This is a genomic window from Microcystis viridis FACHB-1342, from assembly GCF_014698335.1.
Taxonomy (GTDB): domain Bacteria; phylum Cyanobacteriota; class Cyanobacteriia; order Cyanobacteriales; family Microcystaceae; genus Microcystis; species Microcystis ichthyoblabe_A.
This window is the reverse complement of the sequence record NZ_JACJSV010000031.1, coordinates 1-54,149: the sequence shown is the minus strand read 5'-3', so window position 1 is coordinate 54,149 and position 54,149 is coordinate 1. Positions and strand designations below refer to the sequence as shown.

41 protein-coding genes and 5 pseudogenes are annotated in these 54,149 nt (G+C 43.2%); 20 read left to right on the top strand and 26 right to left on the bottom strand.

Annotation, left to right across the window (positions count from 1 at the left end):
* Positions 1-247 (top strand): IS30 family transposase (locus tag H6G40_RS11970; RefSeq protein WP_190537171.1); only part of this gene is annotated, 247 nt, incomplete at its 5' end.
* A 466-nt stretch (positions 248-713) separates the two neighbouring features.
* On the opposite strand, the gene H6G40_RS11965 is transcribed toward H6G40_RS11970, so the two are convergent.
* The 7 genes and pseudogenes from H6G40_RS11965 to H6G40_RS11935 form a co-directional block, all read right to left on the bottom strand.
* Entirely contained in the window at positions 714-1,028 is a 315-nt protein-coding gene (locus tag H6G40_RS11965) for a peptidylprolyl isomerase (protein WP_422613700.1), read from the bottom strand.
* A gap of 127 nt (positions 1,029-1,155) precedes the next feature.
* Positions 1,156-1,563 (bottom strand): annotated as a pseudogene (locus H6G40_RS11960) (peptidylprolyl isomerase); the annotation flags it as partial.
* Between the two features lie 51 nt (positions 1,564-1,614).
* Positions 1,615-3,309: a beta-barrel domain-containing protein gene (locus H6G40_RS11955; protein WP_069474254.1), complete on the bottom strand. Its 1,695-nt coding sequence runs from the start codon at positions 3,307-3,309 to the stop codon at positions 1,615-1,617.
* Positions 3,310-3,342: 33 nt separating this feature from the next.
* The gene (locus H6G40_RS11950) at positions 3,343-6,057 is read right to left on the bottom strand and encodes a peptidase domain-containing ABC transporter (protein WP_190537726.1); all 2,715 of its coding nucleotides are present in this window, start codon (positions 6,055-6,057) and stop codon (positions 3,343-3,345) included.
* 57 nt (positions 6,058-6,114) lie between these two features.
* The gene (locus tag H6G40_RS11945; protein ID WP_002737810.1) at positions 6,115-6,693 is read right to left on the bottom strand and encodes a helix-turn-helix domain-containing protein; all 579 of its coding nucleotides are present in this window, start codon (positions 6,691-6,693) and stop codon (positions 6,115-6,117) included.
* A gap of 490 nt (positions 6,694-7,183) precedes the next feature.
* Complete coding sequence (locus tag H6G40_RS11940; protein ID WP_016516288.1) at positions 7,184-7,408, bottom strand: peptidylprolyl isomerase; 225 nt, start codon at positions 7,406-7,408, stop codon at positions 7,184-7,186.
* A gap of 15 nt (positions 7,409-7,423) precedes the next feature.
* Complete coding sequence (locus H6G40_RS11935; RefSeq protein ID WP_002735994.1) at positions 7,424-8,281, bottom strand: alpha/beta fold hydrolase; 858 nt, start codon at positions 8,279-8,281, stop codon at positions 7,424-7,426.
* Between the two features lie 410 nt (positions 8,282-8,691).
* On the opposite strand from H6G40_RS11935, the gene H6G40_RS11930 reads away from it, so the two are divergent.
* From H6G40_RS11930 to H6G40_RS11915, 4 genes are all read left to right on the top strand, one after another.
* Complete coding sequence (locus H6G40_RS11930; protein ID WP_002735080.1) at positions 8,692-9,807, top strand: hypothetical protein; 1,116 nt, start codon at positions 8,692-8,694, stop codon at positions 9,805-9,807.
* Between the two features lie 62 nt (positions 9,808-9,869).
* Entirely contained in the window at positions 9,870-11,087 is a 1,218-nt protein-coding gene (locus H6G40_RS11925) for a hypothetical protein (RefSeq protein ID WP_123230247.1), read from the top strand.
* A gap of 10 nt (positions 11,088-11,097) precedes the next feature.
* Entirely contained in the window at positions 11,098-12,540 is a 1,443-nt protein-coding gene (locus H6G40_RS11920) for a hypothetical protein (protein ID WP_148045314.1), read from the top strand.
* Positions 12,541-12,559: 19 nt separating this feature from the next.
* Positions 12,560-14,311: a tetratricopeptide repeat protein gene (locus H6G40_RS11915; RefSeq protein WP_002735868.1), complete on the top strand. Its 1,752-nt coding sequence runs from the start codon at positions 12,560-12,562 to the stop codon at positions 14,309-14,311.
* Between the two features lie 215 nt (positions 14,312-14,526).
* On the opposite strand, the gene H6G40_RS11910 is transcribed toward H6G40_RS11915, so the two are convergent.
* The 5 genes from H6G40_RS11910 to tig all read right to left on the bottom strand — a co-directional run bounded on the left by H6G40_RS11910 (position 14,527) and on the right by tig (position 18,926).
* Positions 14,527-14,835 carry a type II toxin-antitoxin system PemK/MazF family toxin gene (locus H6G40_RS11910; RefSeq protein WP_002736988.1) on the bottom strand — a complete coding sequence of 103 codons (309 nt, stop codon included), beginning with the start codon at positions 14,833-14,835 and terminating at the stop codon, positions 14,527-14,529.
* Entirely contained in the window at positions 14,813-15,019 is a 207-nt protein-coding gene (locus H6G40_RS11905) for a hypothetical protein (RefSeq protein WP_002737934.1), read from the bottom strand. The genes H6G40_RS11910 and H6G40_RS11905 overlap by 23 nt, the downstream gene beginning before the upstream one ends.
* A gap of 21 nt (positions 15,020-15,040) precedes the next feature.
* Positions 15,041-16,375, bottom strand: a complete 1,335-nt coding sequence (clpX, locus tag H6G40_RS11900; RefSeq protein WP_002752154.1) for an ATP-dependent protease ATP-binding subunit ClpX — start codon at positions 16,373-16,375, stop codon at positions 15,041-15,043.
* Between the two features lie 7 nt (positions 16,376-16,382).
* Positions 16,383-17,084, bottom strand: a complete 702-nt coding sequence (gene clpP / locus H6G40_RS11895) for an ATP-dependent Clp endopeptidase proteolytic subunit ClpP (protein WP_002736918.1) — start codon at positions 17,082-17,084, stop codon at positions 16,383-16,385.
* A gap of 447 nt (positions 17,085-17,531) precedes the next feature.
* Positions 17,532-18,926 (bottom strand): trigger factor, encoded by a 1,395-nt coding sequence (gene tig / locus H6G40_RS11890; protein ID WP_002736515.1) that lies wholly within the window; start codon positions 18,924-18,926, stop codon positions 17,532-17,534.
* 324 nt (positions 18,927-19,250) lie between these two features.
* On the opposite strand from tig, the gene H6G40_RS11885 reads away from it, so the two are divergent.
* From H6G40_RS11885 to dxs, 5 genes are all read left to right on the top strand, one after another.
* On the top strand, positions 19,251-20,288 hold the full coding sequence (locus H6G40_RS11885) for an aspartate-semialdehyde dehydrogenase (RefSeq protein WP_069475723.1): 1,038 nt from the start codon (positions 19,251-19,253) through the stop codon (positions 20,286-20,288).
* A 224-nt stretch (positions 20,289-20,512) separates the two neighbouring features.
* Positions 20,513-21,403: a 4-hydroxy-tetrahydrodipicolinate synthase gene (dapA, locus tag H6G40_RS11880; protein WP_069475724.1), complete on the top strand. Its 891-nt coding sequence runs from the start codon at positions 20,513-20,515 to the stop codon at positions 21,401-21,403.
* Positions 21,404-21,645: 242 nt separating this feature from the next.
* Positions 21,646-23,394: a ribonuclease J gene (locus H6G40_RS11875; protein WP_069475725.1), complete on the top strand. Its 1,749-nt coding sequence runs from the start codon at positions 21,646-21,648 to the stop codon at positions 23,392-23,394.
* Positions 23,395-23,546: 152 nt separating this feature from the next.
* Positions 23,547-24,317, top strand: a complete 771-nt coding sequence (gene larB / locus H6G40_RS11870; RefSeq protein WP_024969506.1) for a nickel pincer cofactor biosynthesis protein LarB — start codon at positions 23,547-23,549, stop codon at positions 24,315-24,317.
* 73 nt (positions 24,318-24,390) lie between these two features.
* Positions 24,391-26,301, top strand: coding sequence for a 1-deoxy-D-xylulose-5-phosphate synthase (dxs, locus tag H6G40_RS11865; protein WP_069475726.1), 1,911 nt, complete (start codon positions 24,391-24,393; stop codon positions 26,299-26,301).
* A 70-nt stretch (positions 26,302-26,371) separates the two neighbouring features.
* On the opposite strand, the gene H6G40_RS11860 is transcribed toward dxs, so the two are convergent.
* A complete protein-coding gene (locus tag H6G40_RS11860) occupies positions 26,372-26,545 on the bottom strand; it encodes a type II toxin-antitoxin system VapB family antitoxin (RefSeq protein ID WP_081330944.1) in 174 nt (57 codons plus the stop codon).
* A 195-nt stretch (positions 26,546-26,740) separates the two neighbouring features.
* Between H6G40_RS11860 and H6G40_RS11855 the strand changes: the two genes are divergently transcribed.
* On the top strand, positions 26,741-26,977 hold the full coding sequence (locus tag H6G40_RS11855; protein ID WP_002758607.1) for a DUF433 domain-containing protein: 237 nt from the start codon (positions 26,741-26,743) through the stop codon (positions 26,975-26,977).
* On the top strand, positions 26,974-27,327 hold the full coding sequence (locus H6G40_RS11850; RefSeq protein ID WP_069475727.1) for a DUF5615 family PIN-like protein: 354 nt from the start codon (positions 26,974-26,976) through the stop codon (positions 27,325-27,327). The genes H6G40_RS11855 and H6G40_RS11850 overlap by 4 nt, the downstream gene beginning before the upstream one ends.
* On the opposite strand, the gene vapC is transcribed toward H6G40_RS11850, so the two are convergent.
* From vapC to H6G40_RS11830, 4 genes are all read right to left on the bottom strand, one after another.
* Positions 27,311-27,724, bottom strand: a complete 414-nt coding sequence (vapC, locus tag H6G40_RS11845) for a type II toxin-antitoxin system VapC family toxin (protein ID WP_069475728.1) — start codon at positions 27,722-27,724, stop codon at positions 27,311-27,313. The two genes, H6G40_RS11850 and vapC, sit on opposite strands and share 17 nt — an antisense overlap.
* Entirely contained in the window at positions 27,721-27,915 is a 195-nt protein-coding gene (locus H6G40_RS11840; RefSeq protein ID WP_061432967.1) for a type II toxin-antitoxin system VapB family antitoxin, read from the bottom strand. The genes vapC and H6G40_RS11840 overlap by 4 nt, the downstream gene beginning before the upstream one ends.
* A 394-nt stretch (positions 27,916-28,309) precedes the next feature.
* Positions 28,310-30,409 (bottom strand): serine/threonine-protein kinase, encoded by a 2,100-nt coding sequence (locus tag H6G40_RS11835; RefSeq protein WP_190537724.1) that lies wholly within the window; start codon positions 30,407-30,409, stop codon positions 28,310-28,312.
* 426 nt (positions 30,410-30,835) lie between these two features.
* On the bottom strand, positions 30,836-32,173 hold the full coding sequence (locus tag H6G40_RS11830; RefSeq protein WP_103111855.1) for a proton extrusion protein PcxA: 1,338 nt from the start codon (positions 32,171-32,173) through the stop codon (positions 30,836-30,838).
* A 78-nt stretch (positions 32,174-32,251) separates the two neighbouring features.
* On the opposite strand from H6G40_RS11830, the gene H6G40_RS11825 reads away from it, so the two are divergent.
* Positions 32,252-34,342: a PD-(D/E)XK nuclease family protein gene (locus H6G40_RS11825; protein ID WP_190537722.1), complete on the top strand. Its 2,091-nt coding sequence runs from the start codon at positions 32,252-32,254 to the stop codon at positions 34,340-34,342.
* Positions 34,343-34,856: 514 nt separating this feature from the next.
* Positions 34,857-37,502 (top strand): cation-translocating P-type ATPase, encoded by a 2,646-nt coding sequence (locus H6G40_RS11820; protein WP_190537720.1) that lies wholly within the window; start codon positions 34,857-34,859, stop codon positions 37,500-37,502.
* A gap of 117 nt (positions 37,503-37,619) precedes the next feature.
* Here H6G40_RS11820 and hemB read toward each other — a convergent pair whose 3' ends face one another.
* Positions 37,620-38,606, bottom strand: a complete 987-nt coding sequence (gene hemB, locus H6G40_RS11815) for a porphobilinogen synthase (RefSeq protein WP_002735900.1) — start codon at positions 38,604-38,606, stop codon at positions 37,620-37,622.
* Positions 38,607-39,117: 511 nt separating this feature from the next.
* Here hemB and H6G40_RS11810 point away from each other — a divergent pair.
* Together H6G40_RS11810 and H6G40_RS11805 are read left to right on the top strand one after the other, a co-directional pair.
* Positions 39,118-39,483, top strand: coding sequence for a phasin family protein (locus H6G40_RS11810; RefSeq protein WP_002777874.1), 366 nt, complete (start codon positions 39,118-39,120; stop codon positions 39,481-39,483).
* A 59-nt stretch (positions 39,484-39,542) separates the two neighbouring features.
* Positions 39,543-39,923: a hypothetical protein gene (locus tag H6G40_RS11805; protein ID WP_002752180.1), complete on the top strand. Its 381-nt coding sequence runs from the start codon at positions 39,543-39,545 to the stop codon at positions 39,921-39,923.
* A gap of 118 nt (positions 39,924-40,041) precedes the next feature.
* Here H6G40_RS11805 and H6G40_RS24155 read toward each other — a convergent pair.
* Positions 40,042-40,191, bottom strand: a pseudogene (locus H6G40_RS24155) (IS982 family transposase); the annotation flags it as partial.
* Between H6G40_RS24155 and H6G40_RS24150 the strand changes: the two are divergent.
* On the top strand, positions 40,145-40,333 hold the full coding sequence (locus H6G40_RS24150; RefSeq protein ID WP_071590287.1) for a hypothetical protein: 189 nt from the start codon (positions 40,145-40,147) through the stop codon (positions 40,331-40,333). The pseudogene H6G40_RS24155 and the gene H6G40_RS24150 overlap by 47 nt on opposite strands.
* On the opposite strand, the gene H6G40_RS11795 is transcribed toward H6G40_RS24150, so the two are convergent.
* From H6G40_RS11795 to H6G40_RS11790, 3 genes and pseudogenes are all read right to left on the bottom strand, one after another.
* On the bottom strand, positions 40,326-43,103 hold the full coding sequence (locus H6G40_RS11795; protein ID WP_069475746.1) for a beta strand repeat-containing protein: 2,778 nt from the start codon (positions 43,101-43,103) through the stop codon (positions 40,326-40,328). The two genes, H6G40_RS24150 and H6G40_RS11795, sit on opposite strands and share 8 nt — an antisense overlap.
* 148 nt (positions 43,104-43,251) lie before the next feature.
* Positions 43,252-43,432 (bottom strand): annotated as a pseudogene (locus H6G40_RS23280) (hypothetical protein).
* A 41-nt stretch (positions 43,433-43,473) separates the two neighbouring features.
* Positions 43,474-43,623 (bottom strand): hypothetical protein, encoded by a 150-nt coding sequence (locus H6G40_RS11790; RefSeq protein ID WP_002735434.1) that lies wholly within the window; start codon positions 43,621-43,623, stop codon positions 43,474-43,476.
* 319 nt (positions 43,624-43,942) lie between these two features.
* Between H6G40_RS11790 and H6G40_RS23705 the strand changes: the two genes are divergently transcribed.
* On the top strand, positions 43,943-44,065 hold the full coding sequence (locus H6G40_RS23705; RefSeq protein WP_002738230.1) for a hypothetical protein: 123 nt from the start codon (positions 43,943-43,945) through the stop codon (positions 44,063-44,065).
* Positions 44,066-44,235: 170 nt separating this feature from the next.
* Here H6G40_RS23705 and H6G40_RS11785 read toward each other — a convergent pair whose 3' ends face one another.
* The 3 genes and pseudogenes from H6G40_RS11785 to H6G40_RS11775 form a co-directional block, all read right to left on the bottom strand.
* Positions 44,236-46,956 (bottom strand): valine--tRNA ligase, encoded by a 2,721-nt coding sequence (locus H6G40_RS11785; protein ID WP_069475732.1) that lies wholly within the window; start codon positions 46,954-46,956, stop codon positions 44,236-44,238.
* Between the two features lie 537 nt (positions 46,957-47,493).
* Positions 47,494-47,929, bottom strand: a pseudogene (locus H6G40_RS11780) (hypothetical protein); the annotation flags it as partial.
* A 28-nt stretch (positions 47,930-47,957) separates the two neighbouring features.
* A pseudogene (locus H6G40_RS11775) lies at positions 47,958-48,098 on the bottom strand (transposase); the annotation flags it as partial.
* A 765-nt stretch (positions 48,099-48,863) separates the two neighbouring features.
* Here H6G40_RS11775 and H6G40_RS11770 point away from each other — a divergent pair.
* Both H6G40_RS11770 and H6G40_RS11765 read left to right on the top strand, forming a co-directional pair.
* Complete coding sequence (locus tag H6G40_RS11770) at positions 48,864-50,543, top strand: diaminopimelate decarboxylase family protein (RefSeq protein WP_042790862.1); 1,680 nt, start codon at positions 48,864-48,866, stop codon at positions 50,541-50,543.
* Positions 50,544-51,229: 686 nt separating this feature from the next.
* Complete coding sequence (locus H6G40_RS11765; protein ID WP_002736417.1) at positions 51,230-53,041, top strand: proline--tRNA ligase; 1,812 nt, start codon at positions 51,230-51,232, stop codon at positions 53,039-53,041.
* A gap of 509 nt (positions 53,042-53,550) precedes the next feature.
* On the opposite strand, the gene H6G40_RS11760 is transcribed toward H6G40_RS11765, so the two are convergent.
* Entirely contained in the window at positions 53,551-54,138 is a 588-nt protein-coding gene (locus H6G40_RS11760; RefSeq protein ID WP_069475733.1) for a DUF3782 domain-containing protein, read from the bottom strand.
* Positions 54,139-54,149: the final 11 nt, after the last annotated feature.

The following is a 54,149-nucleotide window of genomic DNA, read 5'->3' as shown; positions in this document are numbered from 1 at the left end:
GAAACTAGGAGCAGATTTTTATTTTGCTACTCCTTATCATTCGTGGGAGAGGGGATTAAACGAGCATACCAATGGACTGTTAAGACAATTTTTCCCCAAGGGAACGAATTTTAAAATCGTTAAGCCAGAGGAGGTGGAAAGAGCCGTAAACTTGATTAACAATCGTCCTCGAAAATGTCTTGACTATCGTACCCCGAATGAGGTATTCTATAAAGGTAGATCAGACAGTGATGCAATTCAGACTTGAATTGGCCATCTACATGAAATTACGGTGTTTTGGTCGGTGAATTTGAGACATAATTGTGCTAGTTAGATGAACCTTAAAGTTGCTCAAGCTATTGTCATTATTGGAGAGTTAGGCAATAATAAGAGTCATAGGGAAAGGAAGAGCATAATTAATCTGATTACCTCAAAGTAAAACTTATTCCAAGAGGAAACGAAAATGGCTAATATTACTATTTCTGACTTACGTCCTGCTGGTGCAGATTTGTTCTCGGATTCTGAAAGTTATATGCATGAATTGACCGATTCGGAAATGCTTGATACATTAGGAGGTTGTCGTGTCATAATTACGTGGACTTTGTTTTGCATCGAGGTGTGAATAGAATAGGAGACTTTGATTAATTGCTTTTGTTATGATTTTTCGAGGTTCCCAAAAAATGAAACCGAGATAGTTTTATTATCTCGGTTTATTTGATGTTTTTTAAAAAAACTTAATTGCAAATCTCAATATTTTTATTAGCTTGGAAATCAATCAGAGAGTTACTAACCCAATCGTTAAATAAATCTCCAGCAATTTTATTGCGAAGCCAGTTGTCTAGCTTCCTTTCAATAATCTCTTCGACTAAAATTAGATGCACTCCCTTAGAAGTCACAATCGGTTTAAGAACCTCTGGTGGTGTCGCCGCAAAAACAGCAGCCGAAATCTCTGGCTTCAAATCTTTACGATATAATATTCCTCGATATCCTCCTTTTCGGCGTAACTCTTTATCCTCAATATACTTGTGAGCCACATCATAGAAACTCATTTCCCCTTCCTGAATAGAATAAGTACCTAAGCAAAATTAATTACACATTTCGATAAAGCTTTTGCCTCTTGCCTATTGCCTCTTGCCTGTCTTCACTAGGAAATTTATTTTGCATGACTACTTAAAATAATTCCATCGCTAAATCTTCATCCTCTAACACCACTTCATACATCACTACCCCAGCATAATCTAATTGATGCTCATAAAAATATGGCTCAATTTTATCCGCAAAAAGATGAACAGCTAGTTTGCTGGCAAGACCTTGATAGTACACAAATTCTTCAAAATCATCTAAAGACAGATGATTTTTTTTCATCCAAGCCCAGGTATCCTCTTCACTAAGAAGTTTATACATTTTTCGGTATTTGTCTGCCATCTCTTGAAGATCCTCAGCTTCTAGCTTGATTCCTACCTCTTCTGCCGTATTGGCGATCATTTTACGGGTAATAATTGCTTCTATGAGTTCAGAAGTTTTTAAAGACAGCTTAACTTGTTTCAGAATATCTTCAGCAGTAATGGTAATAGATTGTGACATGATTAATTTTTCCTGAAAAAACTACAACATCGAGAGATTGCCAAAAAGTTTTTACAATTCTAAACCTCCTTTTTGTAACTTCTTGAATGGGTCAAGAATAAAATCAATAACGCGACGCTGACGCACCACCACCTCAGCGGTAGCTGTATCTCCCGGACGTAATGGAATACAGTCATTAGCACTAGGAATACAAGTTTGATTTAAATGAATTTCTAGTTCATAAATTGCTACTCGTCCCTGAGATGTTTCTTGCATTTTGGTGGTTGGGGAAATTTTAATTAAACTTCCATCAACTACGCCATAGTCCTGAAAAGGATAAGCATCAAACTTCATCTTAACCGCCATTCCTTTCTGTAATGAACCACTTTGTGTAGTGGCCATTTCTGCTTTCAATAAAATATCCGCTTTTTGGGGCGCTATTTCTACAATCATTCCTCCTTGTTGTACCACATCTCCCACCCCAGTAATCGGCAAACTAAAAATAGTGCCTCCTTCTTGGGCTCTAACAATCCGTTTCTCTAACTCAAACTTCAAAGAATCAATTTCTTTCTTTGTTTGCGTCACCTCAGATTTAAGACTACTGATTTGGCTATCCAAACTTTTTAGCTGTTCTTGAATTTTAGACAGAGCAATTTCCCCCGCATGAGTAAGGGTTTGAACACTATTCTCTTGCTCGGCTAAACGCAACTTCGCTTGCTCAATGTCCGCTTCCCCTTGATTAACAATTCTCTGATAAATCCTCTTTTGTTCGATTAATCGTAACTCTGCTTGCTCAATATCCGCCTTCCCTTGATTAACAATTCTCTCATAACTGCTTTTCTGCTCTTCTAATCGCAGTCTGGCTTGCTCAATATCTGCTTGACTTTGCTTCCAAATACTTTGTCTTTCATCGGCGATATTTTCCTGTTCAACGACCCGAACTTCCGCTATCACCCCATTATGGAAAAGATTCTGGTAACGTTCGACTTCCCTCAAGGCTTTTTGTAAGCGCAATTCTGCTAAATTATAAGCGGTGTTGCTATCCTCTAACTGTTGTTTGGCTTGGGCAACTTGAGTCAGTTTCTCTTCTCTTTGTAAATTTAAGGTTCTTCTGAGTGCTGCCAGATTTTGCTCCGCTTGAGCAATTTGAGTCAGTTTTTCCTGTTCTTGCAAATTGTATGTTGTCTTAAGAGACTGAAAGGTTTGTCGAGCTTGTTCTACCTGAGATAGTTTCTCTAATTGTTGGGACTGATTTTGCCGTTCTTGGGTACGCAGTTCGGTTTCTAGTTGATTTTTTTGTTGCTTTAGTGCATTCAGCCGATTATTTTGACTTTGTAGTTGAATTTGCAGTTGGGTAATTCGCTCACGAATAGGGAGACTGTCCAGTTCCATTAAAATATCCCCAGCTTTTACCATGTCTCCTTCTTCAATATTTAGCATTTCAACTTTAGCCGTTTGGGAATTAAGAGCCGCAGATGTATAGGTTAAATTTAGCTTTTGCTTAATTGTACCACCTTGCGGTTCTAACCGTCCCCTAGCACTACCCGTTTCATCTACCCGAGACAACATTCCCCAGGGCAAAGCGATCGCCACAAAAACGATTAAAAAATAGAGCAGTCCTCGCGTCCACCGCTGAGGTAACGCATCCAACAGTTCCTTTGTGGCAAAAGACCAATCCGCCGAAGAATTTAGGTTACTTCCTGGTAGATTTTGGTCGCTTTTACGACCATTTAAGTCTGCTTGGTTAATCTCATTAAACTGGGTCATAATTTATGAAAATCTTGCTCAGATTTATGAACATTAGTTAAGTTGCTGGTGATTTAAATAGTAGTAATGCCCTTTTTTTGCCATTAACTGCTCGTGATTTCCTTGCTCTATTAATACTCCTCTATCTAAAACTAAAATTATATGAGCATTTCTAACGGTAGATAAGCGATGGGCAATAATTAATGTAGTACGTCCCTTAAGAATTCTATTCAAATTAGTCTGAATAATTCGCTCCGACTCCACATCTAAGTGGGAAGTTGCCTCATCAAAAATCAATAGACGAGGATTGCCTAATAACGCCCTAGCGATGGCTAATCTTTGCCGTTGACCACCAGACAATAACCCTCCACCTTCACCAATCTGGGTTTCATAACTCATCGGTAACTTTTGAATAAACTCGTCAGCACCTGCTAATTGAGCGGCTTCGATAATTTCCGCCTGAGTTGCAGAAGGTCGCGCTAGGGTCAAGTTGTCCCGAATTGTGCCACCAAATAAAAAAGTATCCTGGTCAACAACACCAACCCTTTGACGCAAAGAAGATAAAGAAATGCTAGTTATGTCATGACCATCAATGAAAATCTTCCCATCTGTAGGGGTATATAGCCCCAAAACTAGCTTAGAAATAGTAGTTTTTCCTGAACCAGAACGCCCCACTAAAGCTACAGTCTGTCCGGCTTTGATTTCAAAGCTGAGATTCTCTAAAACATTAGTTTCGCTTTCTGGGTGGTAACGAAATGTCACCTTGTCAAAAATAATATCTCCTCGTAAATCTGTTAAATAATAACGAGCCTGAGATTGCAAATCTTCCTCTGGTTCGGTATCAATCACATCATTAATTCGCTCCACTGCAATAATTACCTCCTGTAACTCATTCCATAGAACCGTTAACCGCTGAAAAGGGTTTATTACATTGGCAATTAACATATTAAAAGCCACCAACTGCCCGATGGTTAATTCTCCTTGAATCACTAACCAAGCCCCAAACCAAAGCAGCCCAGTGGTCACTAAAGATTCAATGGTTAAGCTAAATACTTGGAGTCGGTTGCTAATAATCTGCCCAGAAAAGTTTTTGCGAATTGACTTGTTGAGAAACTCCTCCCAACGCCAGCGCACTACTTGCTCAATTGCCAGAGATTTGACCGTGCGTACACCAGTCAAAGATTGGATTAAATAACCACTTTCTTCCGCTAAGGCCGCAAATATTTCTCTGGATATCTTTTGTAGGAAAGGAGTAGCAATGATAGCAAGCAGGAAAAAAGGTGGCACAATGACTAATGCCAGTAAAGCCATTTTCCAGCTATACCAGAACATAAGTCCCACATAGATAAAGACCGTGAGTAAATCTAATACAATAGATAGGGCTTCACCCGTTAGAAATCTCTCAATCTTGCGGTTTTCCTGCACCCTGGCCATGATATCCCCCACATAGCGAAACTCAAAAAAACGCAGGGGTAATCGGAAAGTGTGGGTAATAAATCCCACAATCATGGCTAAATTTACTTTGTTGGCAGTGTGGTCGAGGAGATATTGTCGTAATCCGGTCAAAGCAACCCGAAATAAACCAAAAATGACTAACCCTAATCCCACAGCCGTTAAGGTTAATGTACTGCCTTGAACAACTACCCGGTCGAGGAGTAACTGAGTAAATAGTGGGGTAACTAATCCGAAAATTTGAATGACTAAGGAAGCAATAAATACTTCTAGTAATACTTGACCGTGAGGACTGGCTAAATTAAAAAATTGCCAAAATGGGGTAGTATGATTTTTGAGTTCCTTGATTAAAGCTGTCGGTTGTAGGAGTAGTGTATAACCCTGCCAACCTGTTTTAAATTCTGGATATGTTAAACTCCGTTGACCAATAGCAGGGTCAGCAACAATGACTTGATTGCGAGTGATTTCATAAACGACAATATAATGATTACCTTCCCAGTGAGCGATTGCGGGTAATTTTTGTTTAGCCAGTTGGTCAATACTGGCTTTAACTGGTCTAGTGGAAAATCCGATACTTTCCGCCGCAGCGGATAGTCCTCGCAAAGAAGCCCCATTGGCATCTACATTAGCAATATCTCGAATGCGGTTGACACTAAACTTTTTGCCCCAATAACGGGCAACCATTACTAAACAAGCAGCACCACAGTCAGAACCACTTTGTTGCTCAAAAAAAGGATAGCGTCTAGTAATATGCTGCCATAGATGAGTAACGCGCTGAGTGGGGCTAGGGAAATAAGCCTTGTTAACTTTTTGCTTGTGGGTTTTTAGATATATTTCATCTTTGATTGTGCTAATTCCCGCAATTAGTTCCTGGTCGTCGTTTACGGATAAATCTAGTTGAGTATTGATGGAAAATTTACTTTTTTGTTCATTATCTTTAGCGGTAGCTAAATTGTACAAATACTCCTTAAATCGGGAATTTTTATGAATGATAGAGCGCAAAACTTTACCAGGAATATAACATAGCTCTGCTTGAGGCGAAACCCTGACAGCATAATCTAAAAAACCGGCTTCAGGAAACAAAGTACATTCCCTAAATAGTTGAGCCGGATGCAGGGTGCTAATTAAGTCCAGGCTACTGTTAACCAGTCTTACTTTGCCAGCGACCAAAATATATAAGCCATCGGATGCTGAGATACTTTCCAACAACAAACCGGGGTTAGGTTTTGAAAATTCAGCCGACTCAACTAAACTGGCTAAATCCTCTTCTGATAAAAATTGACCGATTAGACCAGATAGATATTCTTTGGTAGTCATTTCTCCCTCGATAGTGTTGCAAACACTTAATAGCACTTAATAGATTTTTCATGATGATTAAGAAAATGCCACCTCCTCTGGAATGTCCCTAATCACAATGCCGCTTTTACTGGATTTTTTCGGCTCATTTTTTTCAAGGTTATTCGATTTTGGTCTGGTAGATAAACCCATTTGTTTGAGTAGTCTGTTGATATGGCGATCGCTGATTTTAATTCCTAATTCTGCGCTCAGGTGCTCGCTGAGTTTCTTAGCAGTCCATCGGGAAGCCGAATAACTAAAATCACGGTGAGGGACTTTAACTTCTCTAGGGCTTTGACTGACTAACTTCCTCAAACGCTGCAAGCATTCCTCGTCTACAGTTTGAGGTCTGCCAATTGGGCCACTATTCCACTGGTGAGCCTGACCAGACTTGGCGAGGGTTATCCAATGGCGTGCTGTACTATGGGAACAGCCCAACTCTTGGCAAATTTGGGTTTGGGTTTTACCCTCATCTGCCAGCAGCATAATTTGAATTCGTTGAAAATGGCGCTTAGACAACCCTTTTTCTAGGCTTTTTTCTAAGTGTTTTCTCTGAAAAGCACTGAGAAATCGACCAGAGTTATTGGGAAAATTAATACCAGTTTGAGATGATTTCATAAACTGATACTCATTGGCATTAGAGGATTTTGGACAATCTGCGACATCTTTGCAAAACAAAATTTGGCGTTGCGTATTTGCGGTATAAATCAATTAGACACGGGTATTACCTCGTACTCGTAGAACAGATGGTGGGCAGTTAGCACGGTGTATGTCGCCCATGCTTTTTGAGCATTGTACCAGATACTTCTGGTTTAAGTAGTCGGACATAAGTTTTCGCTGCTGTATAAAGTTTTGTAAATAGGGTAGAAAGCTGTATGCAGCAGCGAAAACCGCCTCTTTTACATTCCTTAACATAGTGTTGTTGTTCATTTATGGCTCTTCTGGTTTCTGTGTGGAAACGAGGTCTATACTGATAGTTTCTTCTTTCAAAATAGTCCTAAAAGTCCTGACCAGTAAGCATTTAACCTTACATAAGCAAAAATTATCACACAAATTTGAGAAGAGCCCAGAAGGTAAGAGGTAGTTAGATATGTGTAATTAATTTTGCTTAGGTACTTATCATCCAATTCCGCTGTATAATTTCCTCCACTAAAATCAAGCTTATCCCTTTAGCTTTCACAATAGGTTTAAGCAACTGAGGAGGTTTCGTAGCAAACACAGCAGCAGATATTTCTGGTTTTAAATCCTGGCGACGCTGTACCCCCAAATATCCGCCCTGACGGCGTAACTCTTTATCCTCAATATACTTGTCAGTCACATCATTGAAACTCATTTCCCCTAGCAAACCCTAATTAATTTCCAAAAAATCTTGCAATTTTTTTAGATAAGTAGGGGCATCTTCTAACATGGGAAAGTGAGCAGTATTAGCCATCTCCACATACTGGATATTATTATTCAAATCCGCCGCCATTTTGCCCATTTTGGCAGGGATAATAATGTCTTTTTCCCCCGATACTAAAAGAGTTGGTATTTTAATCTCGGCAAATTTACCCGGCATAATTTCCACTGCCTTTTTACTCACAGATGTATAAATTGTGCCTAGAGCGGCATCGTAATCCGCCGCCAAAAAATCTTCTAAAAAAGCAATTCTTTCTGATTTTGGGATCGATCGATGCAAAAATCTCGCCATAAATAATCGATCGGCAAAAGGTACTTTTAAAAACCAATCATAACGAAACTGTACCACATACTTACCGAATTTATGAAAGGCAGCAAAAGCCGCTTTATTATACTCAAAAATGCCATTACAGGTTAAAACTGCTTTGACCACTCTTTCGGGGTACATAGTAATAAAAAAAGTCGCCACCGATGCCCCCATAGAGTGACTATTAAGATAGACTTTTTCAATTTCCAAACTATCTAAAAACAAGGCCAAATCAAGGGCATATTCTTCTAAATCGTAGGAAAGATCGGAGGATTTTTCCGGCAATTTAGACCGACCAAAACCCCGCATATCGTACAATAAACAATCAAAGCGATCGCAAATTGCCGCAGCTGTTGATCGCCAATAGCGTCCCGATCCTCCCCAACCATGAATAAACACCATCACCGGCTTTTTTTGGGCAGATTCCGACTGTCGAATCCACTCGTAATAGTGGGGAACACCGCGAACAGTGATTGTTTGATCGATTATTTGAGTTTTCATGATAGTTAACGATTAGCGATTAGGGGTCGGATGGGTAGTCTGGTAGGGGGATAAAGCTGTTTTATGAGATGATTATACGTTTCTTGTAGGTTAACCGTGAAATGCCCAGAAGTTTTTCCAGATGTTTTTGCAAAACAACAGATGCACCCCTGAAACCCTTATGCTAATCTAGCCTGAAAACCCGTTTCTTTCGTGGTGGAAGTCATGGCAAGGTCGCCTTAACCCGAACTGACGCTTTGTTAAGGAAATTGCCGAAACCGTTGCTATACTTACTTTTCATGATTGTTAAGAAAATGCGCTCAAGGCATAAGAAGGTTGTGTTGCTAATCTTTACAAAACAAAAGAGAATATTGTGCTTTAATTTAATTGTGCTGTAATTTATTAATTGTGCTGTAATTTATCAAATTTGTATGGTAGCCTTTTATGAAGACGAACTTAATCAATACCTAGAACGTGCGGAATCTGTTGTCCAAGCGGGACAGCAACTACAGGCGCTTTTCAATGAACCAGAAGAGATGCGTCAGTTTGCCATTGATAACCTAGAACGAGCGGCTCAGGACTACGGCAATGAAGGGACAACCTACCGTAATTTCATGTTCTCTGAACTAGAATCTGAAAAAGCCGATAAGGAACCAGCAGTTCAAGGAACCCTAGTCAGTGTCCTAAATGACATTCAGGTTGCCAACGTATTAATTGCATCGGGACAGGCACTTGGGGAAACAGGGGAAGTACAAGATCCAGAGATTTTGCGACAAACCCTTCGACAACTAGAGGAGACAACCCAACACATCAAACAAACTTTAGCAAATTTTGCTGAGGATTCAAGTACAAGTGACAACAGAAATACCCGTGAAATTTTCCGAAAGGATTCAGAGGAAGCCCTAAACACTTTTGTTGATGAAGCAGCAAACGTCGCCACTTCAATTTTTGATGAGTTATCAAGAAACACAGACAGGCTCAACATAGGCGATCTGCTAACTCGACTTGCTTCTGACATACTTAACCAATTATCCGAAGTGGGACGACTTATTAAACAGGGGGTACAGTTTATAAAAGAAGCCTTCAATTCTCTGCTCCGACTGTTAGGTGAGGCGAATCTCGGAAGCTTTATCGATAATCTCAAGAACACCGCCAAAGAAATCTGGGATAAATTTAAAGAATCTGGGTCTCCTCTGGAACAAAGCATAGCTTGGGCGTTTGGTGTTGAAGATGTTCGCAGCCGCAGAGACGAAAAATTGTTACAAAACTTAAACGAACAAAGCCTAATTGACGGTAGTAATGAGTTAAAGGAACTAAAAAATAACTTTACCAAAGAGATGAAAATTGTTGGGGGCTTAGTCATAGTAACATTCTCTGTCTCTTTATTGCTACACTTTTGGCCAGATCCAACTTTACTACAAGTAATTATTGGTTTATATTGGTTGCTGCTGTTGTTCGTGATTTTTCGTGGAATAGATTACACCGACTCAAGAGGAGGAATTAGTTTAGTGAGAGGAGTTGGCATAATTGTCGATACTTTAACCTAAGTTGCAAAGAATATTTTGGCAACAAGATAAAAGCAAAACTATCCACCTTAAACAGAGAAATCATGGATGAGCGTTCAAATTTAATCGATCAAATCAAGGGACTTCAAGACGATCTAAGACGAACCCGAAGAATTCTACTTTCTAACAGTTTGATTCACAGTGAGCTTCGTCAAGCCATTGACAGCCGTTTCCACAATCTACTTAACAAATGGGAAAGAAGACTAGAAATTGCGTTAAAATTGGCTAATTCTGTTCCAGATGATGCACTAAACACTGTCTGGAAAGATTTACAGGCAGACCGAAAGGAATGTGACGCGATTTTCGAGGAATTTCTAGCTTGTTTGGGAGGAGCTTTAATACGCCAAGCTCAGTTGGATAATGGTGTCTGCACAATAGCAGATAAAATATTAGCTGATCTGAGTTCCAGAAGCGACATCCCGTGGACGCGAATGACTATTTTAGGCGAAGGTGATTTTTTCGCCGACATGACTGAAATTATCCGTTTACGTTTTCCCGAATTTACAATTTGGAACTTACCAATAGTTGGTCATGAGTTTGGACATTTCGTTGGTAGGGAGTTAAGAAAAAGAATCAAAGATAGAAAAGGGCAGAGAGATTTTATTAAAGAGATCATAGAACAGGAGGGGAAACAAAATTCAACTGAAGATGAAAAGAAAAAGGAAGAAGATTATCTCTATGAACACCTAGCTGACATATTTGCCACCTATAGTTTAGGTCCGGCTTTTGCATTCACCAGTATCCTCCTAAAATTCAACCCTAATCAAAGCCAAGACGGAGAGATCCATCCTAGTAATGTCAAGCGCGTTTATATCATTCTTAAAACCCTAGAAAAAATGAACACATTGCCCGGAGAAAACCAAGGCATTAATTACCAACATCTTATAAGGCAACTCAGAGAAAGCTGGCACGTCAGTTTGAATAAATTGGAAGAATCAACCATTACTATTTCTGGACTAAAGGCAAAAAGAGAGGAAAAAACAACTAAGTTGCTCAGTGATCGCTTAGATAAAATGTATAGTACTCTTATGCAGGAAGTCTCTAATGTTCGCTATACTAAAGAGGACTGGCTTCGCGCTTTAAGTTTGTCTAATTACCTTTGCCTCAGTGAACAAAATGAGATTAATTATTATGATTATCAATTGATTGATGTCTTAAATGCTGCTTGTATATGTCGCTGGCTCGATTCTAAACCCCAAGACGATATCAGTGAAAAGGCAATTAATTTATGTCATAAAATTATTAATGAGGGACAACTCTAAGAAGGCTATTATGAGAAATCTAATTTTGCAAATACATTTGGACACCTTAAAAAGAAATCTTGAAGGAATTCAAGGTGGATTAAAAACCTTTAAATTTTTTCAAGAACAACAACAGAATATAGAGACATTGCAAAGTTCTATAGAAGTAATCTATTTGTTGCCGAGCGAAATACTTAGGAATTGTGGTGTTATCAAAAATTTTCTTCAAGATTTTTGTCAAACAATAACCTTCCCTGATAAACTAATAGAGCCATATAATACTTCTAGAACACAGGCGAATACAGTTGAATCTAAAGTGCAAGAACTCAATACAAGTTTAATAGAAATAAAAGACCAAATAAAGAGTCTTGAAGAGCAAAGTAAAAAAACAGAAATTTGGTTAAAAAAGCTACTAGAAACAGAAGTGAGTGGGAAAATAGAGACATTACTTGAAAGGATATACACGGCTCAGGGCGAATTAGAAAGACAACAGGAGAATAACGGAGAGTCTATCAACTCGCTTTGGGATGAGGTCAGACAAATAGATGAAGACAGTCAAAAAATCTTTACCGAGTATATTGAATTTCTAAGTGGTTTAGCAATGCGAGGGGCTGGACTAGACTCAGAAATTTGTAATTTTGCTGATAATCTGATATCTCAAATAACAGAATATCCGATATTGAAAGGTCCTATTAAATATTCTTTAACAATTCCTGCCCGTCATGAAGCCCGAGAAAATTCTCCGGCTGGTCTGATTCGTGTGGGATTCCCTGAATGGACAATTTGGACATTGCCTTTGGTTATCAGCGAATATGGATATATTTTAGTGCGCAAGATTCCAGCTTTAAGACAATATATTGACGGCGCTGAACCCAAAAATCGACATCTTGTCGTTGATGCTTTTGCTACCTTTATTCTTGGACCGGCTTATGCTTGTGCTGTTATCTTACTTCGCTTAGATATTCAAGGACCTAAACAGATGCCCTCTGCACTGGAAAGATACTCAGTTATCCTGACCATGTTAAACAGGATGAATGAACACGCTCTTGGAAAAGGTCTAGACCCTTATAGCGAAATTATTAAGCAGCTAGAAAATGCTTGGCAGGAATATATTCAGCAGACTGGTTCATCTATTTCCTGTTTGTCGGATGACCAAACCATCAAAGAAAAGGTTGAACAGGTATGGAATACTTTTAAAGATGTTACCTTTGTCCTCTATCCTCATGGAGAATGGATAAACATTCGTGATGATTGGCAGAATAAAATTAAAGATCCTAATTTAAACATAGGGCAAGACCTACGCCATATTCTCAATGGAGCTTGGAATGAACGACTGAAAAATCATCAAGATATAGACATAATTGCGGAGACAGCTATTTCTTTATGGAAAGGACTGACTTCTAAAACACAAAGAGAGTCGCAAAAATCCGCAAAGCAGCATTCGTCCATGTCTTCTATAAAAAAAAATAAGTAATCACTAGGAGAACCAAAAAATGGAAACAACAGATAGCCAAAAAAAACTGGAAGAACTATCCAAGGATATTCTTTCCTATAGCTCTTTTAATAAACCTGCCCCCGCGTTCCTGACTGAAGCAGCGCAATCTTTAGGACGGGTTCTTAAGGGGAAAATACAAAATATCCTTCCCTTATACCAAAATTTAGCATTAGATCTGTTAAAAGCTCAACAATACGAAGATGCTTTGGGGATTGTCGAGACTGCCTTGAACGCTCTGAAGCATGATGTCACACCCCTAACTCATAATGCTGATTTTCTACTTCTTAAAGGAGAAATACTCCGACAATTAGGACGGAATAATGAAGCACTGTCATGCTTTGAACAAGTTATAGAGCTAAAGCCTAATAATATTGGAGCGTTGCTCAATCAAGGGATAATATTCTTGGAATCGAAAGATTATGATAAAGCTTACGACTTTTTCAAACAAGCCGAACAAAATAAACCGCAAGATACTCCAACTTTAGCCATATTAGCAGAAGGATTAAGCAGGATCGGCTCTCAATACTGCCGGTCAAGAAATTATACTGAAGCCCTAGAAGTGCTAAATAAAGCTTTGGAATTAAACCCAAACGCTGCCTTGGCTTTAGGCTGGAAAGGTATGGCATTACGAAATCTAGGATGTAACGAAGAGGCAATTAAAAGCCTACAACAAGCTATTACCCTTGATCCTAGTCTAGCTTGGGCTTATGCTGAATTAGGCAAAACTTGGTCTGAAATGGGGGAATACGAAAAAGCAGTACAAAATCTACAAGAGGCTGTGAAAAGAGAGCCAACACTATATGGGGTATATAAAGATTTAGGGGATAATTTATGTCAGCTAGAACGATACCAAGAAGCGCTCGATGTTCTTGATGAAGCCCTCAAGTTTGAGCCTCAGAACGCAACAATCATGGAAAACAGAGCGATCGCTTTAGCTGAACTAGATCGCTATCCCGAAGCTTTACAGGTCCTAGATCATGCCTTAAAACTTCCCAAGCCTGACTATACTTTTCTCTTGGGACTACAAGCAGAAATTTTAGTCGATATTGCTGAGTATGAACAGACGGTTAAAGTTCTTGATAAAGCTATTCAACGCGATTCCCAATACGAGCAAATTTTTTATCTTCAAGGATTAGCTTTATCTAAACTCGGAAGAATCAAAGAAGCGCAACAAGCTTATACCTCGGCTCTCCAGATTAATTCAAGCAATCTCTGGGTACATAAGGGAATTGCTGAAACCTATTATCTCCTTGGAAATCGAAAAAAAGCAGAGGATGAATACCAGAAAATTATAGAAGAAGCAAAACAAAGGACAGATGAATTTTACTTTGATTTAGTGGGTTGGTGCGAATACAGGCAAGCTAACTATAGTGAAGCGGCTAGGTTTTTTGTTCAAGCTTTATCTTTACTGGAAACGGAAGACCCGATACAACTTTCCCTTCAGTTTGATCTATCGTTAGCATTAATGTGCAGTAAACGTTATGAGCTGGCACTGCAAGAGTATAAAAAAGGGATAGATAGAATACAAGAAAAATACGTTGAAAAAGAATACGCTCCCAAAATATGTGGACTTCTCTCTGTAGCCGTCATTGATCTTAAAGATGCTATGAAACATAGTCCTGAATTAGAAGAAGTTAAAGAAGCAAAAGAAGTTTTAGATTTACTGGGGAAAGCCTTAGCTGAAGCCGACAAGTCAAAAAAAGAAATCCTAGCGAAATTGAAACTAGACTGCCTTGCTGACTGTGAATGAGAGAAAGAGTTCAAGGTTTGCATCCCAAACCATTGCCAAGCTTGCCTGCAATAGGCAATACTTAATCTGACAAGGATTTGGTAGTCGGGATTTACTTAACACCTGTTCGGGTCAGGGCGATTTTGTTATGACTTCCGCAAAAGAATCAAGTTGACTGGCTAGGATAGCATAAGGGTTTCAGCTTATCCCAAACTCAGGTTATTTAGCCATCCTCGTCAAGAGTTTTGCCAACGTCGCGCATCTGTGTCCGATAGTCGTCCGATTCTCTTAAGGAGTAAATCTTGTTGGATTGTGTATATCCCCCGCTTAACGGCCGTCGGTACATTCAATCCCTCGTTCTCCCAATCTTCCAGCAAAAACTCGCCCTCCAGTAAATTATTGATGCGACTGGTAAGGGGAACCAGAAAAACATCCCGTGAACGGTGAGGAGAACTAACAATGATAACCGGTCTGATTTTAGCGTCCGCTAAATCTGAAAAAGGATAACGAACGAGAACGATTTCAAGCTTCGAGTAATCGTTCATAGATGTCGTCTTCCAGATTATCCCAAATCTTAGCCAGTGCAGTTTCGCTGACTTTTTGCCAGAAATCCGAGTTTGTCTCCTCCGGGATGAGGGTGACTAAAACCCTAGTACCCTCTGGAATCGGCACGGATTCGAGGAGTTCGATCCGGCCTTCTTTGACAATTGCGGGAACGGTATTGAGCATGGTTAACCTCGATTTTTCCCCTTAAGCGGATTCTTGACTGGGTAGAGAGGAAGGATGAACCAATAGATCTGCCGTGGAACGTTTTTCCACCATTTCGCGGGTGATTAAACAGCGTTTCACGTCCTTGCGCGAGGGCAATTCGTACATGACATCGAGCATTAATTCCTCGACAATACCCCGTAGGGCCCGGGCCCCAGTTTTGCGACGATAGGCCTCTTGGGCGATCGCTAGGACGGCATCAGATTTAAACTCTAACTGTACATTGTCCATCTTCAACAGTTTTTGATACTGTTTCACCAAAGCGTTGCGGGGTTGCGTCAGGATAGCGATTAAAGCTTCCTCATCCAGGGGTGAAAGCGCAGCTAGGACGGGAATCCGACCGACAAACTCCGGAATCATGCCAAATTTGACTAAATCATCGGGAGTCATTTGTTTTAATAACCCTGCCGCTACCTTATCCTTACTAGCTTGGCCATCTCCCGGTTGAATAAAGCCCATGGATTTTTTACCGAGACGCTGATCGATCACCTTATCTAAACCGACAAACGCCCCACCGCAGATAAACAGGATATTGCTGGTGTCAATCTGAATACAATCCTGATAGGGGTGTTTGCGGCCGCCTTGGGGGGGAACATTGGCGATCGTTCCCTCTAACATTTTCAGTAAAGCTTGCTGTACCCCTTCTCCGGACACATCCCGGGTAATCGAGGTATTTTCGCTCTTACGGGCAATTTTATCGATTTCATCGATGTAGATAATGCCCCGCTGCGCTTCTTCCACGTCTAAATCTGCCACTTGTAACAGACGCAAGAGAATATTTTCCACATCTTCCCCCACATAACCAGCCTCGGTTAAAGTGGTGGCATCAGCGACAGCAAAAGGTACATCGAGGATTTTAGCCAGAGTTTGAGCTAGAAGGGTTTTTCCCGATCCTGTGGGACCAATTAACAGAATATTGGATTTTTGCAGTTCGATGCTATCTTCTGGACTACCACCACCGGCTTTTTGGGTTTGGATATCTTTGAGGCGTTTGTAATGGTTATAAACGGCCACCGAAAGCACTTTTTTCGCCTCATTTTGACCAATAACGTAGTCATCGAGGTGTTTTTTAATCTCTCTTGGTTTGGGAATTTGTTCCCAAGTGGTTTTGTTTTGGCCCGATCGCCGTTTGTTGGGACGTTCCTCCACTGGGGCGACCGGACTGGGCGGTTCCATTAATTCCTCATCGAGAATTTCGTTACACAGTTCCACACACTCGTCACAGATATAGACCCCCGGCCCGGCGATTAATTTTCGCACTTGTTCCTGGGATTTGCCGCAAAATGAACACTTGAGGTGGGAGTCGTACTTAGACATAGTTTATTTACAGGGAAGTAACGGGAACGGTAGGATCGGGCAGTTCGGGACGGGAAATCACCAGATCGATTAACCCATATTCTTTGGCTTCGACGGCCGACATGAAAAAGTCCCGTTCGGTGTCGTTGGCGATGCGATCGTAGGGTTGACCGGTGTGGTGAGCCAGCATGGTATTGAGTCTCTGTTTAATATAGAGGATCTCTTTGGCCTGGATGGCGATATCACTAGCTTGACCTTGGGCGCCGCCGAGGGGTTGGTGAATCATGATCCGGCTACTGGGTAGGGACATCCGTTTACCTGCCGCGCCACCACAAAGCAGGAATGCTCCCATACTAGCGGCTAAACCGAAACAAATTGTCGCCACGTCGGGGCGAATTTGTTGCATGGTGTCGTAGATAGCTAGTCCGGCATAAACGGAACCGCCGGGGGAGTTGATATAGAGTTGGATATCTTTTTCGGGATCTTCTGCCTCCAAGTAGAGGAGTTGGGCGACGATCGAATCAGCGACCTGATCATCGACGGGAGTTCCCAAAAAGACAATTCTCTCGCGCAGGAGTCGAGAATAGATATCAAAAGCCCGTTCACCCATGCCAGACTGTTCGATTACCACGGGTAAAACGTTAGCTAGGGAGTTTCTCCCCGTGTTGGCGTAGATAGCAGGGCGACAATTACTGGTAATTGGGTAGTCAGGTGATCTCGATTCGAGCATAATTTTTTCGGTTCCGCTATCACAATCTTAGGGTTTTTGCTTGGCTGTGGAGCTTTGACTGGCAAATGTTAAGCATCTTTAGCACTTCTGTCCATCTATTATGCCCTAAGTTTTCCCCGGTTGGCAGGAATCAGTGATCAGTTATCAGTGATCAGTTATCAGTTATCAGTTATCAGTTTTAGACACAGCAAGCCTTTTAGGGATTTAAAGAACATTTAAAAGGGGGTTTTTGGGGCAATTCTGAGTGTACTATCATGCCTAAAAGCCTGAAGACTCGTAAAATGAACTTGTTAATCCCGTTGAATTTTACCCCGTATTACGTGAACTAAAATCTGAAACCCTTGCTACAGCGCAAATTTAGAATTGCTGAGTTATCAGGAAATGGGGGGATGGGGGAATTCAACCAATACCCTAAAACCCCAACACCCCAACACGACTGCTAACTCCTTACGGTTCTTCCTCGGCTGCCAACACTTCCACTTCGGTGAATGCGAAGGTTTCTTCTGTTTCCTCCTCCTCGCTTGTTTCTTCCTCTAGGGAACCTTTGGGGACGAGGGTGATAGTAGCCTTTTCTTTCAGCCATTCTAGGGTGTTTTCCGCCAGCATTTCTTCGGTGATCACCTGTTCCAGACGCTGCCTATCTATGTCGCGATCGGACAATTGGGCCATGATATTAGCGATTTTTTCCGTTACCGCTTCGGGACTGACTTCAATGCCTGCGACTTTAGCCAATTCTTGCACCACGAGAGTCTCTTTTAGACTTTCGATCGCATCAGGACGGGTGCTTTCCCGCATTTTGGGAATATTATCTTTTGTAAACAACTGGTTGACATCTAGCCCCATTTGTTGAAATTCCATGAAGCTTTGGGTCAAAATATGCGTCACTTCCTTTTCGATCAGCGTCTCCGGTAAATCTAAAGTCGCACCTTTGACCAATTCCTTGGTTAAAGCGTCATAAATGCTTTCTTTGGTTTCCTTCTCCGCTTGTTCTTGGAAGCGTTTCTCTAAACTTGCTCTTAATTCGGCGATTGTTTCCTGATCGCTGACTTCTTGGGCAAAATCGTCGTCAAGCTCTGGTAATTCCTTCGCTTTTAACTCTTTCATCGTAATGGTAAAGATTACCGCTTTTGCTGCCACATCCTCTTTGGGATAATCTTCTGGGAAAGTTAAAGTCATCTCTTTGACTTCTTCCGGTTTCATGCCGACAATTCCTTCCACCATCCCCTCGATAAAGCGTCCTGCTTCCATATCCACCTGCAGATCTTCGCCGTCAATATCTGGGATATCTTCGCCAGTTTCGGCGGATTTTCCCCGATAATCAACGATCGCCACATCTCCTAGCTGCGCCCCGCGATCTTCCACGGGAACCAATGTCGCTAACTGTTCTTGACGCTCTTTAAACCAATTTTCCACGGATTCGGGATCATAAACGGTTTTTTCGGCAGTAACGCTCAGATTTTCGTAATCTCCGAGAATAATTGTCGGGGCCACATCCACGGAAACTGAAAAAGTCAAAGCTTTACCCGGTTCATAGGCAGCGATCAAATCCTCAAACTTAGACAATAGCTGCGGAGTACCCAGGGACTCGATCCCCTCCTGTTTTAGGGCAGATTCGAGACAATTTTCGATTAATTCCTCAATTACCGCCGCTTTTACAGCTTTAGAACCCAATCTTTGCAGAAGAATCTGACGGGGAACCTTACCGGGGCGAAAACCGGGTATATTGGCCGACTTCGCTAAATTATTTACCACTTTCTCGTGGGTGTTTTTCGTGGTTTCGGCGGGAATTTCAATTTCTAAACCTATCTGACTGGCAGGAAGCTTTTCCTGAATAACTTTCATTGATTTTTCTAGCTCTTACGACAAGGAACGTTTATAATAGGGTGAGCGGTGTTTACGCCTGCGGTGGATCCGTCCCGCTCATGATATTCTAGGGGAATAGCTGCAGTTGCTCCCCAAGCTCTCACAATCTTTTTATTTTAGCGGTCAATGGGGTATATTTAATTTATTCCGTCCTTGGGGCAGTTAAGCCCAATCAGAAAATTTTGCTGATCAAAAGCCGATCAATCCAAGCTTGAGAATAACTCGGTGGACAAAAAAGATTTTTTATTTTAACGATTTCTTCGGATCATCATCATCACCCAACTCGTCAGGAGGTCACACAATTTGAGTCAAAAAGTACGGGTCGCTATTTTAGGGGCCACTGGGGCCGTGGGAACGGAATTACTAGAATTATTAGCTAGTCGTCATTTCCCTCTCGCTAGTCTAAAATTACTGGCTTCCGAGCGTTCTGCTGGAAAAACCCTCGATTTTCGGGGCGAAAGTCTCCTAATCGAAGCGGTAAACGAGCGCTCTTTTCAGGACGTGGATATAGTTCTCGCTTCTGCGGGGGGGTCCACCTCGAAAGCTTGGGCGAAAACTATTGTCGAGTCGGGTGCGACGATTATCGATAACTCCAGCGCTTTTCGCATGAATCCCGAAGTGCCTCTGGTTGTCCCAGAAATCAATCCCGACAGTGTGGACAATCACCGGGGCATTATCGCTAATCCCAACTGTACGACAATTCTTTTAGGAGTGGCGATCTGGCCTCTCCACCAAGTACAGGCGATCGAGCGAGTAGTAGTTTCTACTTATCAGTCCGCTAGTGGTGCTGGAGCGCGGGCCATGGAGGAGGTAAAACAGCAAGCACAAGCAATTCTTGACAATCGGCAACCTCCCACTAATTCCTTCCCCTATCCCCTCGCTTTTAATCTTTTTCCCCACAATACCCCGATTAATGGTCAAGGGTACTGCGAGGAAGAAATGAAAATGGTCAACGAAACCCGCAAGATTTTTGCTTGTCCAGAGCTGCGGGTTAGTGCCACCTGTGTGAGGGTTCCCGTCCTGCGGGCCCATTCGGAATCGGTTAACCTAGAATTTAGTCGGCCTTTTTCTGTGGTGAAGGCCAGAGAAATTCTTGAGTCTGCTCCGGGGGTAAGATTAGTGGAAGATTGGGACGCTAATTATTTTCCCATGCCAATTGATGCCACCGGTCGCGATGAAGTATTAGTGGGACGCATTCGTCAAGATATCTCCCATCCTAACGGTCTGGAATTGTGGCTATGCGGCGATCAAATTCGCAAGGGTGCGGCTTTAAATGCTGTACAAATTGCCGAACTTTTAGTTAAGAAAAATCTCGTCGGTTCAAGATTTGCAACAGTTTGATAACTAAGCTATCAGCCATCAGCTAAATCAAGGCGATAATAATTAGAAAAATAGCTAATTAACCGGATAAGTAAAGCCTGAAAGCTGATTGCTGATCGCTCAAAAACTGATAATAAAGGCCGAACCTAAAACCTACTTTTTAGGTAGGAGGATTGCTAGATTCTTTCTGTTGCCTCTTGCCTTGAGAAGCTGATAACTGATAACTGATAACTGATAACTAATCAATGAGTGAAACATATTTTGGACGAGTAATTACGGCGATGGTGACACCCTTCACCGTCGAGGGTCAAGTTAATTATGCCCTGGTGGAAAAATTGGCCGATTATCTAGTTACTCACGGTAGCGATGGTATAGTGGTCTGTGGGACGACGGGAGAATCACCCACCCTAAGTTGGCAGGAAGAATACGAACTATTTAGTATTGTCAAAAAAGCGGTTAATGGTCGGGGAAAAGTGATCGCGGGGACGGGTTCTAATTCCACTTCCGAAGCGATCGAAGCGACCCAACAGGCTGCTAAACTGGGTTTAGATGGTTCTTTACAAGTGGTTCCCTACTACAATAAACCACCCCAAGAGGGTTTATATGAGCATTTTCGCGCCATTGCCAAAGCTTGTCCCGATCTGCCAGTAATGCTTTATAATATCCCCGGTCGTACTGGTCAAAATATGACCCCGGAAACGATTATTAAACTGGCAGCAGTTGATAATATTGTGGCGGTAAAAGAAGCTAGTGGTAATTTAGAACAAACCTGTAAGATTTACTGTCATACTCCTGAAAATTTCGCTATTTATTCCGGCGATGATTTTCTCACCTTACCCCTAATGACCTGTGGTGCGGTGGGAGTGGTCAGTGTTGCTAGTCATCTAGTGGGAGAAGAAATTCAAGGAATGATTCAAGCTTTCTTAACTGGAGATGCGGCCAAAGCAATCGAGATTAATTTGAAATTATTTCCCCTGTTTAAAGGTTTATTCTGTGCCACTAATCCAATTCCAATTAAAGCGGCCTTAAATCTAGTCGGTTGGGAAGTGGGGGGTCTAAGACTTCCTTTATGTTCCTTAAGTCCAGAGTTAGAAGAAGGATTAGCAAAAATCATGCAAGAATTGGCTTTAATCTAGAAAAATACTAGAAATTCTTGCCCACTAAACTGGGATTTTTCGAGAAAGTAGGTTATAATATTAATAGCTTCACTAGAAGAAAAGAAATATAGTTTAGAACAGCCAGAAAGTATTGATACTAAGTGAATTTAACTAGGTGTTGTTTACCTAGTTCGACTTATTCTAACTATTCATTTTTTGAGATTTCCCGTCCACAAAACCAACCTGAAAAATCACCATAACTTACCATCAAAGGATACCTAATGAGTCAAGATAAAACCCAAGCAAAACTAAAGATCATTCCCCTAGGAGGATTACACGAAATCGGCAAAAACACCTGTGTTTTTGAATACGATGATGAGATTATTCTCCTGGATGCTGGTTTAGCTTTTCCTTCCGATGATATGCACGGGGTCAATGTAGTGCTTCCCGATATGACTTATCTAAGAGAAAATCGCCATAAAATTAAGGGTATGATCGTCACCCACGGTCACGAAGATCATATCGGTGGCATTCCCTACCATCTCAAACAATTTGATGTACCAATTATCTACGGTCCGCGTCTAGCGATGGCTTTATTGCGGGATAAATTGGAAGAAGCAGGATTGGCAAATCGTACCAAATTAGAAACCGTTGCTCCTCGGCAAATGGTGCGTTTAGGTAAATCTTTCATGGTGGAATATATCCGCAATACCCACTCGATCGCCGATAGTTTTTGTGTAGCAATTCACACTCCTTTAGGGGTAGTTATTCACACAGGAGATTTTAAAATTGACCATACTCCCGTCGATGGTGAATTTTTTGATCTGCAAAAAATTGCCGAACATGGCGAGAAAGGGGTGCTATGTTTATTGAGTGATTCCACTAACGCGGAAGTACCCGGTTATACTCCCTCGGAAGCTTCCGTTTATCCCGGTTTAGAGCGGGTTTTTAACCAAGCAACGGGACGGATTATGATCACTACCTTTGCTTCCTCGGTGCATCGGATTAATCTGGTGTTGAAATTGGCCCAGAAATTTAACCGGAAAGTGGTGGTAGTGGGTCGATCGATGTTAAATGTCATCGCTCATGCGCGTAATTTGGGGTATATCAAATGTCCCGACGATCTATTTGAACCCTTAAAAGCGACCCGCAATTTAGCCGATGAAAAAATCGTCATTTTAACCACAGGATCCCAGGGAGAAACTTTAGCGGCCATGACGCGGATTTCTAAGGGTGAACATCCTCATATTCGCGTGCGTCAGGGGGATACGATTGTCTTTTCCGCTAATCCGATTCCGGGTAATACCATCGCTGTGGTCAATACAATTGATCGCCTGATGATGCAGGGTGCTAACGTGGTTTACGGACGCGATAAGGGAATTCACGTTTCTGGCCATGGTTCCCAAGAAGACCATAAATTGATGCTATCTTTGACCCGGCCGAAGTTTTTTGTGCCAGTGCATGGAGAACACCGAATGCTGGTCAAACACGCTCAGATGGCCCAAAGTATGGGGATTCCCGCCGAAAATATGGTAATTGTCAAAAATGGTGACACGATCGAGTTAACTGGCGATCGCATTGCCATCGGCACACCAGTGCCTTCGGGAATCGAGTTAGTCGATCAAGCGGGTGTGGTCCACGAACACATTATGCAGGAAAGACAACAGTTAGCCGAAGATGGTGTGATTACGATCGCATCCTTCGTTAACGGTGAGGGACAATTAAGCGCACCTCCAGAGATTAATTTGCGCGGTGTGGTCACAAAAGTGGAAATCCCGCTGCTGAATCAGTTAATTATTCGGGCGATCGAACGCTGTTTAAGCGATCGCAGTAGTGAATTTAAAACTGCCACGGGGGACCCAGATTGGGCCGGTTTGCGGGCCGAAATCGAGACGACTTTGCAGCGTTTAATCAAACGGGAGTTAAAGAGTCAACCTCTAGTGATTTTCCTCCTGCAAGCGGCGGCAACGGAACCAGCGAACAATCGTACTTATCGCCGCCGCCGTCCCGCAGCTACCATGGCCTCCTAATATCAGTGAGCAGTAAACAGTGAGCAGTAAACAGTGATCAGTAAACAGTGAAAAGATGGCAAGAAACTGCTATTTAATACTGGTCACTTAACACATACTGCTCACTTAAAACTCAAATCTGATAACTGATAACTGATAACTGATAACTGACCATGTTCCATGCTGCCGATTTGCGATCGCTGCTGACCGCCGTTGCCAGGGGAGAAATTAACCCGGAGACAGCCTTAGATAAACTTAAACATCTGGCCTTTGAACCGGTGGAAGACTTCGCTAAAATTGACCATCATCGTCAATTAAGGACGGGATTTCCGGAGGTTATCTGGGGGCCGGGTAAAACCACCGCTCAAATCGCCCAAATTATCCATGTTTTGCGTCAAAATAGTCCCGTGGTTATGGCCACCCGCATTGAAGCAGAGATAGCAGTCCAGCTACAGGAACAGGTAACAGACTTAGTTTATTATCCCTTAGCCCGCATCTGTGCCATTGCCGCAGCCGCTCCAGAAAATCCCCCAAAAGGGATAATTTCCATCCTAACGGCGGGAACTGCCGATATTCCCGTAGCGGAGGAGGCGGCGGTTACTGCTCAATTATGCGGTTTTTCCGTGCAGCGTCTCTGGGATGTGGGAGTAGCGGGAATTCATCGCCTCTTGAATCATCGCCATCTACTGGATGCCGCCGATGTGTTAATTGTTGTTGCGGGAATGGAAGGAGCCTTACCAAGTGTGGTAGCGGGATTAGTTGATCGCCCGGTGATCGCCGTTCCCACCAGTATCGGTTACGGAACCAGTTTCGGCGGTATTGCTCCTTTGTTAACTATGCTCAATTCCTGCGCGGTCGGCATCGGTGTGGTTAATATAGATAATGGTTTTGGGGCTGCCATGTTAGCCGGCCAAATTTTACGCACGGCGGCAAGATTAGCCTAGATTTTCCTTCATCTCAGACTGAAAATCCTATACAGTTGGTATAGGGATAAACTACTTTGAAAAAGAAGCCGATATGCACCTAAGTGAAATTACTCATCCCAACCAGTTACATGGTTTATCACTCCGTCAATTAGAAGATATTGCCCGTCAGATTCGCGAAAAACACCTCCAGACGATCGCCGCTACCGGTGGACATTTGGGACCGGGGTTAGGAGTCGTAGAACTAACGATCGCCCTTTACCAAACCCTCGATCTCGATCGCGATAAAGTCCTTTGGGACGTGGGACACCAAGCTTATCCGCACAAACTCCTCACCGGTCGCTATAACGATTTTCACACCCTGCGCCAAAAAAATGGCGTTGCGGGCTATCTAAAACGTTGCGAGAGCAAATTTGACCATTTTGGGGCTGGACACGCCTCCACGAGCATTTCTGCGGGGTTAGGAATGGCTTTAGCCCGGGATGCCAAGGGGGAAGATTTCAAGGTAGTATCGATCATCGGGGATGGCGCTTTAACCGGGGGTATGGCCCTAGAAGCGATTAACCATGCCGGACATTTACCGAACACCAACATCATGGTTATCCTCAACGATAACGAGATGTCCATTTCCCCCAACGTCGGGGCAATTTCCCGCTATCTCAATAAAGTGCGTCTGAGCGAACCCGTCCAGTTTATCGCCGATAATCTCGAAGAACAATTGAAACACCTACCCTTCTTCGGTGACTCCCTCACCCCCGAAATGGAACGAGTCAAAGAAGGGATGAAACGGTTAGCAGTTCCCAAAGTCGGCGCTGTCATCGAAGAATTGGGCTTTAAATATTTTGGCCCGATTGATGGTCATAATATTCCCGAATTAATCGCCACTTTTAAACAGGCCCATAAGGTCCAAGGACCGGTTTTCGTCCACGTTGCCACCGTTAAAGGCAAAGGCTACGAATGGGCCGAAAAAGATCAAGTGGGTTATCATGCCCAAAATCCCTTTAATTTAGCCACGGGTAAACCGATTCCCTCCAGTAAACCGAAACCTCCCGCTTATTCCAAAGTTTTCGGGCATACTCTCACCAAATTAGCGGAAAATGACCCGCGCATTATCGGTATCACCGCCGCCATGGCTACCGGGACAGGATTAGATAAATTTCAGGCAAAACTGCCGAAACAGTATATCGATGTGGGAATTGCCGAACAACACGCGGTTACTCTCGCTGGGGGTCTTGCTTGCGAAGGAATGCGCCCGGTTGTCACCATTTACTCTACTTTCCTGCAGCGGGCTTTTGATCAGATTATTCATGATATCTGCATTCAAAATCTACCGGTTTTCTTTTGTATGGACCGGGCCGGTATTGTCGGGGCTGATGGACCGACCCACCAAGGGATGTACGATATCGCCTACCTGCGTTGTATCCCCAATATGACCATTATGGCCCCGAAAGATGAGGCAGAACTGCAAAGAATGGTCGTAACGGGGATTAATCATACCAGCGGCCCCATTGCCATGCGTTACCCCCGGGGCAACGGTTTAGGGGTTCCCCTGATGGAAGAGGGTTGGGAAGCTTTACCCATCGGTAAGGGCGAAATTCTCCGCAGTGGCGATGATGTTCTCCTGTTAGGATACGGCACGATGGTCAACACTTCCCTACAGGTGGCCGAAATCCTCAGCGAACACGGCATCGAGGCCACAGTGGTTAATGCTCGTTTTGTCAAGCCCCTTGATACAGAACTTATCTTTCCCCTTGCCCAACGTCTTGGTAAGGTGGTGACTTTAGAAGAAGGTTGTTTGATGGGTGGTTTTGGTTCTGCGGTTTTGGAAGCTTTACAGGATGCTAATATTCTAGTTCCAGTCAAACGTTTCGGGGTTCCCGATAAATTAGTGGACCACGCAAAACCAGAGGAATCTTTCGCTGATTTGGGTTTAACCAGTCCCCAGATTGCCGAACAGGTTTTAGCGGCATTTTTTAGCCAAAAACAAACCGCTAACGTCGGTTAAAATCTCAAGATCAGCTTGTCCAGTTTTCCCGAAAAATTAGGGAAGACTGGTTTTTTTTTGCTCTAGATAGTCAATGAACACTGCCGGCAATAAATAGTGAGGGGAACGAACCACAGAGACACAAAGGACACAAAGATCGATCACTACTATAGAAGTTAAATTTATCACACAAAGAATAGGAGAGTCCAGTAGCTTTAAGAGCATCAGCCATGAGTTGGTCATCAATGACAGTGTTAGTTCTCATAGTATCCCTAGTTGTGTATAGTAGATTAAACCCCTTGCATAATTAATTTGCGAGGGTTCAAAAATGAGAAAAAAGGTTAAATTTTGTCAAGAAATTGCTTAAAGTTTTGTAAAGCAACTTGACTTAAAGACAGAATTGTGCATAGTAGAAGTAGGCGGAGAGAAGATTGGACGATTACAAGCAACTGAATTACCTATGGAAAACCAACTTTGGCAGCGAATCACCCTCGATTTAAATATCTGTCATGGCAAACCTTGCCTTCGAGGATTGCGTTATCCTGTTGAATTTATCCTAGAATTACTTAGTTCTGGCATGAGTATCGAAGACATTTTAGCCGACTACGATGATTTGGAACGGGAGGATATTCTAGCGGCGTTATTGTTTGCCACTCGATTAACTCAGGTAAAAAGCATCTACCAAATTGCACCATGAACTTTTTAGTCGATGCCCAATTGCCAGTTCGTTTAGCCCGTTTTTTGCAAGCTGCTGGTCATGATACAATTCATACTAAAGATTTACCCCAACAAAATGCCACGACAGATGCAGAAATTAACGCTCTTTCAATTCAACAAAATCGAATTGTCATTACCAAAGACAGAGATTTTCTTGATTCATTTTTGATTAGTCAAGAACCTTATAAGCTTCTGCTAGTGACTACGGGTAATATTACGAATGTTGAATTAGAAGCATTATTTCAGAATAATTTACCTCAAATAAAAGCACTTTTTACTCAACATTCCTTAATAGAAATGAGTCGCAACTCAATCATCGTTCATCATTAGTAGTAGGACAAGCTGAAATTAGCTTTAAGTGCTTCACGAAAGGAATAAAATCTTTATCTGAAAAAAGCAGCGGAAGATTATTTTCAATACAAAAGGAGGCAATAATAACATCAGCAGTTTTTCTAATAGTTATCCCCTTCTTGCGTAACTGGCGATAATTGTCCGCGCTTTTCAATGCCATTCTCAAACCTAGTAAATCATAAATGGTCAATGAAGTTAGTAAGTGATAGGCTATTTGATAATCCTTATCACTCCTAAAACCTTGGAGAACTTCGGTGAGAATAATATCACCAATAGCTATCGGCTCAACTCCCAGCAATAAATCAAGTTCTGTTGTTTCCGTAGTATTATAACCATTGAAATAATCAATCCAAACACTGGAATCCACAAGAATCATTGATTGTGCCTCATTTCCTCAAGGTTTCCTTCCCATTTAAGCTTACCTTTAAAGGCTTTAATTTTCTCCTGTTGTTTGAGCCGAATCAAAGTCTTAAGACCCAATTCAACAACTTCTTGTTTAGTCTTTAAACCAGTAGCTTTAAGAGCATCAGCCATGAGTTGGTCATCAATGATAATGTTAGTCGTCATCCTATTCCTAGTTGTGTATAGTAGATTGTTAATATACACATTATATAGGGTTTGCTGAATAAATGTGAGATGTAAGCAAGGTAGAGATTTTGTGGCTTTTCTCGCTCCCACAGGTGCAAGATTGTGAGAGAATCGTCGTTCAAAATCTTGCGTCTTTATCGGCCCGCGTCCTGTAGGGGCGAAGCATTCGGACAATAACCTATCGGTGAAACTGTAGATTTTCTATCCGAATGCTTCGCCCGTACTTTTTGCCGCATACCCTATTTAGAAGAAAACTGCTCGATTCAATAATTTGAGCCAAAACCCAACATTTTTAAAGACATCGGTGCAGTTTCCCGCAAGTGTCGCTCATTTTTGATAGACAAAAGTTATTGCTGTCACCCCAAACACAAGTTTACTGTCCCACCCGCCAAATTTTGATAGTTTTGTCACCACTTCCACTAGCTAAATAGCGGCCATCGGGACTATATACTACTGAGATAACCACATCAGAATGACCAGTAAGGGTACGCAATTCTTTTCCCGTTGCCACCCGCCAAATTTTGATAGTATTGTCATAACTCCCACTAGCTAAATAGCGACCATCGGGACTATATGCTACTGAGTAAACCAGACTAGAATGACCAGTAAGGGTACGCAATTCTTTTCCCGTTGCTACCTCCCAAATTTTGATAGTTTTGTCACGACTCCCACTAGCTAAATAGCGGCCATCGGGACTATATACCACTGACAAAACCACACTAGAATGACCAGTAAAGGTAGGCAGTTCTTTTCCCGTTGCTACCTCCCAAATTTTGATAGTTTTGTCACCATTCCCACTAGCTAAATAGCGGCCATCGGGACTATATACTACTGAGTTAACCCAGAAAGAATGACCAGTAAGAGTACGCAATTGTTTTCCCGTTGCTACCTCCCAAATTTTGATAGTTTTGTCAAGACTCCCACTAGCTAAATAGCGGCCATCAGGACTATATACTACTGAGTTAACCCAGAAAGAATGACCAGTAAGAGTACGCAATTGTTTTCCCGTTGCTACCTCCCAAATTTTGATAGTATTGTCATAACTCCCACTAGCTAAATAGCGGCCATCGGGACTATATACCACTGAACTAACCCAGCTAGAATGACCAGTAAGGGTACGCAATTCTTTTCCCGTTGCTACCTCCCAAATTTTGATAGTTTTGTCACTACTCCCACTAGCTAAATAGCGGACATCGGGACTATATACCACTGACGAAACCGTATCAGAATGACCAGTTAGGGTTTTATCTAAGAAGCGAAGACTAGATAAATCAGATATTAATAATTGAGGACTAGCAGGAAAATTTTTATATTTAAAATAACCATAACCTTGCGTTATTCCTACTCCTAATAACAAAACTCCACCAAGAGCTATTAATCCATTTCTCAGATTATTATTTTTAACCGGTTGTGCTGGTGTTTTTTTGGGTACAGCTACAGGTGAAACTGGCGGAGAAGGATTAATCTTAGGAATAACCGGCGGTTGTTTTTGAGTTACAACAGGAGGCGGATTTGGTGCTGGTGGAGATGGTCTATTAGGAGTTATAGGAGGTAACTTTAATTGTCGTTCAATCTCATCCAAACGCTGTAAAATAACCCTAGTATTAGCCGGTCTATTCTTGGGTAATCTTCCCATTAACTCATCAATAAAATCCAACAATGACGGGTGAATATTTTCCGTTTCTTCTCGCCAAGGTAAAACATCATTAATCGGATCATAAATTTCTAAGGGATGTTTTCCGGTTAATAAATGCACAAAAGTTCGTCCTAAAGCATGAAAATCTGATTGAATCACTGCTTGGCCATGTTGTTGTTCATTGGGTGTATATCCGGCTGAGGTAATACCTGTCACCTGTTGACCTTTTACCTTTTGATGATAGGTTTGGGTTTCTTCCCTTGCTGTGCCAAAATCAATTAACACCAACTCGCCACTATTCCGCAGCATGATATTAGGGGGTTTAATATCTCGATGCAGCCAATTCTGTTGATGAATTTTATCGAGAATTAAAGTGATTTCTCTCAGCCATTTTAAGGCTCGTTTTTGACTTAATTTATCATACTGGTTTAGCCACTGTTCTAAATCAATACCCTCCACTTTTTCCATAACTAAACAGTGTAATATTTTCCCTTCCCTCGTGGAATATTGAAAATAGGTATCTGCGCGAGGAACACCGGTGACATTTTGACGACTCAACTCTAATAAAACGTCATATTCCCGTTTAAATAATTCCACTGCTTTCGGTTCATTATTCCATTTTTCTTGTAATACCTTGAGGATTTTGGCTGTAAAACCTTCAAAAGCCTCATAAACAACGCCAAAACCGGTCGTATCACTCAATAACCGACTCACCCTATATTTACCATTTAACAACAACTCAGAGCCGCAACTTTGACAGTAACGAGTATTCGAGTTATTATTACTCGGATGGTCTGGTTGAGAACAATCGGGATTAATGCAGTAACAGGGTTTCATCTCGGCTATCAGTTATTTTATTGGGTTAATAATTGCAAGTTTTCCCTCCCTGACCTTGATAGCATTTTATCATAAGTAAGTAGTTATGATTAAATTGAAGAGAGATATTGCATTTTTCAAAACGTCGTGGTTTGTAGGTTGATTCATGAATCAACGCTCCCTAGGGTTCTTTCACTCTCTCCAATGTCATTCTCTCCAATCCTTATCTGGCAACGTTTTTAGTCGATTTATCGGAATAAATAGCTGAAAACCCCCCCGTGCATTAGTTTTTCGGTGGGATGCTTACAAACAGCTGCTGATATATCTGTAATAATTTAAGAGTCACTGATAATTGCTGATTGTCGGTATTTCTGCAAATCTGAGATGCAGCCAAATTATCCCCCAAAATTAGAAGGGTAAATTATCAAGTTTCTCCCTGATTTTACCCTATTCATTCATATTACGATAGGTAGCCACTGCCGAGGGAGAAATGCGATTGAGATAACGGAAAATCCAATATTTTAAGACTGTATCCAAGATAACGGGAAAAGTGGCGATAAAGAGAAAATTAAACTGGCGATTTTCTGGTAAACCGAAATGACGACTTAACCCTTCTAGGATCACTTCCCAACCGTGGGGAGAGTGGAAACCGACAAATATATCGGTAAAAAGAATAATTAAAAAAGCTTTAGCTGAATCGCTAAGATTATAGAGAATGCCATCCAGAAAAGACTTGACAATCTCAATTTCTCGACGACTAAAAGCGACAACACAACCAAAGGCAATCAGGGAACAAATATCGGCGAAAATATTAGCGATCGCATTTAAACCTCGTTGGCGAAATTCTTCACTTAGTACCGCTGCTTTTTTGGTAATTTCTCCCTCGATTTCTTCGTTAGATAATTTGGGTGCTAAACCAATCATACCTCGAAAATGTAAAGCTTCCTCAAATCTTCTCAATTCCGAAAAAGCTTCTTCTTCTAAATCCTGATTGATAAAAATAAACTGTTCCTGTTGTTGGAAATATTTATTAACCAAGGGGGTAATTAGGAAAGTTTTGGTTAATTGCTGGGTTAATAAAGGAACAATAATTAACAGTAAAATAAACTTGAGGGAAATGGCTGTTTTATAACGAGAATTGCGAAATTTCTTTAAAACTGCCTCCTCCGATTCCTCCGCTTGGGGATCAATTTCCTGTTTAATGCGATTAAAAGTGTTGACAAAAGAACGGGGCAAAACCCCCGGTTTTTCCGTAGCTTTTTGGGATTTATTACTTTTGATTATTTCCTCATCTTCAATACTACCCGCCGCTAAAAAAGAGCGATTCCTGGAAGTTTTATTTTTGGCTGTTTCCTGCTCAAAATTTCGGTTCTGGAGACTTTTGGGGACATCTTCAATATCTTCTTGCCAATAATTATCTTGATATTTTCCGATAACACTATCGATAAACTGAAGTTTTTTCAGACAAACATCTGTGGTGACAGTAATCACCCCATTACTAATTGTCGGTTGATTGGGTCCGAAGGTATTAACGATCGAGCGACTAGCTTTAAACTCCGTCAATCTGACTTTAATTTTTTGCAGATAACCTTTAACTTCTGCGATAAAATAGGAATTAGTGCTGCGGCCATAATTCGAGAATTCATTCGCCACTTTTCGCCCTTGAAAATGCTTGTCTTCTATCTCCTTAATCTTCAAAGCTGCATGATACGCCTCATCTAAAGAACGTTCAGGAGTTTGTAATAACCATTGATTAACACCTTGCAAAATCCGATTAAGATTCATAGGAAACAATTACTTCCACAAGGGAGAAAAGCTAGAGTACCGATCAGTTATCTTAACAAATACAATCGAGAAAAAACGATGTCAATCATACCAATTTGGATCGAAGGTGGCACGCGATCAGGAAAAACCACCACTTTAGTCGGGGAATTTCGGCGCTGGGTGTCTCGCGATCGCTCAAAATCATCCCCCCTTCCTCGATCGATCTTAGTTTTCGCTGCCAACGATGATAATAAACGGGAATTAGCTGATCGATTAGCCATTGCTGTTAGGGGTAGCTATCCGATTCTCTGTAAAACCCCTTTAGGTTTTCTCACCGATGAAGTCATCCTGTTTTGGCCGTTAATTTTCGAGTTTTTGGAGCTAAAAGCGCAATTTCCCCGCCGATTACGCCCAGAAACGGAGCAGGAACTCGCCACCCGTCTCTGGCAACCAGCAATCGCCGAATTCTTCCAGCTTACTAGCATAAATGAATATCGTTTCGTGCGTCAAGTTCTCGATTTGTTACAATTAGCCGGTGCTAGTGGTGTTCCCGCAGAAAAGATACCCGAAAGATTAGCCGAAGGATTATCAGAAACAGATCTAAAACGAGTTTTAGCGATTAATGAGCAGGAAACACCAGAAAAAGTAGGAGAATTAATCATTCAATGGCGTGATTGGTCTCTAGAACGTGGTTTATTAAGTTATGGTATCATCTACGAACTCTATTGGCGCTATTTATTTCCTGATAGTCGCTATCAACAGCAACTATTAAAACGCTTCCGGGGGGTTTTTGCGGACGATGTGGACGATTATCCGGCTATTGCCAAGGATTTACTCAGTTTTTTCCTCGATCATGATTGTTTTAGCGTTTTTACCTACAATCCCCAGGGAAAAATCCGCTTAGGATTAACTGCCGATCCCGATTATCTACACGAATTAGAGAAACGCTGTCAAATTATGTCATTATCCACCACTGAGGGGTTAGCTGCTCAGTTTAGCGAGACGATTCTCTCCCTAATCAGCGACGGTAACTATCTTGGCAATCTTCCCGATCAATTCATCTCCCTGCAAACCACCTCTCGCGCTGAATTGTTACGGAAGACAGCCACAGCTATTATTCAAGCAGTCAAGCAAGGGGCAGTAAAACCCGAAGAAATCGCCGTTATTGCCCCCGGTTTAGACGAAATCGCCCGTTATAGCCTGATGGAAATTTTAACCGGTGCCGGGATAGCCGTTCAACCCCTGAACGAACAACGACCCCTGATCAGTTGTCCTCTGATTCGGGCATTATTGACCCTTCTCGCCCTTGTTTATGAAAATTTGGGGCGTTTAGCCCCCCAAGAGGCTATAGCGGAAATGCTGGTGATTTTTAGCCGTTATCGCTGGGATGAAGAACAAAATTTAATTCCCGATATCGATCCGGTTCGCGCTGGATTAATTGCCGATCATTGTTATCAAGTGGATCTGGAAAATCCTCGTTTATTAGCGATCGAAACTTTTCCCCGTTGGGATCGCTTAGGACAAAAAGCTTGTACTGCCTACGAAAGAATTTGTCACTGGATCGAAGGGATGAAAAAACGGCAGCAGGAAGCCAAACTTTTCCCGATTTTTGTCTTAAATCAAGCGATCGAACAATTATTAAACGATGGGGAAAATTTGCCCTTCGATCACTTGGCAGCTTTGCGAGAATTAATGGAAACTGCCCAACATTTTTGGGAGATTGATCGCCGTTTGCGTGAGAGTGAACCCTCTTTTCAAAGTCCCAGCGAAACTATTAGTCAGTTTATCCAACTTTTGCGCCGTGGTACAATTACCGCTAATCCCTATCCTGTGCGACAATTTATTAAATCTTCCTCAGCAGTTACCCTAGGCAATATCTTTCAATATCGTTCTTTTCGTTCTAGTCATCGTTGGCATTTTTGGCTAGATTGTTCTTCCCCACTCTGGGAACAAGGAGGTGCTGCTACTCTTTTTGCTGCGCCAATTTTTTGGCGAAAAAGTCCCTATCAACCCTGGACAACGGAAGCAGAATTAGAGGAAAATCAGGACCGTTTACAGAGAGTTTTAAGGGATTTATTAGCAAGGGTAAGCGAAAAAGTTATCCTCTGTCACAGTGATTTAGGAGTATCGGGAACCGATCAAACTGGACAACTTTTATCCTTAGTACAAGCGGCAAAAGAATATGATTAAGCACTAGAAAAAAATTAACTTCTTGGTTAGGAGAGGCAATAGGCAATAGGCAAAGGGGGGGTTAGATATGTGTAATTAATTTTGCTTAGGTACTTAGTAAAAGGATTGGGGGAGATTCAGCTAATCTAAGGATAGGCGGTTAAGATGCGTCTGAGCTTATAACCTAATTTGGTCTTGACGACCGGCCAAGCTCTTGACTATCTAAGTAGGTAGGCGTTAAAAGTTGTCAGATGCCCCCCTTATTAAGGGGGGATTAAAGGGGGGACTAAGGGGGGATCGGCACACCCCTTATCAAGGGGGGCAGGGGGGATCGAACCTAAAATCCATTTTTAATTTAATTATAACCAGCTACTTAAATTAGCCGTTAAGACTGCACCGGAGTGTCAGAGTTGGGAGCAGGGAGAGGAAGTTTGAGCATTTGTACTAAAATTGTTAATACGCAGTTTAAATTCAGTACAGCTTACCCACTCTCTGTGTGCGAGAATAGCCTGTGTGAAAAACCTAGGTAATTGTTATGGTTGCACCTATACAAAATAGGCAGTTTAACGGGTTGTCTAGCCAAGAAGCTAGTGAGCGCTTGAAACAGCACGGCTACAACGAACTCCCCTCAACTCAGCATCGTACTTTTTTAACCATCGCCCTAGACATTATCCAAGAGCCGATTTTCCTGCTCCTAATTGCCTGTGGTGTCATCTACCTCTTTTTGGGTGATGCACAAGAAGCTCTAATTTTACTGGGGTTTGTCTTTTTTATTATTGGCATCAATCTTTACCAGGAGCAAAAAACGGAACGTTCTCTAGAAGCACTGCGGGACTTATCCAGTCCGCGGGCCTTGGTGATTCGAGATGGGGAACGGCAGCGGATTGCCGGCCGGGAAGTGGTACAGGGCGATCTGATCGTGGTGGAGGAGGGCGATCGCGTTCCTGCGGATGCGATTTTGCTGTGGTCCACTCACTTGACGATTGATGAATCGCTGTTAACCGGAGAGTCTGTTCCGGTCAGGAAACGCACCATCCAGCTAGAAGAAGACCCGAAGCAGCTTTCAGCCACCTTGAGACCGGGTGGAGACGACTTACCCACTGTCTATTCTGGCACTCTGGCGGTACAAGGGCAGGGCATTGCCCAGGTGCAAGCAACGGGTATCGGCACTGAAATGGGAAAAATTGGCAAAGCTCTGCAAACGGTTGAACCGGAAGACACGGTCTTACAAAAAGAAACCCGTCGCATTGTCGGTAAATTGACGATGATCGCGCTGGCCATTTGTGCGGCGGTGGTCGTGATTTATGGATTAACCCGGGCCGATTGGTTGCATGGCTTTTTGGCAGGATTAGCCCTGGCGATGGCAATTTTGCCCAATGAAATTCCGGTGGTCCTGGCCATCTTTCTGGCTCTGGGAGCGTGGCGATTCTCGCAAAAACAGGTACTAACCCGTCGCATTCCAGTGGTTGAAACCCTGGGTTCTGTCACCGTTCTTTGTGTCGATAAGACTGGAACCCTGACATTGAACCAAATGGCCGTCAAACAATTGTTGGTTTACAGCGGCTCCAATGCTTATCTGTACGATGTGACGCTCCACGAGCGCGAACCCTTGCCCGAAGTCCTTCATCCCCTGATCGAGTTTGGTATTCTAGCGAGTCGCAAAGATCCCTTTGACCCGATGGAGAAAGCGTTGCAGCAAATTGGTTGGGATTACCTAGCCAAGACTGAACACCTGCATAGCGATTGGCAACTACTGCGCGAATATCCCCTGTCCACCGATCTCTTGGCCATGTCCTGTGTCTGGGAATCCCTGACGGGGGAGCTTACCGTTGCGGCAAAAGGGGCCCCAGAAGCGATCGCCGATCTCTGCCATTTCAGCCCGATTCAACAACAGGAGCTTGTCGAACAGATCCAGGCAATGGCCGGAGAGGGTTTGCGAGTTCTGGGAGTTGCCCAAGGACGCAAAATGGGAACATTACCCAAAACTCACGCTCTTGAGTCATCCGGGCCTCTAGCCTACTTAGAATCTGACGATCGCTTACCTGTTCAACAACACGACTTTGAGTTTGAATTTGTGGGACTGATCGGACTGGAAGACCCCGTGCGTCCTACTGTGGCACCTGCGATCGCTGAATGCTATGGTGCGGGAATTCGCGTTGTCATGATTACGGGTGATTATCCGGTAACAGCCCAGAACATTGCCCGTCAGATTGGACTCAGGCCTTTAGACAAGGTGATCACCGGTAGGGAACTGGAGCAAATGGGTGAGTCGGAACTGCGCGATCGCATTCAAAGCACCAACATCTTTGCCCGTGTCGTCCCCGAACAAAAACTATTGATTGTCAATGCACTGAAACGCTCCGGGGAAATTGTGGCCATGACCGGTGATGGTGTCAACGATGCCCCGGCCCTCAAGTCTGCCCATATCGGCATTGCCATGGGTGAACGAGGTACGGATGTAGCGCGCGAGTCTGCCGATTTGGTCCTGTTGAAAGATGATTTTTCATCCATTGTCGAATCGGTCAAACTGGGCAGACGTATCTTTGACAACCTGAAAAAGGGGATGGCCTATACCTTGGCCGTTCACGTTCCGATCGCGGGTATGTCCTTGATTCCAGTCATGTTTGGCTGGCCCTTGGTGCTACTCCCGATCCACATTGCCTTTCTGCACTTAATTATCGATCCGGCCTGCACGGTTGTGTTTGAAGCTGAACCGGCAGAAAGCGATATTATGCGTCGTCCCCCCCGTAATCCTAAAGAACCCTTGTTCAGTCGTCGGACGTTGCGATTAGCCTTGCTTCAAGGAACCAGCGTTTTAGTGGTACTGGTTATTGTATTTGCGATCGCCTATAGCAACGGCAATAGTGAATTTAATGCTCGCGCCTTAGCATTTACGACATTGATTATCTCTAACCTGGCTATGATTCTCACCAATCGTTCCTGGTCCCGAACGATTCCAGAAATGCTCCAAGCTCCTAATCAGGCTTTGTGGTGGGTGATCGGCGGTGGACTGCTGTTTTTGGGATTAGTTCTCTATGTTCCCTTGTTACGACACCTGTTCGGCTTTTCATTTCTACATACTGATGATTTGCTGGTCAGCTTAGTTTCTGGAGTTGTCAGTATTTTCTGGTTTGAAGGACTAAAACTGTGGAACCGTCGGCACTTGAACACCCAAAAATAAAAGGCATCATAGATTCCACGATCGGTTACAAATTGTTGCAGCAGTGCGCTATGTAGTTGCTTGAATGAATTGTGCCTACCTACTCAATAATCGGCATGGTGGGTTCAATCATCAAGTTTAACCCTCTGCTAACCAGCGCACGGCATCCTTAGCGTGGTAGGTTAAGATAATATCGGCACCCGCCCGTTTAAAGCTGGTTAAAGTCTCTAAAGTCACCCGTTTTTCGTCAATCCAGCCATTTAACGCCGCCGCTTTAATCATTGAATATTCCCCCGACACATTGTAGGCAGCCACGGGTAAATTAGTCATTTCCTTGATTCTCCAGATAATATCCAGGTAAGATAGGGCAGGTTTTACCATTAACATATCTGCTCCCTCTAATAGGTCTAATTCCACCTCTTTTAAGGCTTCCCTGGCATTACCCGGATCCATTTGGTAGGTTCTGCGATCGCCGAATTGGGGGGTAGAATCAGCCGCATCCCGAAACGGCCCATAATAGGCAGAGGCATATTTAGCCGTATAGGAAAGAATCGGTGTATCACTATAACCCGCCTCATCCAATCCTTGACGAATTGCCTGCACAAAACCATCCATCATTCCCGACGGTGCAATGATATCCACTCCCGCTTTTACCTGAGAAACGGCGGTTTTTTGCAATAATTCCAGAGTGGGATCATTTAACACCCTGCCGGTTAAATCCCCCGTTTGCAGATAACCACAATGACCATGGTTGGTATATTCACACAAACAAGTATCGGCGACAATGAGTAGATCGGGAACTGCCTCTTTAATTGCTGTGGCCGCTTTCTGCACAATACCATGATCGTGCCATGCTCCCGTCGCCTCTGTGTCTTTACTTTCTGGCAGCCCGAATAAAATAATCGCTGGAATTCCTAAATCCCGCACTTCCTTGGCTTCATCAACAATTTTATCGATTGATAATTGGTACACTCCCGGCATCGATTTGACTTCCCGGGCAATACCTTCCCCCGTCGTAGCGAAAAGGGGATAGATAAAGTCATTGGCTGTCAAGACGGTTTCACTCACCAGACGGCGCATTTGAGGGGTTTGACGCAGACGACGGGGGCGATGAATAGGAAACATAGTTTTTTGTGATTAAATCGGGAATCTTGTCTCGATTCTTTAGTTTAAATCTTTGCTGAGGATGAACACAAATCGATTCAGCCGGCAGCTGGCTGCCGGCAGCTATCCGCAATATTTAGTTATTTTGAGCTTAATCAAACTATTTAGATTATTTTTGACCTAATGAGGCTTTATCGTCGTTTTGAGGGCGAAAAACCAGCAATTTGACTAAAATTTAATCTTTATAGCGATCACTTTTGCTGTTGCCACCACCTCATCTCTTTACAAAACTTTACCTCATCAGTGATCAGTTACCAGTTATCAGTTACCAGTTATCAGATGTGAGTTTTCAGTTCACTGATGGCTCTCTTGGATATTGGCTGAAAAATGTTCATGGTGTTACATTAGCGGCGCAAGCGTTCACTGATTACTGATTACTGTTCACTGTTCACTGACTCCCAAAACCCATCTCCATTTGGGAGAAGGATCGTTTATTCTAGGAAGTAAGAGCGATCGATTCAGGATTTTTGTTATGGCCAACTTAGGTGATTTAGTCAAAAAAGCAGTTTATTTGGGCGTAGGCATTGCTACTTATGCCGCCGAAAAAGCTGAAGTAAATTTACAAGAATTAAGAAATCAAGCCCAAAAATTAGCCGATGAAATGATTTCTCGCGGCGAAATAAACGCAGAAGAAGCGAGGAAATACGTCGATGAGTTGGTGAAACAGGCACAACAGCAACCGGTGACAGCTAACGAATCTAATATTCCCCATGAACCCCGACGGATAGAAATTATTGAAGATGAGGAGGACACCAAAGCAGCTGATCCCAAAGTAGATGAATTGCGGCAAAAGGTGGAACGTCTTCAGGAGGAATTACGGAAACTGCAACAGGATTAAAACCTAGATTTTAGGGATAAATAACTAATTATTACCAGACAAGGGATGCAAGTATAAACATGGACGATTGGCAGAAGGATTTTTGGGAAGTGATCGAAACTGTGGCACTGGGAATTGAAAATTTTTTCCAAGAAGTGACCCAAGCTATTGAAGAAATCAATGAGGAAATTATCATCGATCTGGAACAGTTTATTCAAGAGGTTTTACCCCAGGAATTAGAAGAATTTTTTAACCTCGATGAATCCCTATTTTCGGAATTAGACGAACCCTCGGATTTTACCCTCACTCCTAAGGTTAACCCCGATCCTAATACCCATGCTGCTTGTATCGGTTGCCGTAATTATCACGGTTATATCTACGGAGGCAATCTTCTCGTCTGCGGTTTCCATCCCTACGGTTGGGATAGTGATAGTTGTCCCGATTGGCAAGCAGAGGATTAATTATTTTCCTATAAAATCAGGTAGGGTTATTATCCCTACCCATAACTTTTATCTCAAAGCAGTTAGGGACTTGCGCTTTGATAATTTACCATCTGGCTGGTCTGGTTCTTCTACAGAGCGATTTTCTGGCTGGGATATTATTCCTAAGCAAGTTCCTTATCGTTGTTGTGGTCAAAAAAAGGTATCCTTTGTCCCCAATCAGTAATCCTTGAATCGAGCCAATGACATCCCAGAGAGCTTCTCGTTCCGAGCCATTCGCGGGAGTCAGTCCCGATGAAAAAATTTTCACCACCAGAGATGAAAGAGGTTTCCTTCCCTACACCCGTTCAGACCTCGGCGTGAGCTTTTGTCGAACGCAAAAGCTCACGGCCGAAGCCCACACCCCACACCCTATACCCTCTTTCAAGTAAAGATGAAGTCACTAGCAGTTAACGTGCCCGCAAATCCTACAAGGGTAATCTGACCGAAGCCTGGAGTAGAAGGACTCGTAATGATGTCGTTACCAGCACCAGGGCCGACAGTAATCGTCAAAGCCCCGATGCCGCCGAGACCAAAGGCAGACAAGTCAATCTTGTCAGCACCACCCCCACTGAAGTCAGTGATGACATCGTTACCGAAACCACTTGCGAAGCGGAACGTGTCATTGCCGATCCCCCCAGTTAGGGAGTCATTGCCGAGGCCGCCAACCAGAGTGTCATTGTCGGCACCACCGTTCAGGATATCATTCTGTGTACCACCGTTCAGGGTGTCATTGCCGGCATCGCCATTATAGGTGCGAGCCGAGGCGTTGGTGGCAGTAATGGTGTCGTTCCCGCCTAAACCATTGACACCGTTAGAGAGAAAGGTGGTGGCACTGAAATCAAGCACATTGCCATTCGCGTTGCCATCAATCCCGCGATTTTGGCCACCCGCATCCAGGTTGACCCGCTCGATGCCGTTGGTGGCCAAGAATTGATTCAGCACCAGATTGCCCTGGCCGCCATCTGTGGTTCGCTGCAAGGTGTCGATACCATCCCCGCCTTGCAGGTTGTCAAACTCAGCCTCGTTCAGGTTGGCGAGGAAGGTATCGTCGTTATCGCCGCCGTTCAGACTGTCAGCACCAACCCCCCCCTTGATGGTGTCGTTGCCGCCGCCACCGGAGATGGTGTCATTGTCGGCACCACCGTTCAGGATATCATTCTGTGTACCACCGTTCAGGGTGTCATTGCCGGCATCGCCATTATAGGTGCGAGCCGAGGCGTTGGTGGCAGTAATGGTGTCGTCCCCGCCTAAACCATTGACACCGTTAGAGAGAAAGGTGGTGGCACTGAAATCAAGCACATTGCCATTCGCGTTGCCATCAATCCCGCGATTTTGGCCACCCGCATCCAGGTTGACCCGCTCGATGCCGTTGGTGGCCAAGAATTGATTCAACACCAGATTGCCCTGGCCGCCGGTGGTGGTGCGTTGTAAAGTGTCTGTCCCCGACCCGCCTTGCAGGTTGTCAAACTCAGCCTCGCTCAGGTTGGCGAAGAAGGTATCGTCTCCCGCACCGCCAAATAGGCAGTCTTCATCCGCACCTCCGGTAATGGAGTCGTTTCCGGCAAGGCCAAACACCAAGTCTTGTCCATCACCAGCCTGAATCGTGTTGTTCGCTGCGGTGCCCACAATGAGGCTACTTTTCCCGGCTACATCCGTATAACTAGCCGTGGTCATCACCACCACATTGTTGATCGGGATCAAGCAATCGGTGATGTTGTAAACCTGGCCATCATCTAGCACGTTGGCTGTGGCCGACTCGAAGTTTTTAGCCTTGAACTGGAGGCTCGCGATATTGATGGTGCCTCCACTGGGCGCGAGGGTCTTACCCGTGGGAGCAGCAACGTAAGTGTTGAGCGACCCGATATCGCCGACACTGAAAGCCCCAAGCTGCAGGGGAGTCAACACCAGATTGATGGTGTCAGTACCGTTGCCGCCGTCATAGACGGTGACTTGGCCGCTGTGGCTCGCCGCCGTCCAAACCGTGTCGGCACCGTCAGCCATGCTGACGCCGGTGACGTTCAGCAGCTGGCCGATCAGGCTTAGGTTGACCACCTCGTTGGTGGCGTTGCTGCCGTTGATGGCCTGATTGTTGCCGTCCAGGGTCTCGATGCTGGAATAGGTGGCGGTGGTGCCGCTGCCCGACGGGCCGAATGAAGATATGCTCAGCGCACCAGCACCCGTGTTCCTGATCGTGTCGTTGCCGGTGCCGCCGATGATAGTGTCGCCGCCCAGCTGTAAGCCAGCGATGTTGAAGGTGTCGTCGCCGTCGCCCCCGTCCATGCTATCGGCACCGTCGCCGCCGGTGATGGTGTCATTGCCCGCGCCGGCATTGATGCTGTCGTTGCCGCTACCAGTGCTGATCGTATCGGCGAAGCTGCTGCCGACGACGATCTGGGTGCCGCTGCCGCCGTTGATGGTCACCCCAGCATCCGCAGTGGAGACGTTGACGTAGTCGGTGCCGCCGGTGGCATTAAAGGTGTTGATCGCGCCCACCCCGGTGGCGCTGCTGAACCCGGAGAGGTCGAAGATGTCGCTGCCGTTGTTGGTGCCGTTGATGGCAAAATTGTTGCCTTTGAAGGTCTCGATGCCCTGATAGGTCGCGCCGGCTGAGGTCGGCAGAGACCCGTTGATAAGGGTGTAGTTCGTCCCCGCGACGCCGAAGGACAGGAAAGTGGAGAGGGCGCCGGTGACGTTGATCGTGTCGCTGCCACTAGCGCCCGTGTCGTTGAAGGTGTCGCCACCCAGCTGTGAGCCAGCGATGTTGTAGGTGTCGCTGCCATCGCCCCCATCCATGCTATCGGCACCGTCGCCGCCTATGAGAGTGTCATCGCCCGCGCCGGCATTGATGGCGTCGTTGCTAATACCAGTGCTGATCGTCTCGGCGAAGCCGCTGCCGGTAACGTTCTGGGTGCCGCCGCCGCCGTTGATGGTGATGCTGGTGAAGCTGACACCGGAGTTTGTGGTCAAGCCGGACAGATTGACGACGTCGGTGCCGCCGGTGGTGTCCAAGGTGTTGATCACCAGATCGGTGTCGGTGAATGGAGGTGACCCCCCAGGGGAGATGGTGAATCCCGACCCGGTGACCTTATAGCCGCCTGTGTCGTCGAGGACGTTGATCGTATTGCCGCTGTTGTTGCCATTGATGGTTCGCGTAGGCATAATCTTTTCTCCAAATTTGTTGTTTGCGTTGACGCGCCGGTGCCAGTCCTGAAAGCCAAATGGGGCCATCCAAAAAATGGTCTAAGCCCCCGATTGGGGTCAGACTCGACTGACCGATTGTGGACACTCAAAGTGAAGTAGTTTGATCTTACAGTATCTGGTTTTTCGTTACTTGGTATGGTTCGATAGGGGGGTATAAATCGACTAAATTCTTATCTGGCAAGAGATTTAATTGATTAGTTCGCTCCAGATCGCAAACAATTGACAAAAATTGCGGTAATGTCTTTTTCTATAAGGGTTTCATCCTTTATAACCCCCGTCCATTGCATAACACAAACCGAAGAGCAAAAATAATTTAGGATCGCTATAGTTAAGAATTACCCTTGGAAGCATGGTAAGGTTCAGAATCAAAAGGCTGCATCCCCACATCGGGATATTCATCATTGTTGGGACTAAAAATGCGAGCGAAAGCCTCTGTTAGGTACTGGACAAAATTGTGTAATGTATCCTTGATATTCATTGCTTTTCCCTCCGACTCTCGACAACAATCTCTTTTTCGGATCAGGTTGATTCACCCCTCCATCGCCATTATCTGGCCAGAATCTCATCAATTGTTGACTTTTGAGATAATTCTTGAATAATCTCCATAAGACTTTATATTTTTTCTTGTTTATCTAAATCTTTATAGTAATTCTTGTATTTTTGTAAAGGAAAAATTATTCAATCAAATCGCTGAACAAATATTTAATTGTTGTCCAGAAAGGACTGTATCCTTGTTGATCATCATTTTGATTGTTTATTTAGAAATGTGACAGAAAAAAATAAGGTTTTGGTCGTAGATGCAGCGAGTCAAGGTTAGCTTTATTGTTATTGAGCCGGAATTTGAAATTGCTAACTTAATTGACCCAGTGGTGCAGAAAACTCCTGAAAGACTTGCTGGACAAGGAGTCCGAGTTAGATAGGGAGTTAAGAGGAGCAAGTTTATGAGATGCTTAAGTTCCCCAAAGTCATCCCTAGGTTAGCCCCTCTCCTTTAACTTCAACTACTTGAACAACTAAGTCAATGGATTAAGGGATAATCTCGATCGCAGTAGCTTTGCTCTAGCCCACTGGACTTAGATAGTACAAAGGAACTACTGCAGACGTTTTAAGCGTTCTTGGAGAATTTGGGCTTGTTTTTCGGACTCTGCTAAAGCTTGCTTCGTTTTTTGGATTAAAGCTTCTGGAGCTTTTTCGACAAAGCTAGGTTTATTCAGGCGATCGCTCAAACTCTTAATTTCCCCTTCTACTTTAGCTAAATTTTTCGCTAATTTCCCGGCCAATACCGATATATCAACCAATCCGGACAGGGGAATGAGGATTTCTACCGTAGCGACAACACCAGCGATCGCTTGATTGACTTCCTCGGTTAATTTGGCCGTCAAAATTAAGTTTTCGATCTTGGCCAAGTCTTTTAAGTACACTTGTCCGCGTTGCAAAATAGCTAATTCTTGGCTGTTTTCTGTCTGTAAAATTGCCGTGATCGTTGCTCCCGGTTTAATCCCCGCTTCGGCCCGCAAATTACGCAACACCCGAATACTTTCTATTAATAACTCAAAAGTATTTTCTAAGTCTAGATCGATCAGAGAACTATCGGCTATTGGATAGGTTTCTAAAGCCAAAACTTGCTGATTTTCTTGGGTTAAATGATGCCAAATTTCCTCGGTAATATGGGGCATAAAGGGATGTAATAATTTTAATGTTCCTGCCAAGATAAAAGCCAAAGTTTGCCGGGCCGTAGCACAGGAAACCGATTCTTTATCCTTCCATAAACGAGTTTTCACTAACTCGATATACCAATCACAGAAATCGCGCCAGATAAATTCGTATAGACCTTTTGCCGCTTCCCCCATGCCATAATTTTCTAGATAATCTCTAGTTTTTTGTACTGTTTGATGATAACGAGATAAAATCCAGCGATCGGCTAATTCTAAATTTTCTAAAACTGGTTCACCCAATTCTTCTGGGGTTTTTCCCTCCAGATTCATCATCACAAAACGGGAAGCATTCCAAATTTTATTGGCAAAATTTCGGGCAGCTTCTACGGATTCCGATTCATCGGTTTTACGGTTATATTGCAGACTGATATCCTGTCCTGCTCCTGCCACTTCTCGAATTAAGGTATATCGTAAAGCATCGGTTCCATATTTATCAATTAAAATTAGGGGATCGATGCCGTTATTGGCAGATTTAGACATCTTTTTGCCGTTTTCATCCCTAACTAAACCGTGAATATAGACATCTTTAAAAGGCATTTGTCGCGTAAAATAGCCCGCCATCATCGTCATTCTAGCCACCCAGAAAAAGATAATATCAAAACCAGTGACGAGGGTTGTGGTGGGATAATAAGTGTCTAGATCAAGGGTTTTTTCTGGCCATCCCATAGTCGAAAATGGCCACAATCCCGAGGAAAACCAAGTATCTAAAACATCGGGGTCTTGTTGAATAATTATATCCTCTCCATACTCTTGTTTGGCCTTGGCTAAAGCGGAGGTTTCATCCCAGGCAACAACGAAGGGAGTATGGTTAGTAATTTCGTTATTGGTTTCACTGATAATATACCAAGCGGGAATTTGATGACCCCACCATAGTTGTCGAGAAATACACCAATCTTTGAGTTTAACTAACCAATCGCGATAAACTTTTGTCCATCTTTCTGGCACAAAACGGGGCGAGTTTTCCTGATCTAAACAGGTTAAAGCTTTTGTGGCTAAAGGTTCAATTTTAACGAACCATTGGGTAGATAAAAGGGGTTCCACGGGAACTTTACCTCGATCGCTATAGGGGACGCTATGGCGATAGGCTTCAATCTTAACTAAAAAACCGTCTTCATCGAGTTTTTTAACGACATTTTTGCGGGCAACAAAACGATCTTGACCCGCGAATATTCCGGCATTTTCGTTTAAACTGCCGTCTAAATTCATGATATTAATAAAGGCTAAATTATGGCGTTTACCCATCTCAAAATCCTTGGGATCGTGGGCCGGCGTAACTTTGACGCAACCAGTACCGAATTGGGGATCCACTAATTCATCGGCAATAATCGGGATTTCTCGCCCCATTATCGGTAAAGTGACGGTTTTGCCGATTAAATGACGATAACGGGGGTCTTGCGGGTTGACAGCGACACCAGTATCACCGAGCATGGTTTCGGGCCTTGTGGTGGCTACTTGAAGATAACCACTACCATCGCTGAGAGGATAGCGAAAATACCAGAGATTTCCCTCAATATCCTTGTTTTCCACCTCTAAATCGGAAACGGCCGACCGGGATTCGGGACACCAGTTAACTAAGTATTGACCGCGATAGATTAATCCGTCCTCATAGAGTTTGATAAAAGCAGTACGGACAGCATGGGAAAGTCCCTCATCCATGGTGAAACGTTCCCGCGTCCAATCGACGGATACCCCCAAGCGTCGCAGTTGATTAACAATGGTACTACCTGACTCCTCTTTCCATTGCCAAGCGCGTTCGAGGAATTTTTCCCTTCCTAGTTGATAACGGTCGGTTTTTTCGGCTTTTAATTGGCGATCGAGTATAGCTTGTACTGCAATACTAGCGTGATCTGTTCCGGGCAGCCAGAGGGTATTTTTGCCGGTCATGCGTTTGTAGCGAACAAGTGTATCAATCAAGGCACTCTCGAAAGCGTGACCCATGTGGAGACTACCGGTAACATTGGGAGGAGGGATAACTATACAGTAGGTTTCGCCGCCTTTTTCGGGGTTTGCTGTAAATATTTCTTGATTTTCCCAATATTGCTGCCATTTCGTTTCTGTGATCTTGGGATCGTATTGCTTCGATAGTTCCGAGGTCATGATGGGGGGATTCTACAATTCTTAGTTCTTTGTCAATTGTCCCACATTTGGGAGAGATCAAATTCCTGTTTAGTTGCAGGCTAAAAATTTTCAAGAGTCTTATTAAGATAGCTGTTATCTTTTCCTTGGGTAAACATAGCTAATTTCTGGTAATTATTTTGCATTTTATCAGTATAATAATTGCTATAATCAATTGAGGGAGTCAATCAATGGGTAGGTAGGTATTAAAAACTTTCAGATGCCCCCTTATTAAGGTAGGGTTGATTCATTTAAATTAAGTACAGCTGATTTTGAATTAATAAATTTGACTGAAGATTCTCAAGTTTATCTTTCTCTAACTAAAAGAGTTAGTCACAACAATTAATCTTTAATCCTCTGCCAATATTTATTATGAATAGATTGATAAAGCTTGTTATCAAGCCACTAAAAGCCTATCTCTCTTGAAATTGTCTGAGAGTACATCCTGTTAATTTAGCTAATTTTTCTGCTTACTTCTTACGTCGATAAAACTATCAGTTTTTCCCAACGTTCAGCTAATCACCTTTGTCCCTCTGTTATTAAGAGAAAACCCAAACCTCTGAAAAGATTCAATCCTATAGTTGTGAGAATTGACCAATTGCTTGCCGCTTGAAAATCCCTGATCTGGCTTTTATCTTCCTCAAAAATTACATCTTTTACCCAATGTAACTGATTTTTTATTTTCCAATGTCCTCACTTCGACACATTTCGACACATTTCGACAAGCTCAATGTAAAAGCTCAATGTAAAAGCTCAGTGACCGCGAATAATTTTGGCAAATACTTGAGCGGATTCGGTTAGGCTACACTTCGACACATTTCAACAAGCTCAATGTAAAGGCTCAGTGACCGCTGATATAGTAAGCTGTTTCTTCATAAGTTTTATCCCCGCGACTACCCTTTCTTTCTACTTTAAGAAGTCTTCGCAGATTTTCAAACTCTTGTCTTTCATTTTTCTAGTTTTTCCGAACTTACCATGTAAAATCAACTAGCAAAATGCCAATTTAATAAATATCTAAGACTAAAGTTTTTAAAGTTTCTAAATCCACAGCCTCTCCTTTTAATCACATTCAGTTTATTGTTAATTCCTTCAACTGTTCTCAGGGTTGTTCGGTTATCAAAATGATGAGTATGAAATACAATTCAATTATCTTAAACAAAAATGCCAAGACTTAGCGATAAAATATCCAGACAAAAATTATTTATTTGATAATTATATTGAAAAACAAAGATATGAGTATAACAATTTAGAAAATATAATTACTTGTGCAACAATGGTAATTCAAAATAAATAATTTTGGACTAACATCGCCTTCCGTCTGACCCTGTTCCATAAGTTGATTGCAATGTCGAAGCCACTGCCTAGCAGTACGCCATCGCTAAGTGATTTTTCATATTACGTCAGAGCGTGGCGAAAAACTCGATGACCGGTTCGAGAGGGCGGGACTCGGCTAATGTAGAACGGGGGTGCTGAATCGTTTGTATTTTTTCAGGCTACCACCCCCTCCTTTTCTGATACCGAACTGAGGGTAATTATCGTCAAGCGTCAAAACATCTAGGCCTCTCCTTAATCCTAGTAATGTAAACTTTGATTATAGAGAAAGACTTCTAGCTCCGATCCGATGTTACATTAATAATTGAAGCTAAAAAAAAAGGTTCTTCCTTACTTGGTATGGTTCGATAGGGTGGCATAACGACGATAACAGCGATCAACCTGAACGCTCATATTTCCTAGAGTAGAGAACAAGGGAGTTAGGCAATTGCAGCTAGGGTTCAATGCTTCTCCAACCAGTCCCAAGTAGTGGGGGGAAATACCTGAGAATCGATAAACTGATCCCTGTTTGCGGGTGATGCTAGGCGTTGGACAAAAGCGAGATTATAGAAGGGATTATGGAAACTTGGACGCGATCAATTGACATCGAGGAGATAGCAAAACGCCATGGGTCTCCTCTCTACATACTGAACGTCGGTCAGCTTCGTCGGAACCTGTCCCACTTTGTGGAGCTTGTCGGCAGTCCATCTCAGGTTGCCTACCCGATCAAGGCTAATCCGTCGATGGCGATTCTGAATGAACTGGCATCCCTGGGATGCTCCGCAGACTGCTCTTCTAAATATGAAGTTGAGTTGGCCCTTTCTTGCGGATTCCCGTTGAATCGGATCACATACAACAGTCCGGCGCCCGACCACCAGCTAATGGTAGATCTCCTCGATGGAGGCTCAACAGTAGTTGCTGACTCTCAAGCTATATTAGATGACCTTCAACATAAGCTTTATGGCAAGGATTGGAGTGGGAGCTTGCTGGTTCGAGTTAACCCAGAAAAACCGGTGGAATATTTCCACAATACTGATTGGCAGGATCTGGTTTCTCACGCCTCACCAAACAGTAAGTTTGGCATCCCATCCGAGGAATTGCCAGATGCTCTGGCCAGTTGCAAACTACCTATAGCTGGCTTGCATATCCATATTGGAACTCAGATGGATAATGTATCGGCATTTAATAATTCGGTTCAGTTTATTCATCATTTGAAAAACTTAATCGAAGCCAGCTCGAATCATTGCATGAGAAAACTAAATCTTGGCGGTGGGTTTGGCATTGACTTCCATGACGGGCAACAGTTTCCAACAATCCTAGAGTACACAGAAGCATTAAAGAAACACTTGTTACCCGGTATTGAGTACATAGTCGAGCCTGGACACGCACTGGTTGGTAATGCCGTCGCCTTGTTGACTCGTATCCGCGAGCTTAAGCAGATGCGGGGCAGACGTTGGGCTATTGTTGATGTTGGCTCCGACCAGCTAATCAAGGTGACTCTCCTCTCATGGAGCCACCAAATTATCGATCGCAATCATCGCACCCTGCCTACTCAAGGGGACGATGCTATTGGAGGGCCACTTTGTTTTGCCGGCGATATATTGCTACCATCGACCAATTTAGAAGGCCAGAGTCGTGGGGATCCATTGTTAATCCAACACGCAGGAGCATATTGCTATTCAGTAAGCAATCACTTTAATGGGTTTCACGGGCCCGGGCATATAACCATAGATGAAATGGGTCAAATAGAAACGGCTTACGCTGCTGAGGACGTATTTGCCGATCACAGTTTCTTGGGATTTTCCAGGCCGACGCACCCCCCTTCAGAAGTGCTAGATCATGAAATTGATCTCGATATCATTGAAAGACTAAGCAGTGACTATCTCAAGCAGGGAGAATCTTCAGATGGCTACGCATTTACCAGAGTCCAACTCATAGCGCCAAGAACTTTGCAGTTCATGGTGAAGGCGAAGAGTTCTTTAGGGGCGATATCAATCCCATTCGCCGTCCGCATCGCCTCGGATGCCACAATAATTTCAGCTTTGTATCTTGTCGGCAAACAGGCCAAAGATGTTTCAGTTTGGGGAACAAGAACATATTTGAAGTCAGACACGATAATTCGTACCAGCCAGCCATTGAGACTGGTTGTATATATAGCGCCCAAATCAAGCCTCCCTGTGGATAAGCATACTACTCACCTGTCTCACTGGGACCTCGGCAACGGGAAGTTTAAGGGATCGTTCCGATTCATCTTATAAAGTTCTTTTCGTTGCCTTGCTCACGATATTTACACAAGCACCTTGGCACTGTGTTTCTATGATGCCATCAACTTTTAGCTATCACCTTGAGGGTGGGAGCTTTTTCTTGCTTTAGGGGCAGTTTGTCTTTTTCCCTAGCGGTGATTGCTTCTTTGTTCTGTTGAGTTAGTTAATTCTTCTGCGCTTTCTTTGACTACTGTTGAGGTCACTGCTGCCATAATTTTTGAATAATAAGAGTTATGGTCGGTCAAGCGTCAAAACATCTAAGCTTTTCCTTGACCCTGGCAATGTAAACTTTAATTAAGAGAAAGACTTCTAGCTCCGATCCGATGTTATATTAATAATTGAGGCTAAAGAGAAAAGCCTCCCTGACAGATCAACTGGCAAGGTTATAAGGTCAAGTTCACAAAGGAGTAAACCCTGTTAAAGTTCCATTCTGTCTCGATAACGGCGATAACAGCGATCAACCTGAACGCTCATATTTCCTAGAGTAGAGAACAAGGGAGTTAGGCAATTGCAACTGAGGTTCAATGCTTCTCCAACCAGTCTCAAGTTATGAGGGGAAATACCTGAGAATCGGTAAACTGATCGCTGTTATTGTTTGTCAACACAAGTAATTGATAATTGCAGTCGCTCTCCTTTGATGAGATAATAGAAAGTCTTCTGTTCAAAAGGATATCGATAGGATGCGACTCTCTCAACAGCTTTTTGTCACCCTCCGGGAAGATCCAGCCGAGGCGGAAATCCCCAGTCATAAATGCTTAGTCCGTGCCGGTTACATTCGTCGTATCGGCAGCGGTATTTACGCCTATTTACCTCTGATGTGGCGGGTTTTGCAGAAAGTCTCCCAGATAGTCCGGGAAGAAATGAATAAAGCCGGCGCCCAAGAATGTTTACTTCCCCAACTGCAACCGGCGGAACTCTGGCAAGAATCGGGCCGTTGGGACACCTACACAAAAGCAGAAGGGATTATGTTTGCCCTGACGGACAGGCAAAACCGGGAGTTAGGATTAGGACCGACTCACGAAGAAGTAATTACTGCCGTCGCTCGTGATTTAATTCGTTCCTATCGACAATTACCGGTTAATTTATATCAGATTCAAACTAAATTTCGCGATGAAATTCGCCCTCGTTTTGGTTTAATGCGGGGACGGGAATTTATTATGAAAGATGCCTATTCTTTCAATCTTGACGAGGAATGTTTAAAGAAAACCTATCAAGCGATGGATATAGCTTACCGCAATATTTTCCGCCGTTGTGGGTTAGCTTTTCGGGCAGTAGAAGCCGATTCTGGAGCGATTGGCGGTTCCGCATCCCAAGAATTTATGGTCTTAGCTGATGCTGGAGAAGATGAGGTTTTATTTACTGCCGATGAAAAGTATGCGGCTAATGTAGAAAAAGCCGTTTCTTTGCCAGCAGATAAAGTGGCTTCTCCCTTTAAAAAGTTTGCTAAAAAAGAGACTCCTAACACCAACACGATCGAAAGTTTAGCTAAATTTCTTGATTGTTCTGCCACTGCCATCGTCAAAAATGTTCTCTACGAAGTGCTTTATGATAGCGGCATAACTGTTTTAGTTTTACTGCATATTCGCGGCGATCAAGAGGTTAATGAAGTTAAACTACAAAATGAATTAGTTAGACAGGCGAGCTGTTACAATGCTAAAACAATTTTGGCTTTAAAAATACCCGATGCTGCCGCTCAACAGAAATGGGCAACTAAACCTTTACCTTTAGGTTATATTGCTCCCGACTTAGAAGATAATTTACTCAAAAAAGCCAGCGATATAGCTCCTAAGTTTTTACGCATAGCAGACAACACAGTGACAGACTTAGAAAACTTTATCACTGGTGCTAATGAAACCGGATTTCATGTAGTGGGAGCCAATTGGGGTAAAGATTTTATCTTACCAGAATTAATCGTCGATCTACGCAAAGCCCGGGTAGGCGATCGAGCTATTCACGATCCTAATCAAACCTTGCAAAGTGCTAGAGGAATTGAAGTCGGTCATATCTTCCAATTGGGTTATAAATATTCTCAAGCTATGAATGCTTTTTATACTAATGAAGCGGGAGAATCTACCCCCATTTGTATGGGTTGTTATGGTATAGGAGTATCGCGTTTAGCCCAGGCAGCCGTAGAACAATCCTACGACAAAGATGGCATTATTTGGCCCGTAGCTATTGCCCCCTATCAAGCGATTGTGGTTATTCCTAATTTAGCCGATGCCGAGCAGGTAAAAACTGCCGAAAGTTTATACAATGAGTTAAATCAAGCCGGCATTGAAACCCTTTTAGATGACCGGGATGAACGTGCGGGAGTTAAGTTCAAAGATGCGGATTTAATTGGGATTCCCTATCGCATTGTCACGGGTAAATCTCTCAAATCGGGTAAGGTGGAATTAGTCGAAAGAGCCAGTAAAAAAGCATCAGAAGTAGCAATTAATGAGGTGGTTTCCTATTTAGAAACTGCTATTTCAAAGGTAAATGTTTCTGATTAAGTAATTAAATATACAGATAATTTTCTTTGTTTATGTATTTGATGAGCGAATATGAGTCGGGGTACCTCCTGTCATAGCAATAATTTTTCCAGCGTTGCTGATTTGAGATATAAATCTTCTTTTGTGGGATTTTTAAAACCTAGACCCAAACTGGGGTGAGGGCATCTCAAAGGCTATTGACAATTGGCCAATTTTGTGATTTGCGTGGGCATTTCAAGTGATACCAGTCAATCAGAATAGTTACGAACTCGACCTATTTGGTCGATTGTTGCTTAACAATTGAGATGGCAAATTCTACTCAAATATGCCTGAATTGTCGTCTGGGTAGGCAACTCACATAAAGTTCATTTTGTCAAGGATTGTTAAGATGCGCTTACCCAGGGCTGCTAATATGCCATAGAGTTTTTTATCTCTGATTTGGTCTATTACTATTTTACTGAATTTTGCCGATTCATGAAGAAAAAAGTGTTGATGCCTTTGGGCAAGATAGAGCGATTACATTTAAATTTTTAATAAGGTCGAGGTTGAAAATTATCGGGAATATCTAATTCAAATACTTGGTCATGAATCCGAGCCACATAAAACCCCTCTTGCAGAATTTTTTCGCGTAATTCTGGAGATACATGAACCGCTGCTAATATGCCATAGAGTTTTTTATCTTTGTGTTCAGGGAAAAAGCTGCGAAACCGTTGCAAAATACTTTTTAATTGTGTAATAGATTCCTCTCTAGCATGACTTTTAACCTCGACGATATAGGCAGTATTTAGCTCACCATTAGTATAGGCAAGAACATCAATTTCTAGGTGTTTTCCATCTTCGCTTGCTCGGACACTGGGACTAACAACTTTCATGCCGAACCGTTGTCTGAGAATCGTTTCCATTGAGGGAAGGGCAAGTCCTTCGGTAAAACTGCCGAATTTAGCACCGAGTCCCCCAATTTGTTTACCTAATTCTCTGAGTTGTCGGTCGGTTTCCTGTTGTCGTCGCTCGGTTTCCTTCTGTTGTCGGTCAGTTTCTTTTTGAGCAGCAGTTAATTCGGCTTGAGCAGTGGCTAATTCGGCTAAGATTTGCCATACGTCTTCGGATGTAGTTGCCATAGATAATTTTT

Excerpts from the sequence above, each read along its gene's own strand:
- H6G40_RS11965 (WP_422613700.1), bottom strand. The coding sequence starts at position 1,028 with ATGAGTTTCTATGATGTGGCTCACAAGTATATTGAGGATAAAGAGTTA.
- H6G40_RS11955 (WP_069474254.1), bottom strand. The coding sequence starts at position 3,309 with ATGACCCAGTTTAATGAGATTAACCAAGCAGACTTAAATGGTCGTAAA.
- H6G40_RS11950 (WP_190537726.1), bottom strand. The coding sequence starts at position 6,057 with ATGACTACCAAAGAATATCTATCTGGTCTAATCGGTCAATTTTTATCA.
- H6G40_RS11945 (WP_002737810.1), bottom strand. The coding sequence starts at position 6,693 with ATGAAATCATCTCAAACTGGTATTAATTTTCCCAATAACTCTGGTCGA.
- H6G40_RS11940 (WP_016516288.1), bottom strand. The coding sequence starts at position 7,408 with ATGAGTTTCAATGATGTGACTGACAAGTATATTGAGGATAAAGAGTTA.
- H6G40_RS11935 (WP_002735994.1), bottom strand. The coding sequence starts at position 8,281 with ATGAAAACTCAAATAATCGATCAAACAATCACTGTTCGCGGTGTTCCC.
- H6G40_RS11930 (WP_002735080.1), top strand. The coding sequence starts at position 8,692 with ATGGTAGCCTTTTATGAAGACGAACTTAATCAATACCTAGAACGTGCG.
- H6G40_RS11925 (WP_123230247.1), top strand. The coding sequence starts at position 9,870 with ATGGATGAGCGTTCAAATTTAATCGATCAAATCAAGGGACTTCAAGAC.
- H6G40_RS11920 (WP_148045314.1), top strand. The coding sequence starts at position 11,098 with ATGAGAAATCTAATTTTGCAAATACATTTGGACACCTTAAAAAGAAAT.
- H6G40_RS11915 (WP_002735868.1), top strand. The coding sequence starts at position 12,560 with ATGGAAACAACAGATAGCCAAAAAAAACTGGAAGAACTATCCAAGGAT.
- H6G40_RS11910 (WP_002736988.1), bottom strand. The coding sequence starts at position 14,835 with ATGAACGATTACTCGAAGCTTGAAATCGTTCTCGTTCGTTATCCTTTT.
- H6G40_RS11905 (WP_002737934.1), bottom strand. The coding sequence starts at position 15,019 with ATGCTCAATACCGTTCCCGCAATTGTCAAAGAAGGCCGGATCGAACTC.
- clpX (WP_002752154.1), bottom strand. The coding sequence starts at position 16,375 with ATGTCTAAGTACGACTCCCACCTCAAGTGTTCATTTTGCGGCAAATCC.
- clpP (WP_002736918.1), bottom strand. The coding sequence starts at position 17,084 with ATGCTCGAATCGAGATCACCTGACTACCCAATTACCAGTAATTGTCGC.
- tig (WP_002736515.1), bottom strand. The coding sequence starts at position 18,926 with ATGAAAGTTATTCAGGAAAAGCTTCCTGCCAGTCAGATAGGTTTAGAA.
- dapA (WP_069475724.1), top strand. The coding sequence starts at position 20,513 with ATGAGTGAAACATATTTTGGACGAGTAATTACGGCGATGGTGACACCC.
- H6G40_RS11875 (WP_069475725.1), top strand. The coding sequence starts at position 21,646 with ATGAGTCAAGATAAAACCCAAGCAAAACTAAAGATCATTCCCCTAGGA.
- larB (WP_024969506.1), top strand. The coding sequence starts at position 23,547 with ATGTTCCATGCTGCCGATTTGCGATCGCTGCTGACCGCCGTTGCCAGG.
- dxs (WP_069475726.1), top strand. The coding sequence starts at position 24,391 with ATGCACCTAAGTGAAATTACTCATCCCAACCAGTTACATGGTTTATCA.
- H6G40_RS11860 (WP_081330944.1), bottom strand. The coding sequence starts at position 26,545 with ATGAGAACTAACACTGTCATTGATGACCAACTCATGGCTGATGCTCTT.
- H6G40_RS11855 (WP_002758607.1), top strand. The coding sequence starts at position 26,741 with ATGGAAAACCAACTTTGGCAGCGAATCACCCTCGATTTAAATATCTGT.
- H6G40_RS11850 (WP_069475727.1), top strand. The coding sequence starts at position 26,974 with ATGAACTTTTTAGTCGATGCCCAATTGCCAGTTCGTTTAGCCCGTTTT.
- vapC (WP_069475728.1), bottom strand. The coding sequence starts at position 27,724 with ATGATTCTTGTGGATTCCAGTGTTTGGATTGATTATTTCAATGGTTAT.
- H6G40_RS11840 (WP_061432967.1), bottom strand. The coding sequence starts at position 27,915 with ATGACGACTAACATTATCATTGATGACCAACTCATGGCTGATGCTCTT.
- H6G40_RS11835 (WP_190537724.1), bottom strand. The coding sequence starts at position 30,409 with ATGAAACCCTGTTACTGCATTAATCCCGATTGTTCTCAACCAGACCAT.
- H6G40_RS11830 (WP_103111855.1), bottom strand. The coding sequence starts at position 32,173 with ATGAATCTTAATCGGATTTTGCAAGGTGTTAATCAATGGTTATTACAA.
- H6G40_RS11825 (WP_190537722.1), top strand. The coding sequence starts at position 32,252 with ATGTCAATCATACCAATTTGGATCGAAGGTGGCACGCGATCAGGAAAA.
- H6G40_RS11820 (WP_190537720.1), top strand. The coding sequence starts at position 34,857 with ATGGTTGCACCTATACAAAATAGGCAGTTTAACGGGTTGTCTAGCCAA.
- hemB (WP_002735900.1), bottom strand. The coding sequence starts at position 38,606 with ATGTTTCCTATTCATCGCCCCCGTCGTCTGCGTCAAACCCCTCAAATG.
- H6G40_RS11810 (WP_002777874.1), top strand. The coding sequence starts at position 39,118 with ATGGCCAACTTAGGTGATTTAGTCAAAAAAGCAGTTTATTTGGGCGTA.
- H6G40_RS11805 (WP_002752180.1), top strand. The coding sequence starts at position 39,543 with ATGGACGATTGGCAGAAGGATTTTTGGGAAGTGATCGAAACTGTGGCA.
- H6G40_RS24150 (WP_071590287.1), top strand. The coding sequence starts at position 40,145 with ATGACATCCCAGAGAGCTTCTCGTTCCGAGCCATTCGCGGGAGTCAGT.
- H6G40_RS11795 (WP_069475746.1), bottom strand. The coding sequence starts at position 43,103 with ATGCCTACGCGAACCATCAATGGCAACAACAGCGGCAATACGATCAAC.
- H6G40_RS11790 (WP_002735434.1), bottom strand. The coding sequence starts at position 43,623 with ATGAATATCAAGGATACATTACACAATTTTGTCCAGTACCTAACAGAG.
- H6G40_RS23705 (WP_002738230.1), top strand. The coding sequence starts at position 43,943 with ATGCAGCGAGTCAAGGTTAGCTTTATTGTTATTGAGCCGGAATTTGAA.
- H6G40_RS11785 (WP_069475732.1), bottom strand. The coding sequence starts at position 46,956 with ATGACCTCGGAACTATCGAAGCAATACGATCCCAAGATCACAGAAACG.
- H6G40_RS11770 (WP_042790862.1), top strand. The coding sequence starts at position 48,864 with ATGGAAACTTGGACGCGATCAATTGACATCGAGGAGATAGCAAAACGC.
- H6G40_RS11765 (WP_002736417.1), top strand. The coding sequence starts at position 51,230 with ATGCGACTCTCTCAACAGCTTTTTGTCACCCTCCGGGAAGATCCAGCC.
- H6G40_RS11760 (WP_069475733.1), bottom strand. The coding sequence starts at position 54,138 with ATGGCAACTACATCCGAAGACGTATGGCAAATCTTAGCCGAATTAGCC.